Below are 57,671 nucleotides of genomic sequence, written 5' to 3'. Positions count from 1 at the left end.
TACCCCTGAAAATAACATACCTGAAAGAATACCAAAAATAATTGCCCCTATTCCAATCATAATATTTTCAAAAAAGATAAGACGCTTTAATTGATATTTCGTCATACCTAGCATCATTAAAATTCCTAGCTCACGCTTTCTCGTTTTTAAAAACATTCCCATCGAATATAAAATAAAGAAGAATGTAAATAAGTAAATAATAGACTGTGCAAAAGACATACTTACGAATACGTACTGACCCAATTCTCCTGCACTTAATGCCGGATGAAACGCAAAAAATGAATACACAAAAAAGGCCATAATAGCAAATGCACTACTCAAAAAATAGGCTGAGTATGTCCGTCTATTTCGCGTTACATTCCGATATGCGAGTTCTCTAATGTTCATATTACTTCTCCGCCCTTCTTTCTACTAACTATGTTTTTATATTAGTAAAGTACGGAAATACCTTCCATCGATTCAAATGACAAAAACCTTACAGTTTTGAAAGGTTTAAAAAAATTGCTTATACGTAGTACTTTATTTATAATGACTACATTCATATTCATACACACATCCTATTGTATATTCGTTAGTTTTGCGAAATAATAAAGGATAGAAGTATGTACCATTATACATATAAACTTATTTACCGCTTTAATATGAATAGGAGGAAAACATAATGACATTACAAGAACAGATTATGAAAGCATTACATGTTCAGCCTGTAATTGATCCAAAAGTTGAAATTCGTAAACGAGTTGATTTCTTAAAAGATTATGTAAAAAAAACAGGCGCAAAAGGATTTGTACTTGGTATTAGCGGCGGCCAAGACTCTACTTTAGCAGGACGCTTAGCACAACTTGCAGTTGAAGAAATTCGTAACGAAGGTGGTAATGTAACGTTTATCGCCGTACGTCTTCCTTATAAAGTACAAAAAGATGAAGATGATGCACAATTAGCATTACAATTCATTCAAGCAGATCAATCTGTTGCATTTGATATTGCTTTAACTGTTGATGCTTTTTCAAATCAATATGAAAACTTATTGGGTGAATCATTAACAGATTTCAATAAAGGTAACGTGAAAGCACGTATCCGTATGGTTACTCAATATGCAATTGGTGGACAAAAAGGGCTACTTGTTATCGGAACAGATCACGCTGCAGAAGCTGTAACAGGGTTCTTTACAAAATTCGGAGATGGTGGTGCAGATTTATTACCATTAACGGGATTAACAAAGCGCCAAGGACGTGCATTATTACAAGAGTTAGGTGCAGACGAGCGACTTTACTTAAAAATGCCAACAGCTGATTTATTAGATGAAAAACCAGGTCAAGCTGACGAAACAGAGTTAGGTATTACTTATGATCAATTAGATGATTATTTAGAAGGTAAAGCAGTTCCAGCTGACGTTGCAGAGAAAATTGAAAAACGTTACACAGTGAGTGAGCATAAAAGACAAGTACCAGCGTCAATGTTTGATGATTGGTGGAAATAAAACATAAAAAAGAAGCTAATCTCATTTAGCTTCTTTTTTATATGTTAACGATATACCCCTACTCTTTTCTCCAATAAATCTTGCAGGCAATCTTCATGCTGTTTACAAAATAACGGTGGCATGTCGTCTAACGGGAAAAACTTCAAATCCAACGTTTCATCACCATCTACTTTTTTGTCGTCCCCAACTATTGAGCATGAAAAACACATCACAATTGACTGTGCCTTGTCTCCATTTGGATATGATTGAAAATATTTTGTATACACTCCAATAAGCTCATTTATTTCTACATCATACCCGGTTTCTTCTTTTATTTCTCGGATTGCAGTTTCCGCAGCCGATTCTCCTATCTCCATTGCGCCACCTGGAAAGCCCCAAGCGTTAAAGTCTCCTCTTTTTTGCAGTAATACTTCTCCTTCTTTATTAAATACACAACCACCGGCAAAGTTTAAGAAAACATAATCATGCCCTACTTTTTCACGTAATTCTTTTATATAATTCGCCATTCTCTTCCCCTTTTCATACTTCTTCTATCGCTATTTCTTATCTTTTTCAAGCAATTCAATAATTCGATCTAGCTTCTGGTTCATATTAATCACGTGGTGTTTCTTTGCAACGCTGCTTTGTAATACTCTTCTAATAAACAAAGTAAATGATATGAAAAACAAAACGATAAGTCCGATTACTAAACAAGTATATATCAATGTAAAAATATTACTTTCGAACAAGTTCATTCAGCATTCACATCCTCTCCTTTTTATTTTATCACATAATTCCCAATATTTTAAAGTGATCAACAAATATAAAAAGAGCATCTTTTACAGATGCTCTTTCTCATTGCTTAATACGTAAATGTAATTGTCGCCAATGAATAACCAGCCAATGCACTATAAGGTGCTACTTGATAAGACACACGCTTTGCACCTTTTGGCCAATTTATTTCATTTAATACTTTCTTTATATCTTGCATCGTTCCATCCATGGACTGCTTATATCGTACTTCTACTTTTTCTGGTTTGGCTGCAAACTGTTGCTGCAACTTTTGCTTAAATTCATTATAATTTTCTGCTCCGTATTCTGCAGATAAGTATTGTAAATTTGTTTCTTTTAACATCTGCTCATATACAACAGTTTTTGAGCTACCAGCTTTTATTTTATTTGTTAATTCACCAAAATAACTTGTAGTTGCCGCTGGATATTTGCTACGATCCCATTCATGATCTTTACTTAACTGTTCGTCAGACATATTAAAATATGAGTAAGTTACACGCCCTGCTTTATCTGGTACTGGATCATCAAATGTAGTATCTAGGTGATACCATTTGTTTTCAATGTTCACTAAATTCCACGCGTGAGCTTGTCCATTTCCTGTGCCTGTTACAATATGATTTTGAATACCTGCCTCTTTTAACAACTCATACGTTAATAATGTATATCCTTGGCAAACGGCAGAACGATTCGCTAATGCTTCATATGCTGTATACGCTTGATAAGACGTATCATAAGACACATGCTTCACAACGTAATCGTGAATAGCTTTTACTTTCTCATGCTCATCCATTCCTGGTTTTACAATTGATCCAACAATTGATTTTGCCTGAGCTTTTACATATTGAGTTTGTTCTTTTGATTCACGGTATTTTACTTGCAGTGTAAACGTATAGTCCCCTGGCATTCCTTTAATAGAATATCTAGTAGACGCTACATTATATTTTACATACTCATCAGCATCTACAATTTTATTAAACTCACCATACAATTGATCCATAATATTTCTAGCATTTCTATCTTTTGTTTTATATGTGATTGTAATATTTTCTTCTCGATTATCAATCTGTTTTTTTAATTCTTTTCTGAAATCATCTAATAACTTTACATCTGATTGTGCTGTCACCGTAGTCGGATTTGTAGCTGCATAAGATACAGATGACGCTTGTAAGCCTCCCATTACTATAGTTGAACAAAGTGCGGCAGCTGTCACATACTTACTTGTCTTTCCCATCTTGTCACTCCTTATATTCTATAACTATACGAAAAAGTATCGTATAGTTTCAGAGTATACAATACTTTTTCGTATAGGTCATATGAGATTATGCATATTAACTAATTCACATAAAAAGGTTGTTCTTTTTAAAAGAACAACCTTTTTTCATTAGCATGTTTGTAATACACAGCATGTATTTTCAAAACGTTGATTTTTCAAATCTTCATTACTAATACAGAAATATAGCATCCCTAGTTCTCCCCAAACCATATTACAATTTTTATGATCTGAATCAATTTGGAATAAAAGAGTCATTTGCTGCGGGTCTACTCCCATATATTCTCCTGTCTCATATAACACTTCTTCTTGTACAGAGAATGGCTCACCAAACATTTGATGGTTATCGTAGTTATCTGGAATTAGCTCTTCAAGTAATTGCAAGAAACGATCTGAATCAGCCTCATCTTCAATGAAAAGTTCTGGTAATTTGTATGTCAGTTCAAAAGTAATTGCACACTGGTTATATTTCGCTTGTATTTCATTTTCTCTTCGTAATTGCTCTACAGGAACATCATAATAAAGTACACGCCCAGCTTCTGTTAGATTCACATTTTCTTCAAAATAATTTTCAATACAAAAGAAATACAGCATCCCCGTCTTAGGAAGATTGTGATCCATACCAACGTTTTGTAAATCACTTAAGTTAAATTGTGCGATAAATTGTAGTGGATTTCCCTTATACTTTGGATATTCAAATAAAGCTGGTAAATCAGGAACTCCTCCCATTTTCGAACTACCTATCGCAACAGTTTCCTGCTGCTTTGGCACAACTTTTATACAAGGAAATACAGTATTAATAAGTTCTTCTTTCAAGTGTGTTAGTTCATATTTATCAATTAATACTTCAATTTTTTTATTCATAAATTCTCCTTACATTTACATACTTATTTATATCATAGTACAAAGATTATACTTCATTCTTTACAAAATCAACAAGCCTCTAAAAAACGGGCTTATCCTTCGTACGCGAACAAGTTTAAAAAAGCATACTATACATTGTTCCTACAAACACGATAATTCTTTATTTCTTCCAGTACATTTTCCCCTCGTTCATTTTTAAATATAAGGAGGAATTCCACATGGGTTACGGATATAGTTGCTGTGGTTACGGATACGGTGGCGGCGGTTGTGGTTACGGAGGTTTCGCTTTATTAATCGTTTTATTTATCCTTCTAATCATCATCGGAGCTAGCTGTTGGGGCGGCTTTGTAGGCTGCTAGTAAACTTAAAAACTATTAAAAAAAAGCACGTACAATACGTGCTTTTTTGCCATTTCCAAATCTTTTATTCGAAAGGAAGTATGTTTAATGAAGATTGATGGTGTTTTTGAAGGAGGCGGTGTGCGCGGTATTGCGCATGTCGGGGCAATTTGCGCGTTAGCCGAAAAAGGTTATGAATGGGAACGTGTAGCTGGTACATCGGCTGGTTCGATTATTGCAGCGCTCCTAGCGGCAGGATATTCTTGTTCAGAGTTAAAAACGATTATAACTGATATTGATTATAATAAATTTACGAAAAGAACTTTTATTGATAGAATTCCTTTTATCGGTAAGGGACTAAGTGCATGGACTACTCTAGGTATATACTCTAATGTATTTATAGAAGAATGGATTGAAGAATTACTTCGAAAAAAAGGTGTTCATTTATTTACTGATTTACCAGATCTAAACAAACTCAAAATCATCGCCTCTGATATTAGTAATGGTAAAATGGTTGTCTTTCCTGACGACTTACCAAACTACGGATTTTTAAATTATCGCTTCTCTATCGCTAAAGCGGTAAGAATGAGTAGTACAATCCCCTTCTTCTTTGAACCCGTAAAATGGAGAACTCCAAAATGGAAGCAGCCTTGTTATATGGTTGATGGAGGAATTCTAAGTAATTATCCAATTTGGATCTTCGATTCACCTACCGCTCCTCGCTGGCCGACTTTCGGATTTCATTTTGTAAAAGATGAGATTCAAGCTGACCCTGCTCACTATAACGAGCCTATTTCTATGTTCAAAGGACTATTTAAAACAATGATGCAAGCTCACGATTTACGTCATTTAGATAAGGAATCAAAAGCAAGAACCATTACAATTCCAACAGGAACGATTACAAGTACTAATTTTGAACTGACAAAGGAAGAAAAAGAATGGCTTTACAATTCTGGTTATAACTCTGCTAATAAATTTTTACAAGCTTGGAACTTTAGGCAATATATTGATGAATATAGAAAAGGAAATCAAGACCGAAAGACAAATCGATTTTTTCGTCAACTTGACTCATAATATTATTATTTTGCATACAAAAACGTTTGACAAATTAATAGTAAATAAGCCTAGTAATTTCTTATATTACTAGGCTTATTTACTTCCTATACAATCTCGTACATTGTTTAAGGGTACGATAACCCTTCGGCTTCTTCTGCAGTAATAACTATGTAACGATTTCCCGTTCTTAATCCTAACAGTTCTGCTTTTTCAATTGCTTCTTGCTGGGTCTCCGCATAAGCAGCTAAATATTTTTCTCCATTGATCATTTGGCAAATTACATATTGTTTCATTACTTTCTCCTCTTACTTTTTCATTAGTTGTGCAAGTTTTTTTATACCTATTTCAATTTCTTCTAACGTTGCGTATGAATACGATAGGCGCAAAAATTGATTTGCACTTCTATCATATAAAGTACCTGGGTTTAATAAAACCTTTTCTTGCAGAGCTTTATCAAATAAACTGCGATATGAAATGGGTATTTTTATATGTACCCATATATAAAACCCGCCTGTTGGTTCATGCCAAGTTGCTATTTCACGAAGATATTTATCTAACATTAGTAACATAAAATCTCTTCGTTTTTTCAATTCACTTCTTACAAATCGCAAATGCTCATCATATAGACCATTTGTAAACCACTCTGCTGCAATTTGCTGGGATATAGTGCTTGAACCATAATCTGTTTGCATTTTTATGTCTGACAATCTTTGAATTACTGGCTCGGGTCCAACAATCCATCCAATTCTTAAACCTGGACTAATTACTTTGGACATGCTTCCAATATGTAGTACAATTCCATTTTTATCATAGGCTTTTAAAGGTTTCGAACTAGGTGCATCAAACCATAAGTCTTGATACACTGCGTCCTCTATAATAGGTAATCCAATTTCATTACATACTTCCATTATTTCTTTTCGCTTCTTAGTATTCATACTAAAATTCGTCGGATTATGAAAAGACGGGATCGTATATAAAATAGAGGCATTGAACTGCTTCTTATATTTCTTAATATATGATGTATGTAACCCGCTCTCATCCATTGGGATTCCAATTAAACGTACTCCTGCTGATTGAAAAACATTAAGCGAATATAAATAGGATGGTTTCTCTAATAAGATGGATGCCCCTTTCGAAAGAAGCCCCATAGAAATAAGTTGCAGCGCTTGAATTGCTCCTGAAACAATTAATATAGAGGCAGGAGATACATATACGCCATGCTCCTTTAAGTATTCGGAAATCTTTTCCCTTAAATACAGATTTCCTTTCGGCTCTTCATACCCAAGCGTCACATTTGACTTTAAAAGCTTATTCATAATTTCTTTCATCTTTTTCTCAGGTAAGAGACTCGGCGCGAGCTCACCTGTTCCTAACCGAATTACATGTGGATAAAATTCAGCTTGATTAATCTCTTGAATAGCTGGGAGATTCGGATAATGAACTCCTGTTTCTACATAAGACTGCCAATTAGGCGGGGGTGCGTAAGTTGAAGCATTCTCATTATTATTTACAACAATTGTTCCTTTCCTGCCATTCCCTTCAATATATCCCTTCGCAACTAGTTCATCGAAAGCCATTACAATTGTGCTTCGATTCACACCAAATGTATGGGCCAAATCTCTTTGTGAAGGTAATTTTGTTCCAACGGTCCATTCTCCATTAACAATCCTTTCTTTTATATACGTTTCTATTTGTTTATACAGCGGCGTCGCTAGAGACATATTCGGTTTCCAAACGAATCTTTCCATCATATCACCTTATATTCTTTTTGGTTGGTAACCTCCCCAACCATATGGATGGATACAAATTTTCATTTCTTCTATACAATATACACTATCATAATGAATTAAAATAGGAGGTAATATGATGAGTGAAGCAATTATTCATGGTATCATTCTTGCATTTGGACTTATCATTCCATTAGGTGTACAAAATGTTTTTGTCTTTAACCAAGGCGCTAGCCAACCAAACATTTGGAGGGCAGCCCCTGTAGTATTAACTGCCTCTATATGTGATACGTTACTCATATTGATTGCGGTGCAAGGTGTCTCCCTTGTACTCCTTACTTTTTCTTGGCTAACTAACTCGTTATATATAATTGGATTTTTCTTTCTCCTATATATGGGCTTTGTTATTTGGAGAAGTAACCCTTCCAACGATGTAAAACAAGAAAAAAGTATGCCCTTAAAAAAGCAAATCCTTTTCGCAGCATCAGTTTCGTTATTAAATCCACATGCAATTTTAGACACAATCGGTGTAATTGGAACAAATTCTATTCAATACATAGGAAGTGAAAAATGGGCTTTTACACTTGCAACTATTATCGTTTCTTGGATTTGGTTTATAAGCTTAGCTTTAGCGGGGAAATTTCTAAAAAGACTAGACTCAACCGGAAAGACAATCTTATTATTAAATAAATTTTCTGGTCTCATCATATGGGGTGTCGCGCTTTATATGTTAAAACAAGTTATTTATTCTTAATGAACGAAAGAGAATTGCATGTTACTGAAAACATCATGCAATTCTCTTTCAAATTATGAAGTAGGTTCCGGTTTCTGTTTTACCGTCTTTGCATCTTTTGCTGGTTTAATCCAAATGATTGCTATAACAGCACCAATGGCAGCGAAAATACTTGTCAAATAAAACACTTCATGGTCCGCCCCTTTCATAAAAAAAGAATATAAAGGTGGTCCAGCTGCTACACCGATAAATCGCATTGAACTATAAAAGGACGTAACCGTTCCCCTTTGCTCCTTTTCAATCCCTTGTGTAATGAGAGCATCTAAACATGGGAGTGCCATACCAATTCCTATCCCCATAATAACGAGACAAAGAAGTAGTAAGTAAATCCCTTTTATAAATAAAGGAATGATGACTGATGCAGCTGCCATTAAAAAACCAATATAAATACACTTCTTCATAACATTTTGATTATCTCCAATTTTTTTACCGGCCATATAGGAACTAAGTGACAGTACAAGTAACGGGATAGCAAGCACACACCCTTTCCATATACCATGAATGTCATACTTTGATTCCAGTATAGTCGACAAATAAAAGAGAATTCCGAATAAAATAAGCATAATAATTGCACCTAATGCAAAAATGGCAATTAACCATCTTCCCTTTTCTCGAAACGTAGAGATAATAGATCGAATAAACTCTTTTAGTGGCGGTACTTCCCCTTCTTGTTTTTTTGCCTTTACTAATACCAGCAATAAAACAATTGCTACGACACATAAAACTGGAATCGCCCAAAATGGTAAGAACCATACAATGGCAGCAAGAGCAGATCCTAAAATAGGGCTCAGCACTTTTCCAAATGTATTGGATGTCTCAATGATTCCCAAACCTGTACTAACTTGTTTTTCATCTTTGTATAAATCACCAACACACGGTATAACAACCGGCATTGCACCAGCAGCACCAATACCTTGAATCGCTCTACCGATTAGTATCCAAATGTAGGGATTATCAACTTTCCATGATACCCAACCAGTTATCGCTCCTCCTATAGCCGCAATCAGCAAACTCGGAACCATTACCATCTTTCGTCCCCATCTATCTGATAAATAACCAGCAATCGGTATAAGTAAAATGGCTACGATAGAGTAAATTGTAATAATCATGGATACTTGAAACGATGAAATATGTAATTGCTTTTCAATTGTCGGCAAGATTGGAATGAGCATTGAATTCCCTAATGTCATGACAAGTGGAACTGATGCAAGCGCAATTAAACAACAGTTTTCTTTTTTTAACATGTTGATTTCGGAACCTTTCATCATATATTTCTTACCATATAATAGCCCTGCTGGAACATAATTTTCATTCCACCAGGGCTATTACATCTTTAATACTTCCCATTCACAACAAAAGAAATTGGGTAAAATATAGTATTACTTCTATTCTTTGAATTCTGTTCACTATATATCCATACCAATTAATTGAAAAAAAAAGAAAGGAAGAATCCTTCCTTTCTCCTATAACCTTCTACATTTAGCGAGTATATCCGCCACCAAGCTGTTGTTCTGCCATCGCTACTAGGCGTTTTGTGATTTCACCGCCTACAGAACCGTTTGCACGTGAAGAAGTATCAGCTCCAAGTTGTACACCGAACTCTTGTGCAATTTCATACTTCATTTGATCTAAAGCTGCTTGTGCTCCATGTGATGCTAATTGATTAGAATTACGATTTCTAGCCATTACCAATCACCTCCTTATTTATATATAAATTGTGTTAAATTCAAATTAAAATACATGGAAATTTTTGGTTGTTTTTTACCATAAAAAAAGAGCCTCTAAACGAGACTCTCACATCATTTCACATTACGAAGTTACTACTTCTAATTTTCTATTTATTAATACTTTCATTTCTTCTTTTAATATCTCTTTTGAATTATGTCCAAACCATTCTAAGGAAGCAAAAAGATCCGTATTTCTCACTTCCTGAATAATCTCATCATAATTTACAATACCTTCAAATAACGGAACCATACCTATACGACTTCCTGCTGCAGCATATACATTATTAGGTTCAAACACATGCAAATAATCCGCTGAAGATATATTCTTAAAATGGTAATGTAGTGTCCACGGCTTTAATCGATGGAAACTGTCTATTGGATCTGCGCCAGACTCCCATATATGAAGAAAATCAAGATTTATTTTTAAATTCGGATGGTTTACTTCTTCTAATAACTCTATAGTAGAAGGCAATGTGTCCGTTAGTGTATTGGGATGTGTTTCTAACAGCACATACATATTGTTCTGAGCAAACACATCACAAATCTTACGTATTCGCTTCACATACTCTTTTCTCTCTTGTTCCGAGAAGTCCTTGCTCCCTTTTTGCCCAGCAAACGTGCGAATTTTATTCGTATTAAACCAATTAGCTAGTACTACAAGTTGTTCACTTTTCTCTATCGTTTTTTCAAAATCTGCTGATAATGATATATCTAAGTAATCACTTATCATCGTAATTTCTAAGTTTTTATCCTTTAGAAAATTCAATTCTCGTTCTGTCGTTTCACGTTCTTGCATGTACAAATTTTGTGCATGCGTCCCCCATAATTCAATTCCTTCAAAACCGTTTTCATATGCAAATTGAACAATATCAGTAAATGAAATTAATTGATGACGAAATGAAATGGTACATAGCGAATATTTCATAGTATTAAACTCTCCTATCTTAAATTCAGTTAGCTTATTAAAGAGTTGCGACAGATTGATTTGTTTTCATACCTTTCCATGATAGAAACTGTCTCTCTAATTCCTTCTTAATTTGCAGTTCAATTGCATTCATTTCATCCAGTTTTTCAATAATCGATACTAGCATACCTTTATTATTCGTCATTGCCATTTTAATTGCACGATACTGTACATTTGTAAATCCTTGTACAATATCCTCTACTCGATCACACCAATAATCAAATTCTTGCTCCGAATATTGCAACGTTTCACGGAAGTATGCAAAGGCATGCTCATAACTATATTTACGAATTGCAAGTACTGGTATTTGTTTTACTGCTGCTACAAGTCCAGAAAGCGCATATCCTTCTTCCTCATTTGCCATTTTTACAATTAAATTTTTCAGTTCCATAGTCAGTTCATTGTCGTTCTTTTTGAATGTTTCTGTGAAATAACTAGCTACTGTTTCTTGCGTTGGCTCTCCAATTCCTTCTATATCAATGAAATAACCTCCACCAAATGGGTTATCTTGAATAGAGTGAAGTACTTTTTCTCTTTCCATATTTCCTTCCCAACGAAAATCAGGATCTAGCATGAACCATTCTTCTTCTTTCTCTGTTTTTGATATCATTAAATAATGTGGAAACGGTTTTTGATGAAATTTATTTTCCCTCTCTGGTAATAGAGACATATCAACCATTACAATGACATAACGATTTTCCGGCTTGTTTTCTACTAATTCTAAAAACGTTTCTACATTGCTATCTTTATCTTTTGCATGATCATACCATTCGTTTACTTTAATACCGTACAATTTTTCAAACCAAATTAAATAATGATCATGGTTAATGTTTTCAGAGTGATATGAAATAATTCCGCCTTGTGTTATATCAAAATCTCCATCCCATAGTCCAAAATAAAATGGACGAAAATCAATGTCGCTACGCCTTTTTATAATTTCACAAAAACAACTCACTAAACAGTGCACTTTAATTGAAGTCATACTCTCATCCACTTTCCTAAAGGTTAGTTATTCACATTTACTTCCTGTAACGGCTCTAACTCTTCCATAAAATCAAGCAAAGATCCTACAGTAAGAAATGCCTTTGGGTCTACCTCATCCTCTGGAACGCATAGCTTTACATCCATTTCTATGTATACAATAAGCTGTAACATCATTACCGAATCTATATATAAATCTTGATTTAAGCGCATCGTTTCTTCTAAATGCGTTACATTTTTCAGTTCCATTTTTTCTATCATAATTTTTAACACGGCATTCTTTAACGCTTCCCGTCTCATGTTGTAACCTCTCCCATCTCTAGTAACTTTCTACTTACTTTTCCAGTTTTATTTTTAGGAATTTTATTTACACTTTCAATTTCATGCGGAACTTTATAAGAAGGTAAGTGCTGAATACACCATTCTCTTATTTTCACTGGATCAACATGAGAGATCACTTTCGCTTTAACTATTTCGCCCATCACAGGATGTTTCCCCCGATATACAATTGCCTCTTGCACACCTTCCAATCGAAGCATCGTTTCTTCTACCTCTATAGGAAAGACTTTTAATCCTGAGACATTAATTACATCGTCCATACGCCCCATAAAATGAATGCCACGCTCAGATTTATACCCTAAATCCTTCGTGAAAATTTCCTTATCATTCATTTTCACGACGATTTCTTCCGGTGCATTTTCATCTGAACCTATGCTTATACTTGCATGAGGTAGAGGGTTTCCTAAATCTAAATGGCTTTTCATATCATGACATATACTAATACAACCTGCTTCAGAACAACCGTATTGCTGCATCATATATGTTGTCATTTTTTTTAGTTTATAAAATAGTGCTTCTGGCAAAGGCGATCCTGATGTCATAATTTTATGAAACTGGAACGTTCCTAATGGAAAACTCCCCATAATGTGTAACATAAGTGGTACTGCATATATAATATGTTTTTCTGTATTGCGAACTATATTTAATGCGAATTTAGGATTTTTGTTCGTAATGATTACAGGCTTGCTCCCCCTCGTAATTGCTGATAACGTACCACATATTAGTCCGTATGAATGTGAAACAGGAGCCATAACGATTGGCACTTCATCTACTTCACAGTTTAAAGCTTCATTATAGGCAGTAATTTCTGTATCAACTTCCGTCCATGCTCTACGAATCAGTTTCGGTTCTCCCGTAGTTCCCGAACTATATTGCAATAAAGAAGGCTCTTCTAGTAAAAAGTTCCCTACTTCTAATTTTGTAAAATCGCCATATTCTCCATATAAAATCCCTACACAATTTGCACGCTTTGCCATTTCAATAGCCGTTTCTTTTGGCGTATCTTCATGTATAAGTAATACTGATGATTTCTTTTCTTTTAAGAAAAACACAAGCGTAATAATATCGAATGGATCTTTCAGACAAAGTGCAAATCTATTTCCTTCTGCTTTTTGAAATTGTTCCATTTCCTCATAAACTTGTAATCTCAATTCAAAATCACTTTTGCTATACTCTTGTTTATTAACGATTAGCATAATTTCCCCCTGTAACAGCTGATTTTTGTTTCATAAGTTGTCTTACTCTATACAATGGATTTGGAACTTCATGAACAAGCGATTCCACATCCATATATAATCGACGTTTCGTTAATTGTTCAGCATAGAATGTAGGTGCATATAATTGAATATTTTCAAATCTACCTTTCAAATGTGGATATATTCTTAAATGATTTTCAATTTCTTCAACAACCATCATCCAAAAATGTTCTTCTTTCAATCCATACTCATCCGCAAGTACGAATGCTAATTCTCCTAAATTAAACAGAAATAGTGCATCTAACACCATCTCTTGCAAACATTCAATGCGATCCATTTCAAAGAAATCATTCATTTTTCCATTCGCATATGTTTTATGCATTTTAGTAAAGTCGGGACATTTGTCAACTTCTTTCAAATATGGACGATAAAACTCAAGCCCTTCATGAAAATCCTTTAACGCAATACGAACAGGCACCCCTTCTTTATGGACTAGAATCATATTTTGTCCATGTGATTCCAGTGCGATGCCATGCTCTACAACAAGATGTATAACTGGTATTATCGCTTTTTGAATAAGTAATTGTAGCCAATCCTTCATTCCATATTTATTCAACCACGCATCAATAATTGGTGTACCATCTTTCTCTTTAGCGTATAAACCATTAAAAGGAATTGCATCCTCTTGTGCATCTAAATACTTGTGAACGCTTTCGCGCCAAATACATCCTAATGAACCATATATAGCTTTCTTATTCGTGTCATACGTTACACTTGAAAACTCACTTAACAAGATTAAACGTGCTTCATCCATTAAATAGGCGTCATTACTTACAACATCATTTAACCAATTTGATATTACTGGTGCACTTACAACAGAGTATGGTTTCAGTGTACGGAGTGTTGAAGTGTTGAGTAAATTCATCGATAATTTAACGTACGGTTTCTTTTGACTCGTAATATTTCTTAACGTTCTCATTGACTGTTGCGCGCAATAATCGTCCTCTGATGTTCCTAAATAAATAATAAAATTACCCTGTATATGATCCCCATAATTTGAAATGATGAAATTCTCCCACTGCCATGGGTGAACAGGTATAAACACGTACTGTTTTGGATAACATCCCCTATTACGAATTCGTTCCATAAACTCTTCTAATTTACGATCGCCAATCTCCTCTTTTAAAAGGTCGTTATACATCACTTCATTCTCATAACCTACAGTCGCATAATTCTTATGCGCTGCAATCCATATGAGTTTTATTGGCTGCATAAATTCATATCCATATTGAAAATTGTCACGATATTGAAATCCAACACGTGCTTTATAACTAGGGTGATATGGATGGCCGTCTATTAAATGGCTTTCAAACTCATCGTAAGATTTTTGAGTATATTCTTTCTTATTATTTCTTTCATATTGTGCAATCGTGTCTTTAAATATTGTTTGTTCTAATTCGTGCATAAAAGAATCTAATTTAGCTTGTTCTACACTAGCAACCCGAAAAACTTCTTCTAGAAATTGCGAGACAGATTGTATTTCTTGCTGTTCATCTTGGACTCTTACTATTAATGAGTCTAAAGAAATACGTCCAAATGTCATCCGTTCCCTGCCATAGCATTTGTACGTGACACTTTTGTCTTCTTCATCAAGTCCTTGTATTATAAAAAGAATTTGTTCTTCTTTTTCTATGCGAACCGGTGTAATAATCCCCTCATAAATTAACGATTCTACTAATTGACGTAGCACTCTTCTTCGTACTGAAATGTAATCTTCTGATTCGAGCGCCTTCAATACTTTCGTATGATACATGTCCACTCTCATAAAACCCTCCACCTTATGACAAAATACCATTATTTGTATTACGTGAAATTTTAACGCTATTTATGAACGAACAGCCACTTCTCTAACGAGCGGATTATGTACTTGCACATAAATTGCTTGCTCTAATGGATTACTTAACTCATCGACATCGAAAAATCTCGTTAGTAAATTTGCTTTACACGCTAACTTATCTTCGTCCAATAATTCTCTTAAAAATGTTGAAGGTTCCCGGTTATACGGAAGGAATGATTCAAGTACAGACCTTAATTCCGAGAGAAGAATTTCCTCCTTAATTAATCCTGCTGTGCCAAAACCATTAATGAGACCAAACATATGATTGAAAATTAAGTAGTAACGAAATCTCTCATCCACAATATAGTCGTCATATAAATTTCCAGTACGTTCTCCAATACCAACTAATTCATTATTAAGCATCTCTTTCATTGAATTACAGAAATAAAATCCTTGATTATCACGGAAATAATATTTGACCGGATAACCATCTTTTAGCTGAACAACGCTATTTTGCTGATGAGCTTCTAATGCAACACCATACTGTAAATACATCCATACCATTGGCTTTAAAGAAATATTCATATATCGTCTAAACCACTCTAAGCTTACTTCTTCACAGCTTTTACTTTCTAAATCTGCTAGGCGATGAATAATATTCGATAACCGCGTACGCTCTCCAGGTATAGCGTCTTGAACTAGCCCAGCAATTAATGTTGCGTCGTTTGCATGTTCACTATAAAAAGGGTTCTCGCGAATAATCACTTCAAATCCAGATTCTTGTGTTCCATAATTTAATGTAATATAGGCTGGATCACAAATAAAATCAAAGCCTGGAAACCTTTCTCGTACTTCACCAATAGCCGTCTTTAACATTTCCTTCCCTTCAAGACCACTCTCAAGTTCTTTCAGTTTATTAATACGCATTGAATTCGTTACTTTCACCGGAAATGAAAACTTAAGCATATACTTCGAATCGGGATGATATAGCGTCCTTAGTGATGATGTTGCCATATAATACTTACCTACAGGTCCAATATACTCAAGCAATTCTTGAACTATCCAATCTTGTACGTAAGCTTGATGCAAGAGCCATTCTGCCTGAAGCGGATGAATTGGAATTAATGCATATTGATCTTCCTTACAGTACTTCTCTATAAATTCCTTACTAACCATCTCATCATTACTTAATTCTTCTTTTATAATCGTTGTTGTAGAATCTGATAATAATGATTTTTCATTTACTATACTTTTATGGGCCCGAAAATAATGAAGCTGACATTCTCCTTTTAATTCTGGAGAATACATTGCATTTTTCCAATCCAATATCCCCTGTCTACTCTTTGGTGTAGGATGAGTTAAATGCCCAAATAATAAAGACTGCTCCGCTTCTATAAAAGTTGTATGGAAACCGTATAATGCGGACGTATCTTCTATTCTCTCTTTTGTAAATTCCTCAATATTTTGACAACTACGGATAACTCGAAGCATAAGTTCCGCAGGATTCGTCCCTTCTCCGTAGTTGATAGACATCTCTTTTATTAAAAATGTAATAACTGTAACGTAATCTGCTTTAATAACAGAATTACTATCTCCAATTTGATAATAAAATTGTTCTCCAAACAAATGACGATCTGTTGATGATTTATATATAACTTCTCCATACAAAGTAACGTTCTGTGCCGATAGCCGACAACATAAATATGTGGGGACTGTATCTCTATTCAACGTATTACTGAAGATAATCTTCATTCTTTCATCCTCTGTAATCCATTCTCCACTCCCTGTTTCTCTTAAATAACAGTTTAAAAAGCTTTGTAATGTTGCATGTTCTGCGATTTGTTTCGCATGCTGCATGTTGGTCCTCCTCTTTATATTAAAGCTATCGAAATTTTATATAATAAACGATAATTGAATGTCGTTATCAATTATGATTCTAATTGATAATGATATTCAATTCAAGAGTATATTTCAGAATTTTTTTATCTGATTTAATTTTTCTTGTTTTCTCTCTTTTCTTTAATCTAGTTAAAAATACAAGAAAAAAAATACTCAGTTTCAAACTACATACTTACTATTTTTCATTAGTAATCTATCCAAAATGGTTAAACAAAAGAGGTATACCTTAATTGGTATACCTCTTTCAAACATAAAGTTTACATAATAATATTATTTAAGCAAATCTATATAACTTTTTGTATAACAAATTCAAATCTCTCCAACAATACGCTGTTTCTTCTACCCTTACTCTCTCTAAAAATTTCGTATCAATTTTTTCAGGGTTAAATTTTTCATAAAACTTTTTAGAAGGATTATTCGTAACAACCCAAACTAAAAGTGATTGTATATCATTGTTTATACAATCCGATAATAAAGCTTGAAATAACTTTTGTCCTATTTTCATTCCTTGATACTCTTGTAAAAGGTAGATTGCATATAATTCTCCATCACAATTATATGTACCAGTTCTTTCTACTCCCCCATCGACGAATCCAACTATGTCTCCATTTAAATTCTCTGCTACAAATCTAAATTGATGATTACCTTCTTTTTGAAAAATATCTTCCCATTGTTTTTCTCGTTTCTCATATGCTACATTATCTAGAATTTCGTCAGCAAATATCCCTTTATACGTTGTTTTCCAACTATCAACATGCACCTTTGCTATACCTGGTATATCATCCTTTATTGCTCTTCTAATATGTATTCCCATCATTTCTCCCCCTTGTTACTCATCATTATATCAATTTCATTCCTTAAAAATCCAAATAAAAAAGAGTGAATTCACTTCACTCTTTTTTATCACAATTATCTACTTTCCACTTCAACTGAAACTACTCGATCAATCTCTTTCAGGGAACTATATAACTCTGTTGTATATAAATCTTCTGGAGCTAAAATAACCATCTCCAGTTGCTGAAATGCTCCACTATCTATATCTTTAATTTTCACGCGTTTCACATGCATGCCTAAATTTTTAATTTGCTTAAATATACCATCTAACTCATGATGCTCTTTAACAGTAATTTTTATAGATAAATCCTTTTGTCTTAATGAATACGGTCCTGCAATTTTCACAAGTTGCGGAAGTACATTAATCGCTAAAATAATTAAAACCATAGCAACTGTCGCTTGTAAATAGAATCCCGCACCAATTGCAATCCCTAAAGCTGAAGCAGCCCACACCATAGAAGCTGTTGTTAATCCAGAAATAACATCATTACTTCTTCGTAAAATGACACCTGCGCCAAGAAAACCAATTCCACTAACAATTTGAGCGGCCAGTCGCATCGGATCCATATTTGTATGTCCTGGAACAGAATATACATGCACAGATTCAATTGAAACCATCGTAATTAAACAACTTGCTACAGAAATAACCATACTTGTTTTCACACCAAGTGGTTTATTCTTTAGCTGCCTATCTATCCCGATGAATAATCCTAAAAAGAGTGCTAAACCTAATTTGAGTAAAAATTCATATGACATATTTCCATTCTCCTTACTTTACAATATTTCCCTTAGAATAACTCACTATAACTCTTTTATGATATCAATTCCAGTCTTTTCTATTCATTTAACGTAAAAAACCGAAAAAACATTTATAACGATGTTTCTCCGGCTTTTTATTACACTTTAGATTCTTCTTTATTTCTGATCTTTAATCTTAATTTCTGCATCTTTGTAGAATGCTAATTTACTGTCATTATACTCTTTTGTAAATTTGTTAAACTGCTCTTTCGACTTTTGTGCTTCCACATTTAATTCATTAACAGTTTTAACTTTTTCACCGATTTCTTTTAATTTCGTTTCTTTTACTTTTAATTTTTCATACAGTTCTTTTTCAGTCGCTAACACTTTCGTGTAATTTTCATTCATCTTTTTGAATGCATCATAACGGTTTTTATACGACTCTTCTACTGCTTTTGCTTGTTTTTGTAACTTCTTATCTTCAATCTTCTCTATATTACTTTGAACAGATTTTGTTTCCTTCTGTGCTTTTTCTAACATTTCTTTTTCACTTTTCAATACTTTTTCACGATCATCTACATTTGCAGTAGCTTGCTCTATTTTCTTCACAACTGCTTCATTATGATCTTTACCTTCTTGCAAAATTTGAGCATATAATTCTTGCCCTTGTTTCTCTAACTGCTCTAATTTTTTTGCTTCATCCACTAAAGATTTTTCTTGTGTTGCTGCTGTTTCAAAAGCTGTATATAGATTTTCTTCTGGCTTTTCACCGAAACAACCTGTTAAAAGTCCTACTGATAATGCTCCTACTACTGCTACTTTTCCATACTTCAACGTTCATTCCTCCATTACATACGGTTATCATGCCAGAGGTTCACTGGGAAGTGATTCTCTTCATGATAAGCTTCAAACTCATAACCCTTTTCTTTTAGCCCCTTTAAAATTGCTGGCACAGCAGCAACTGATTGCGGGTGAATATCATGCATTAAAATTACTTCTTGTGGTTTTGTTGCGTTTGTTAATACATTTTGAGCAATTTGTGCTGCAGCTGCATCAACTGGCATTTTATTGTATTTCCAATCTGATGAATCAATTGTCCAATCCCATACTTTAAATCCGCTTTCTACCACTTTATTTCGAAGACCTTCATTCAATCCAGGCATCGAACCATATGGAGGACGTGTTAATTTAGGTGATTTCCCAATAATATTAGCGATTAAACCTTGATCTTCTTTCATCTCATTTACATACTCGCCATTTTTATATAACTTTGCGAAATTATGTGTCATACTATGCATGCCTACATAATGACCCTCAGCATTTTCACGTTTCACTAAATCAGGAAATTCTTTGACATTCGCTCCAATTAAAAAGAACGTCGCCTTCGCATCATGTTGTTTTAGCGTATTTAATAATTCAGCCGTATATTTCCCTGGCCCATCGTCAAATGTAAGATAAGCAACTTTTCTTTCTTTTCCATTAAAACGACTTGGTGCCGTTTTATTCATTTCAACTTTCGGCTGTTCACTTGCAAGCTGCACTACATTTTCTTGTTTCGCAACAGCTTTTGCTGGTGAAGTAATTGATTGAAACATGTAATACCCAATAGCTACTGCGGCAATCGCTATTAAAACGACTACTATTTGTTTAATTTTTAAAGCTTTTTCCATTCTATCGAATTCCTCTCCCTATTAATCTTATATATAAATCGCCCAATATAATTATACATCTATTTATTTTTATTTCACCATATAAATAGATTTTATTTGTATTATAATGGGAGTTTTATCAAAATTGTTGTTCCTATTCCTTCTTTACTTGTAACACTAAGCGCACCGCCATGAAGCTCCACCATTTTTTTAACGATAGCTAAACCAATACCTGCACCTGCAGCATGATTATTAATTTGGTAAAATGATTGCTCAATATATGGTAAATGTTCTTTAGCAATTCCAATTCCTTCGTCTCTTACCTTAATCACTGCTTGTCCTTCTATTTTAGTCGCTTCAATGTGTATTGTGCTTTTTTTATGTGAATACTTAATTGCATTTTGAACAATATTCAAGAAAACTTGCTTTAGCCTATTTCGATCTCCCATCAATTCAATTCGGTCTATAGTAGTAATAAATTGAATTTCCTTCTCTTCCGATTTAGGAGTTAATTGCCAAATCGTCTCCTCTAGTATATCGTACAATTGCACCTTTTGTTTATATAAATTAAAATGATTTGATTGTAATCTTGAAAAATCTAACAATTCTTCTACTAAATGAATCAACCTATCTGTCTCACCTGAAATAATGCCCATACCTTGCTTTATTTCTTCTTCTGTTAAATGATCTACTGTTTTTAACGTCTCACTCCAACCTTTAATTCCTGTTAAAGGCGTTCGTATTTCGTGCGAAATAGAAGCAATGAATTCATTTTTCATCTGCTCAGCCTTATCTATTTTATAGGCCATATAATTTAAACTATGTGCCAAGTCACCTAATTCTCCAGGATAATCTTCTTTAATTTTTTGCTTTAATGTGCCTTCTGCAATTTGTGAAGAGGCTTGAATAATGGATTCAATTGGCTCAACAAATGAATTTGCCAAACGTCTACTAATTAAGAAGACGACTCCCGAAATAACAATACCTACAGAAATAGTAAACGTAATAATTTCAATAATCTTTTTATTTACATTTGTTAAAACAGTCGTATATTTTAAAACACCAATAGTTTGTCCTTGATGTATAAGTGGGCTTAGCACCTCTAGTTGTTTTTTATTACCTTTCTTAGTAACTTGATTATACATTTCACCTTCTAATAATGATTGTGGAATATTGACTTTACCTTCTATCTTTTCACCACTTGAAGATTGTATAACCGAGCCGTGACGATCAATTAACTGTAATTCTGTTCCTTCTAATTGAAAGCTACTAATTATGTCACCACTATATTCTTGTAACCGAATAAAGTATAGTGAATTGTATTCTGAAAAAAAACGTGTACTCGTTTTCGCATGAGACTCTATATATTGCACAATACCATTATAATAGTATCGATAAATTGAGACTGAAAATACAACTTCAAATAATACAAGCATAAGTGTAATGACCGTCATAAAATATAAAGTCACTTTCCGTTTCATCTTATACTTTCCTTCCACACATATCCTTTTCCCCACACCGTAAGAATAAATTCAGGTTCTGATGGATTACATTCTATCTTTTGACGTAACCGTCTCATATTTACATCTACCACTTTCGTCTCACCTACGTAATTGGTTCCCCAAATCATATTTAAAATTTCATCACGCGAAACTGGCTTTGAAGCCTGATTCATTAAATACTGTAATATCATATACTCTGTAGGTGTTAAATCGACTAATTGTCCATCTTTATACAATCTTTCTTCTATAATATTTAACGAAAATGGACCTGACGTAACAATATTCGTTTTTTCTTCATGTACTTCTATTCTTCTTAATAAAGACTGTATACGTGCAGTTAATACTACTGGACTAAACGGTTTTGCAATATAATCATCTGCACCTATTCCTAGTCCTTGCACCTTATCTTCATCTTGTACACGTGCGGTTAACATAATAATACCCATTTTTTTATTTTCTTTCCTGATAGCCTTACAAACTTCTAAACCATTAATCCCCGGTAACATTACATCCAGCAGTGCTATATCAACAGTTTGTTCACTCAAAATTTGTAACGCTTCTTCTCCAGTAGTAGCTTCTATTACATAAAATCCAGCACGTTTTAAATTTAAAACAATAAAGCTACGGATTGTTAATTCATCTTCTAAAACTAAAATTTTTGACATAATTCTCACCTCCTACTCTTGTTGATAATCCGCTAGCGGTTTTATATATGCTTTCACTTTTTCAAATTTTGATTGCTTCGGTACTGCATATACGTGAGAAGCCGTTTTAATTGCTGCACTGTAGCCTTTTATATTGAACCATTCTTTCCGCTTAAAAATATGAACTTCAAGCCATATTTCATTTGTTCTTGTATCCAAAAACTTTTGAGAATTTGATTCTTTTTGCTGATCTGGTATTGTAATTTTCCCTATTAACTCTTTAGGGATTTTCACATAATACCCTTTTTCTATATCTATATATCGTTCTTCAATTGGTTTAATTCCAGATTCACTCCACTGTATGTAACGTTCGAAAAGCGGACTATCACCATGTGATTTATCTTCCCAACCTTTTGGGCGTACAGTACGAACAAATTCAATAATGCCGTCTTCATTAACATCTTTACTTTCTACAACATATTCATTAAATAAATCTTCTTTCCCATCTATAGGTAATACTTCATAATGATCCTGATCAAATTTTGCTACATAAGTTATACCTGAATGAGCCCCTGTTCCCGCATCGATTACAACTGCCTTTAATGATTTAGAAATACGACCCATTTGTATTCTTTGAATACTATTTATATACGGATCAAATGTAACCTCTGACAATACCTTAAACTTTTCAATGAACTGAACCTTCAACTGTTCATCTTTCATATGCGAAACAAGGCTTATGTCTTTAAAACCATTTTTGTTTAAATCATCTATAAATAACTTTGTATACTTCTGTCTATAAAATTCCTTTATATCGTCACTCTCATCGGAAAAAACATACATTGTGTTTTCTAATAAATCACGATTGGTAGTTATTCCTATCAATAGTTCCCTTTTCCCACTCCCTGTGAAATCTCCTACCTCAACAATATCTACTTCTTCCCCATCAAATGTATAGGTTGACTTCATATTCCATCCATTATTTTTCTTCTCATATACGGCTAAATATATATGATAATCTTCATTAGGTATCTTATATACGATGACAGCTTCTTTTTTATTATCTCGCTCGAAATTCATTGACCATGTCGTCTGTTTATCTCTATTAGACATTGGAGTAAGTAAGCGATAATTAACAGGTAAATCTTTATCAATTTGTTCATTTAATTCATTAATCCATTTTTTATTTGTTGGAGCTTCCATTAGACTTGTTGGAGCTTCAGACATTTTACATCCAGTCAATATAAAGATAATTCCCATCATGCTTAACCATTTCTGCATATGATATCTTTCCTTACCACAAATTTTGAATATGTCCTTTTACTTTTTTACCTATCCATTATACTCATACATATGAGTATAATTTTTCTAAACTAAAAAATCGTTACAGAAAAGTTACAAATACATTCCAAAAAAAAGATTGGCAAAAGCCAATCTTTTTTTATTATTCGTTTCGAACTGGTTTTGGCGTTACACCTAAATGATCATTTAATTTTTTTGAAATATCTTTTACATTTTTTTCATTTGGAATGTAATAATAAATACCACCGATACGTTTATCTGTACCTTCTATTTGCATTTTTTCCATTTCCAAATTAGATCCTGCCATATTTTTTGTAATGGCAAGCATATCGTCAAATGTTAAGTTCGTTTTCATGTTTTTATCAACCGCATCTAGTAAAGAGCCCATTTTGCTAATTGATTGAACAGACATCGCTTTTTTGGCAATTGCTTCTATTACAAGTTGCTGTCTCTGTCCACGCATTGCGTCACTATCAATTTTACGCGTTCTTGCAAGTGCAAGTGCTTGTTCTCCATTTAAATGTTGGTAACCTTTTTCTAAATGGATCATACCAGCTTGGTCTTTACTATCTTGTTCAGTGAAAGTAACTGGTACATCAATATCAATACCACCAATTGAATCGACAATTTGTACGAATGATTCAAAGTTAAACTTCACATAATAATCAACAGGGACATTTAAAAATCTTTCCACCGTATCGCGTGTGCTTTCTACGCCACCAAATACGTGAGCATGAGTAATTTTATCTAATTTTTTTCTAGTTGGAATATAAACACGTGAATCACGTGGAATACTTACTAGCTTAACAGACTTATCATCTTTATTAATTGTTGCTAATAAAAGTGCATCTGTTCGAACTGCTTCGCCATATTGGCTTTTTCTCATTTCACTTCCATCTACACCCATGATTAATATTGAAATATTATCCTTTAAAGGTTCAACTTCTTTATCACGCTTTGATGACTTTTCAATTTTCGCATACGCATCATTTACAACAGCTTTTGCTTTATTATATATAAACGAACCATATCCTACTCCTCCAAAAATAAGTAGGAAAAATGGAATTAATATGAACCATTTTATTGACTTTCTTTTAGAACGCTTTTTATTACTTCTCGTATTTTGTTCTAATTCAGAGCTCATACCCATTCGCCTCTCTTTCTCTTTACCAAGTATAATGTAAGTCTATTTATCTTCATATTGAATTTCCTTTCATTAACCTTACAATTTTGTAAGGTTACTACTAAAACCCAATATGTATTCCATTTCACATTATACTCTCGTACTTATTTTTGGCAAGTCACTATTTACCAATTTCAAAAATTTAGCACTTCGCAACATGCAAATTTATAAATTCATTAACTCTTTCATTTTAAATTAGGATATCTTTTTCCAGATAAACGATATGAATAAAGAGTCCAGCTAATGATAAAACCTCTATGAATACAGTATATTTCACGTTATTATTTCTCAAACGGCGTATACATGCTTTTCTTCCCCTGATTATCAATAAAAGCCGACTTTGCTTTTATTTTCGCTTTTTCTACTTCCATGTCTTCATTTGAGAAGTTCACAATGATTTTAATATTTTTTCCATAAGAAACAGATTGTACTAGCTTATCTTCTGACAAATACGCAAAATTCGTCATCTCTTCTTTTACTGCTTTTTCATGAACTTCATTCCAAACTTTTAGATGCTCTGTAATTTCTTTTTTATGTTTATTCCACTCTACTTCATCTAAATGGTACAACGGAGGAACATTATACAATAATTCAGACAGCATTCGATTTCCCACTTCATCTTTTACCTTTAAACTTCCCCATTCCCAATGGTGCGTTGTAATAACGGAATCATTGTATACTAATTTATATAATGGTACCGAATATACTGGGTTTAAATACACTTGTTTATATTCTTCTTTCAATGGTACTTGTTTTGCATATTTTTCGGGAACATTTTGATTTGGTGACCAATATCCACCGACATAATACGGACTTGTTTTATTTTTCCGCATATCTTCATCGTCCCATTTAATAACAGGTGTTTCAATTCCGTGTGCAAATGCAATCGTACTACTAGCAAAATCATTTCCACCTTCAGAACCAACGACCATACCCTTTTCTTGTGCAATGTAGTCCATTCGTTTTAAACGTGCTTTTAAATCTTGCTCTTGTGTCGTTATATGTTTCGCTGAATAGTCATCGTAAATTTCACCTGTCGCATCACAATCAATAAACCATGAATTATATTTAGGACCATTTTGTAATATATCATTCATGCGTTCCTTTACACTAGGCAGCGATAAAGTCGGGTTTAACTTGCGACCTCTGCCTAAAAAGCCTTGCACCTTTTCTCCGTTTTTCTTCGTTACAGTAGCCTCTTCATATAATGATGGGTCATTAAAGGATGCTGTGTTCCAATTTTTATCACTTTTTTCGTGAATGGAATGATATGAATCATACGGACCAACTAAATACCCCATTTCCTTCGCTTTTGTCACGAAATTAGGTTGCATAAATCCTTGTTCCCAGTTCGGCAGACCAATCCACGCTTTTTCTATTCCTACCTCTTTCATTTCCTTTAGTATGTCCGTTCCATCTGCATTACCCCATTTACTTACCTCTTCAACCGCATCACCAAGTAGCGACTTTAATAAATGCTTATTTAAGCTATACAATTCTGTGTTCGTTAAGTGACCTACACCTTTCTTTAATAGCACACTAGCTTCCTGATCAACGTTTTGAAAAATATCCTCTTTATAAAATTCCTTCATGGATAATACTTCGTTTATATAACGTAAAATAACATTTTTTTGATACTTATCAATGAAATCTTGTTTACTTACTTGATCTAATACATTCAGTTCCCCAGGCTCTGAACTATTCTTTTGAATAAGTTCTTTTATATGACTAAACAGCGGGCTATTTATTTGCTCCCTTAGTTTTGGCCAATTTATATTATTTTCTGATAAACCATTTTGATTCCAAAAATAAAAATGCGCCGCTCCATATAACTTTTCGATTTCTTTATTTTTTCTAGCCTTTTCTTGTAATGTTTTAAATTCACCTTTTCGAACAATATCATCCTTATACAGTTTAGCAATGCTTACCGCATCATTATTTGTCACATATAATTGAAATCCATATGTTTTATTTTTATTTATGCTCGGAAATTCATGTGTAAAATCAAATCCTATTTTCGGATCCGAATGAAATTTCAATTCATTATTAAACATATTGTTTGCAATATATACAATTGAATATTTCGAACCATTTAAAGCGAAAAACTTCATAGAAAATGATTCAGCAAATGAATATGCATCATCCTTTAAAAACTTCTTCCAATTCTCATCATTGCTCGGAATTTGCTTACCCTCCCATAACGGAAGTGTATAATTTTCAGCTTCTACTTTCGGCCATGTAAAGCTTTCTGCACCAGTCGATTCCACTTCAATGTTTAAGTGGTCTTTTTTCTTTTCTAATTTTATTTTTACTTTTTGATCTGGATATTCCCACGATGTACGATCCTTTTCTTTTTTTACATTCGATACCTTCATTTTCGGTAGGGGTTGTGATGCCTGTTCCTTTACCCCCTCATGTTCTACAGTTAATGTGAATGTTTCTGGATTTACATCATAAGTAAAATCTTTATACGTCGATTTCTTTATTTTAGACTCTTGTACAGCATTACTACCTTTTACGTCACAACCGACTAAAGTCGAAAATGGCATAGTTGTTAGAAGACATATCGCTATCATTTTTTTCATCCTCTGCACCTCCACCAATGAATATACAGGTGGTTTGTTACAGGAATGTGGCAAAAAATAATAGAGCTAGCATTTTGCTAGCTCTATTTGGAGTATTAAAAGTTGATATGAACAACTATAATTCGCTTAGAAGACATGTAATACAGTAACTGCATTTTTTCTCAACAATTATGAAACTAAACAAATCAAAATTTTAACAAGTATTCTTTAACTGAAAAAATAAGTGTATACAATGTATCCTAAAAGTAGTACTAAAATGATTATCCCTGTACCTTTCCAATTCATACCGCCTGCTATATCAACTGGACTACCTGTTTCCGCTCTATTGAGTCCGTCATGTAAAGAACCCGTAGGATTACTTTTTAATTCACTTTGTCTCATACGCTCTCTTTTTTCTTCTGGTGACTCTTTATTCATTTAATCACCTCCAAAATGAATGCACTCTTTACTTACATTATTCAAAATCAACATTTGTTTTATATTTTTTTCCGAAAAAACCTAATTTAAAATAGGTTTGCAACGTAAAGAAAGCTAGCCATGCCAGCTTTCTTTACGATTCAATATGCTCTTCCTTATTTACAATAATACCTTTATGGTCGATTTCAAGCTCACATACTTTCATATCTGTAAATACTCTCGCTAATTGCTCAGCGATTTCTTGACGTTTCTCATATGGCGTTAATATAAAAATAGATGGTCCCGCACCGCTAAGTGCTGTACCGTACGCACCAAATTCTTTTGCGCATTTACGAATAGATGGTAATAACGGTACGAGTTCTAAACGATATGGCTCGTGAAAATGGTCTCTCTCCATCATTTCACCTACAACTTCCCACCGCTTTTGACATAATGCAGCTACTAATACGTTACTTATCGCACTAGCTTTAACTGCCTCATGAAACGGAAACATCTTTGGTAATACAGATCGACTTTCATCTGTATTTAATTCTTCATTCGGAATAAGAGAAATTACCCCTAACTCCTTGCTCTCAATTCTTACGACGGAAATATCCTTTCCATCAAGTGCTCCGATTACAGTTCCACCTAATATAGAAGCAGCAACATTATCAGGATGTCCTTCAAAATTTGTAGCAATTTGAACTTTTTGATCAGCAGTTAAGTTCAACTTGCCTAGTTGATTCGCAAGTTCTATCCCAGCTACAATCGCTGATGCACTACTTCCTAGCCCTCTTGTTAATGGGATATTACTAGTAACTTCTATTATATGGGGTGATATAGAAGGACAGACTTTACATGCCGTGCTAACGATTAAATTTTTATCGTCTGTCGGAATTGATTCTTCAAAGGAATGGATTACTTGCCATTTATCAGCTTTTTCTTTAACCACCACATCTAAATACAATGACAAAGCTATTCCAACTGAATCAAATCCAGGACCAACATTTGCCGTACTAGCAGGGACACGAACACTTAATGGTATCACGACATAATCACCCCTTTAATATGATCTTTAATCTGTTCTATATCATTTGACAAACTTGCGATGTCTAGTTGATTTGAAGAAATAGCGATATCAGGATCCTTCAAACCATTTCCAGTTAATACTGCAACAACTGTTTCTCCCTTTTTGATTTTTCCAGATTTAACATGTTTAATTACGCCAGCTAATGAAGCATTTGATCCTGGTTCAGCGAAAACTCCTTCAGTTTTTGCCAATAACCTATACGCATGTAAAATTTCTTCATCTGATACCATATCTATTTCACCACAAGACTGCTCGGCAGCCTCTACTGCATACGACCAACTTGCTGGGTTACCAATGCGAATTGCTGTTGCAATTGTTTCAGGCTCTTCAATTACATGCCCTTTTACAATTGCCGCTGCTCCTTCTGCTTCAAAGCCATGAATTCTTGGCTTCTTATAACCTTTTTCTTTCTCATATTCACAGAAGCCTTTCCAATATGCTGTAATATTCCCTGCGTTCCCAACAGGGATAGCTAGAACATCTGGTGCATTTTGCAATTGGTCACAAATTTCAAATGCTGCTGTTTTTTGTCCTTCAATTCGATAAGGATTCACTGAATTTACTAATGTAATCGGCTCTTCTGCAGCAATATTTCTTACAGCCTTAAGTGCATCATCGAAATTCCCTTCTATTGAAATAATTTCAGCTCCATAAGCGACCGCTTGCGCTAATTTTCCATGCGCAATCTTTCCTTCAGGGATTACGATTATACATTTCATCCCAAGACGTGCCGCATATGCTGCAGCTGATGCTGATGTATTACCTGTTGATGCACAAATGATTGCTTCTGAACCTTCTTCTTTCGCCTTAGCAACTGCCATCACCATACCACGATCTTTAAAAGAACCTGTCGGATTCGCTCCTTCGTACTTACCATATAGCTGAATCCCTAATTGCTTTGATATATTTAATAACGGAATAAGAGGTGTGTTTCCTTCCATTAAACTGACATCAGGTGTGTTTTCATTCACCGGTAAATAAGAAGCATATTGTTTTAATAGTCCTTTATACATATTGTTTTTCCTCCTCAATAATGTAGTAACTGTTTATTTCACTTGCGACAGCTTCTATCGCTCCTAAAACTCGTTCGAATTGATACTTGGAAGTTCGATGTGTCACAACAACAACTTCTGCCAGTTCACGGTTTAAAGGTAATTGAATAACTTCTTTTAAACTTACAGAATAATTAACGAAACATTCTGTTATTTTTTGTAACATCCCAGGCTCATCTCGTAATGAAATACGCAAGAAATATTTCGAAACTACTTCTTCATCACCTTGTAATTCATAAGGAACTGGTTCTTTTAACGCACTTTTATTTTTCGGCACTTGATTCATATTTTTAACGATGGAAATAATATCACTTACTACAGCAGAACCAGTTGGCAACTTTCCAGCTCCAGGTCCGTAAAACATTACTTCTCCTACCGCTTGACCGTGAACATATACTGCATTAAATTCATTATTTACATTCGATAATGGATGACGACTTGGTAAAAGTGTCGGTTCTACACTTAAATGAATGGCTGATCCTTGTTTTTCTGCTTTCCCAATTAACTTCATAGTAAATCCTAACTTTTCAGCCATTTGTAAATCTTCTTTTTCGACCTTTCGAATCCCTCTTACTTGCACATCATCTAATGAAACATTCATCGAAAAACCTAAGTTTGCAAGAATTGCTACCTTTCTCGCCGCATCTAGTCCATCTACATCTGCTGTCGGATCCGATTCTGCAAAACCTAATTTTTGTGCTTCCTGTAAAGCCTCTTCATAAGACCACCCATTTTGACTCATTTTTGTTAACATATAATTTGTTGTACCATTTACAATTCCCATTATTTTTTCAATTTGATCTGATGCTAGCCCGTCAGTTAGTCCTCTTAACACTGGAATACCGCCTGCTACGCTCGCTTCATAACATAAATCACAATCATTATCGTTTGCCAGTTGAAGAAGCTCTGCACCATATACAGCCATTAAGTCTTTATTTGCTGTTACGACATGTTTTTTATTTTCTAAAGCCTTAACAATATGCTGTTTTGCTTCTTCAATTCCGCCCATTACCTCTACTACAATATCAATATTTGAATCATTTAGAACTTCATCTGCATGACTTGTGACTGCAATTCCGTCAATACAAACATCGCGTTCTTTTTCCAAATCACGTACAACGACTGTTTTCACTTTCACTTCGTATCCTGTATCAAGGGCGATTTTTTTATAATGTTCTTTCAAAATATGAACAACACCACTTCCGACCGTGCCTAAACCTAATACCCCAACATTTATAACGTTATTCATCTTCTAATCTCCTCCTAAAAGTTTAATTGTTACACCTATAAATCACCTTACTCTGCTTTTTTGTCATGCAGGTGGTGGTTATTTCCGTACTTATAAATAGTTTCATGTTACCGCACCTCCCTTCAAAGTAATAAAAAAAACACACCCATCCCTAGGAAAGGGACGAATGTGTTTTCGTGGTTCCACCCTTGTTCCAATCTAGACGTATTTCTCCCTAGATTGCTCAAGTTCAGATAACGGCTGATACCGTCAATAATTACTAGATTACTCGTTCACTATTGAAGTTCAAAGGTGGTAAAATCATTTCTCGTGTTAGGAAGCTCACACCCTTGGCTTCCCTCTCTGTAAACCGTAAAAATGATTTCTTGTCCTTATCGTTACTTTTTCGTTCATGTTTATTTGTTAACTCATTATACTCGCATAAAAAACAAAATCAATACTTTTTTAATTATTTTAAATTTTCAATCTATAAATCCGTAAAAAAACACACTCATCCCTAGGAAAGGGACGAATGTGTTTTCGTGGTTCCACCCTTGTTCCAATCTAGACGTATCTCTCCCTAGATTGCTCAAGTTCAGATAACGGCTGATACCGTCAATAATTAATAGATTACTCGTTCACTATTGAAGTTCAAAGGTGGTAAAATCATTTCTCGTGTTAGGAAGCTCACACCCTAGACTTCCCTCTCTGTAAACCGTAAAAATGATTTCTTGTCCTTATCGTTACTTTTTCGTTCATGTCTATTTGTTAACTTATTATAGTTATCAACTTTTTAAAAAGCAAGCCTATTTTTACTAACTATTTTCAAGAATTTTTTTTATTATATTTTACAATAGCATTATGCAACCGCCACTCAATTTACCTATTTTGTTATTTCTCCAGTTTATAAATCAACGGTTCATATATAAGTTCCCCATTCTAAAACCCGTACATATCCACCTTACAAAACTATATCAATAAAATTTTCAATACAATCTTTTTGTATAACTTTCTTCTAAAGAACGTGCAACATCTTCTTCTGAAGTATTCACTTTCGCATGCTCCAGCAACATTTTTGCTGCTGATGGTAACTCTTTTTTATTTAACCAAGATTCTGGATCCCACATCTTAGAACGAATAAACGCTTTTGCACAATGAATATAACACTCTTCTATTTCAACAACAATTCCAAGCAACGGATTGCGTCCATTCGCCTGCATTTCTTTCAAAATTTCTTCGTCGTTTGTAATATACGCTCGGCCATTTATTCTGAGTGTCTCCCCAAGACCTGGAATAAAAAAGATTAGTCCTACACGTGGATTTGAAATAATATTCAAAATGGAGTCTATACGACGATTTCCTGGTCTTTCTGGAATGATAATTTTATTATTATTGAGTACGTATACAAATCCAGGTGCGTCTCCTCGCGGTGAGGCGTCACACTCCCCCAACTTATTTCCAGTGGATAATACTAGAAACGGAGATTTAGAAAGAAAATCTACGCAATGGTTGTCTAATGATGAAATAACTTTTTTCAATGCTCGCTCACTTGGTTGCCCCAATATTTTCCGTAACTCTTCCTCTGTTGAAATAATCGATTTTATTTCCATACGCTCTATCTCCACTTATAATCGCCCCTTTTTCTTTATTTTCCCAAAATTCAATACGAATATTGTATAATAAAATTTGCAGAAAGGGGAATTAAAATGACAGAGTGGTTAACAATATTTGATTCTGAAAGAAATACACTTGGGAAGAAATTACGCGATGAAGTGCATCGTGACGGTGATTGGCACGAAACATTTCATTGTTGGTTTGTAGAAAAAGATGCTAACGATATATTCTTATATTTCCAATTACGCTCTAAAGACAAAAAAGAAGCTCCATGTATATGGGATATTACTTCAGCCGGACATATTATGCATGATGAAGATGTACAAATTGGTGGTCTTCGTGAAATCGAAGAAGAATTGGGGCTTTCCTTTCAAACTACTGATTTAGTATACAAAGGAATCTTTAAAATAGATTATGAAATTTCAAATCTTACTGATCGTGAATTTTGTCATATGTATTTTCACAATGTCATCAATCCACTTCCATTCGCACCAGGTGAAGAAGTAGACGATGTGATGAAAGTACATGCAACTTCTTTTCTACAACTATTAAAAGGAGAGATTTCATCTTTAACGACTATTTCAGTCTTAAACAATACATCGATTACGATAACATTTGAAGATATTTATCCGTATGATCTTGCATACTATGAATTTGTTATAGAGCAAGGAAAAGAATTATTAAAAAATAATAGTTTATAAATAAAATAGGACTCCTAGCATAATATTGCGTAGAGTCCTATTTTTTATTATTGTTCAAGTATTTTTAATCTACTCTCTACTTGTATAAATAAACGAATGATTAATAACAGCATAACCACTATAATCGCTATTATTGTATGTGGATATCTAAACAGTATACTAATAACACTTCCAATTAACATCATGATAAATCCGTTTTGCTTCATCACTTCTGCACTATACCTGTTACCCGCATCCCATAATTCCTTATTTTTCATAGATCGTTTCGTACGATAACCATATGCCGCATTAATATCGGTCGGTGGATTTTTTTGAAGAATAATTGCCGCAAGTATAAAAATAATACCAATCAATATGCTTATTCCTATGTTTACTAGTGCATCAATCAATTATATCCCCCCTAACTTACACTTTCATTATACGACACACCCCTTATTTTTCCAATTTATAACACATTCACTTTCTTTCTTTCGATGTCTGGAACATACTTGGAAGTGTTACAAAACGTGCCCCTTTCGTTTTTAACTGCGGAATGATTTTGTCTAGTGCATCAACAGATCCTTGTAAATGCCCACCTGGAGTAGAATGCTGCAGTATGACACTACCTGGAAATGAATTCCCTAACACATTATTTGTAATCGTATCGGCACTTACACCTTTCCAATCAACTGTATCAACACTCCACTGTACAATCATAAAATTTTGCTCAGTTGCCCAATTCAATTGATTTTCAAGTATTTCACCATACGGTGGACGTATAAATTTAGGAGCATAGCCGGCTAAACGTTTTAATATTTCTTCCGTTTTTATAATTTGATTACGGTACTCAGCGTCATTTACTTTCGCTAAATTCGGATGATTGTACGTATGATTACCAATTACATGCCCTTCATTTGCAATACGCTTTACTACGTTCGGAAATTTTTCTGCGTTTTCACCAAGTAAGAAAAAAGTAGCTTTTACATTATGTTGTTTTAACTTATCTAATATTTTTGGCGTGAATTCTGAATCTGGTCCATCATCAAATGTAAGAGCTACTTCCGCTTTATTATACGGTCCTGAAAATGCGTACGCATATTTTTCAACCCATGTAAATGGTGTCCACGATCCACGATCATCTGCTTTCATTTGTACTTCATAGCTTTGAGGGATATATGCGTATGGCAATGCGCTTATATAGTCTCCATAATAAAATGAGTTATATGGCATATAAGCATACGAAACATCTCGTTCTAGTCCCCATTGATATGGATCAAACATTTCTGGCGAATAAAAATAATACATGATAAAAAACCTCCCTAAATTTTCATATGTAATTCATCTGCACTTTGTTAGAGAAATTGTTATTCATAAACAAAAATAAGACTGTCCTTAATTAGGACAGTCTTACTGCTTACTATTATTAATAAATCGATGTACTATCTTTTGGCAAAGCTTTCACATGTTTTAAATAGTTCGTCACTTTATCATCATCATCTTGCGGATATTGATATTCATATGTGTTAGCGATTTCGTTCGCCACTTCCCTAAATAAATCACCCATGACAAAGAATGACTCCCATATGTTTTCATATTCTGCATTAGAAAATGTTCTTTTAAATTGCACCCACATATCTTTTTCAATATATTGCTCGAAATGCTTTCCAAACTTCCCTGCATTAACTGTAAAATCTGTTTTCATACCAATATACCATTCTAGCATTACGATGAACATATCTCGCACTGGTCCCTCAAGCATTCCTTTTGCATAAGAAAGCTCTTCTCTCCATAGCCCTTTTGCCACATTCGTACTACACCACCAAAATTCATTACAACAATCCAAAAACTCTTTTTCTGTAGGCTTTTTTATTAAGTAATCTTTATCGCTTGCTGGCGGGAATCCTTCCATACACTTATCTTTATCGAGAAGTAATTTACTTAAACTATCTTGTCCAACGAACTTTTTTATTAACTCAACTGGAACTAGCGTTAAATCAATCCGATTCCCATCCATGAACTGCATTAAATACGGAAACTTCCCATCTTCATCTGGTTGAACTAACGACATTTCTTCTAGCATTTGTACTATCATTATTTCTCCAAATCTATGAACCCAATTATGATTAGACGTAAAAGATTGTATATCATTTACAACATACATAATATCATAGTCTTGAAAACAATCTCTTTTCACATTTGGATTTACACGCGATCCATTCATGATAACTGCTCGAATTCTTCCATCCTCTTTTGCTGTATTAATAATTAAGTCTAGCATTTCTTTTTCAGTTCTCATCTACTTATAGCCTCCAATTTTTTGATATATAATATAGTGTTATGTATGTCGGAGGCCCACGAGCTAATCTCGTTATACAAGATACATGTTATAATTTTTCAAACATCTTTTTCATTCTATCTATCTCCTTACCTCATTCTTTTACGATTGCCATTACAAATCCATCGTATCCCTTACTTCCGACAGTTTGAAGCGCTGTAGCACTAACACGTGGCTCAGCAGCTATTAATTCATAGAAACGACGTATCCCTTGTACACGAGGATCGGTACTAGTATTGTCAATAACTTCTCCTTCACGTACTACGTTATCCCCAATAATTACAGTACCCGGTCGTGATAGTTTTAGTGCCCATTCAAAATAAGCAGGGTTATTTTGTTTATCAGCATCTATAAAAATAAAATCAAACGGTTCATACTTCTCGTTTTCTATTTGTTGTAAAGAATCTAACGCTAATCCTGTTCGTATTTCAATTTTATCAGTCAAATTAGCACGCTCAATATTGCTACGTGCAATTTCAGCATGTTTTTCACTTGCTTCCAATGTAACAACTCGGCCTCCAGATGACAATGCTCTAGCAAGCCATATCGTGCTATACCCGCCTAGCGTGCCAATTTCTAAAACATTACGAGCCCCTTGAATTTGTACTAATAGTTGTAAAAACTTCCCTTGCATTGGTGATACATCATGTGCTGGCAAATTAGCTGCAACATTAGTTTGAAGAACCCCTTCTAATGTAGAATCTTTCGGTATTAATACATCACTCATATATTGATCAACAGCCGTCCATTTTTCAATTGTACTCATGTAAATACCATCCCTTTCAATTTCCCAATGCTTTCTACCATTCACTTTTAATTATACCGAAAATTCTGTCTCCAATACAAAAAATAAAGAAGGGACATCTACCCCTTACAGAATAGATATCCCTTCTTTTAAAGTTAAATTTACTTCCTATGGATTAGTAGACCAAAGCCCAGCAGATTTAATAAATGTACGTTTATTTAATTTCAGCTGCGCTACGATAAATTCTGCAATATCTTCTGCTTGCATTACTTTATCAGGGTTTCCATCAGTTAACCCTAAATCTACAGCCATATCAGTCGCTACTGTACTTGGAGTTAAAGCTGTTACACGAATGTTATGTTTGCGAACTTCCATCGCTAACGATTCTGTTAGGCCAAGGACACCAAATTTAGAAGCACTATATGCACTTGTTACAGGTGCACCTTTTTGTCCTGCTGTAGATGAAATGTTAATGATATCACCAGATTGTTGTTCAATCATGCTCGGTAAAGCAGCACGAGTTGCATAATATACACCCATTAAGTTTACTTGAATGATTTTTTCCCAATCAGCAACATCTAGTTCTAAAAACTTACCGAATTTAGAAATACCAGCGTTATTAATTAAAATATCGATAGATCCTAAACCATTTTTTAACGTTTCAATCGCAGTTGTTACTTCTTCGTATGAAGAAACATCAGCAGTTGCAATAACGGCTTTTACACCTTCTGCTTCTACTTCTTTCGCTACAGCTTTTAAGTTTTCTTCTGAACGAGCTAATAAGCCTACATTTACGCCTTCTTTCGCTAATGCGATTGCTACAGCGCGACCAATCCCTCTACCTGCTCCTGTAATTAAAGCATTTTTACCTTGTAATAATTCTGCCAAGTATAACACTCCTTAATCATCTCTGTTATGTATTATATTAAAATTGTATCTATGTTTATGTAAAAAGGCAATGATGCACTTTCATGTGCGTAGGTTACTTGTAGGTAACTATAGAAAATTACTATTAATTCATTGCACATATTTATCCTTATTCATGCAAAATAAAGACACCCTCCTCATAAGAGAGTGTCTGCGTATGAAATAAAAAATGGTTCTTTATCACTACACTATTTTTCTTCATAATTAGGAATACACACAATAAATTCAGTGCCATTCCCTTCCTCACTCTCAACTTTTATTTCCCCATGATGAAGATCGAGTACTTTTTTTACAATAGCTAAACCTAAGCCACTTCCTCCATAGGCACGATTTCGTGAAGAATCCGCTTTATAAAAACGCTCAAAAATATGTTGTTTCTGTTCTTCTGATATACCGATTCCCGAATCATGGATGCGCACTTCCACTACTGTTTCATGTTCCTTTAACTGAATAGTAATCGTGCCACCGCTTGGAGTAAATTTAATACTATTATGAATTAAATTAATCCACACTTGACTCATACTTTCTTGGTCAGCAATAACATGTACTTTTTCTAAATCTAGTTCTAACTCGATTTCTTTTTCAGCCCAGAGCGGTTCACTATTTAACACAATTTGCTTTAACTGCTGATCTAATCGATAACTCACTCTTTCTGGTATATACTCTTCTGATTCTAAAAGAGTTAGCTTCAATAAGTTTTGACTTAGTTTAGATAATCTCGTTGTTTCAGTTTCAATAATGGTAAGATAATGTTTTCTTTTTTCCTCAGAAAGATTATCGTCTTGTAGTGCTCTAGCAAACCCTTTTATAGAAGTTAATGGTGACTGTATTTCATGAGAAACATTCGATACAAATTCTTGTCTCATTTTCTCCATCGTATTCAGTTCATCTGTCATATCATTTATACTTTTTACGAGCACACCAATTTCTCCATCATACTTTTCTTCATTTCGTATTTTTACGGAGAAGTCTCCTTTTGCAATTTTTTGTATCGGTTCAATAATAGTCCAAATCATTGCCTCTCGTTTTGGCCTCATTAATATTCCAATTAATGTCCAAATAAGAATAATAAATACAAAACCGACCATATCACTAATTAGAAAGGCAACAAATGGCGATACGTTTACGTCAAAAGCATTCAATATACTAGTTGCTACATAAAATGCGATAGACCAAATGATAGTAAGAAAAGAAAAGAGCGCTAATACCGCTCCAAATACTTTCAGCATCTTCAACTTACTCATCCGTTTTCTTTTTCTCATTTACTTACCTCTAAGCGATACCCTAATCCTCTTATTGTTTTAATACTAAAATTCGACTGTTCTTCTTGAAACTTCTCACGTAACCGATTAATATGAACGTCTAGTGTACGTTCATTCCCTTCAAAGTCATATCCCCATATTTCCTCAATTAATTGCTCTCTCGAACAAGTTCTTCCCGATTTAGACCCTAAAGTAAAGAGTAACTCAAATTCTTTTAACGGTAACGTAACCGTTTGTTCTCCAGATGTAACTTCGAATGTTTTACGATTTAATAATACATTTCCAACTTGAATCGATTGTGAAACTGTAATTTGGTAACGTTTCAATAATGCCTTTACTCTCACTACTAGTTCTATAGGGTCAAATGGCTTTACAAGATAATCATCTGTTCCAAGGTGAAATCCTTTTACTTTTTGTGATGTTTCCCCTTTGGCAGTTAGCATCAGAACCGGGATATCATAGTATTTTCTTAATTCAAAACATACATCAAATCCATCCATATTTGGCATCATGATATCAAGAATAACCATATCGACTTTTACGTCATCCATTTTCCGAAGTGCATCTACTCCATCAATTGCCTCATATGTTTGAAAACCTTCTCGTTCTAAAAATACAGAAACGAGTTCCCTAATGTGTGGATCGTCGTCTACTATTAAAATTTTAGGTATCAAAGGAACCATTTCCTTTCTACTTAGCATCTAATATATTTTTTTAAAATGCACCCTCTTTAATTTTCAATTGTTGCGTTGCAAACTCACGATACATATCATGCGTCTGTAATAATTCATCATGCGTACCACTACCTGTAAGATTCCCTTTTTCAATAAAGATAATTTTATCTGCATCTACAACAGTAGAAAGTCTATGCGCAATCACTAACGTTGTTCTGCCTTTCATTAAGTTATTTAACGCTTTTTGAACGACAGACTCAGATTTACTATCTAAGCTTGAAGTTGCCTCATCGAGCATAAGAATTTGCGGATTTCGAAGTAACGCTCGGGCAATGGCAATTCGCTGTCTTTGTCCACCAGAAAGCTTCACACCGCGTTCTCCAACTTCTGTTGCATAACCGTTTGGTAAGTCATGAATAAATGCATCAACATATGCCATTGCTGCTACTTTTTCAATTTCTTCATCCGTTACTTCACCTTCAACGCCGTAACAAATATTATCACGAATCGTTCCATCGATTAACGGACTATCTTGTGATACGTAACCGATTTGACGTCGCCATGACTGTAATGAATAACTCGTAATTGATTCTTTTCCTAATTTAATGGCACCACTAGTTGGCTCATAAAAACGTTCCAGTAATGAGAATAACGTTGTTTTCCCACTACCACTTGGTCCTACAATCGCTGTCACTTTTCCAGATTCAATTGTAAAATCAATATTTTTCAAAACTTGCTCTTCTTCGTTATACTCAAAATGTACATTTTCAAGAACGATCGGTTGCTTAGCATTTGTCACTTTCACACCAGTTTCATGATCTTCTACTTTATATTCTAAAATCGTACTAATTCTTTCCGTTGCACCAATTGCCTTTTGGAATTGTGTAAAGAACATAGATAATTGACTCATCGGCATTACAATTTGAACTAAATACAAAATAAACGCTACAAGTTCACCAGTTGTTAATGCACCGCTAGAAACTCTCATCCCGCCATATCCTACGATAATAACAAGTAGTGCCATTAAAACAAACGACATAACTGGCGAAATTAATGCTTGCACTTTTCCTTCTTTCAAACCAAATTGTAATAACTTTTGTATGCCTGTATTACCCGTTTCATATTCTCTTTTTTCTGTATTTGAAGATTTCACTAAACGAATTTCTGATAACACTTGCGTTAACACACTTGTAAAAGATGCCGTTTCATCTTGAAGCGCTTTTGAAATCTTATACATTTTTCGTCCAAGTGGAACTAAAATTAATACAGACAACGGAATAACCGTTAAAAGTAACGCAGTCATTTTCCAATCTAACACAAATAATACAATTAACGATCCAACAATTGAAATACCACCTGTTAATAAGTTTGACAAATGCTCAGAGATTAAGGTTTTCACAACACCTGTATCATTCGTCATACGGCTAATGGTATCACCTGTTCTATTTTGATCGTAATAAGATACCGGCAAGATAAGTACCTTTTTCCACAAACGTTCTCTTAGTCCCGCTACAATCTTCTGCCCAATATAATTTAGTAAATATATAGACAACCCTGCCGCAATAGTTTGCATTACAAAGAAAGCAACTAACCCAACAATTTGTCCTGCACTAATTGAAGAAAGCGAAAAATTATCTACTAATCCTTTTGTTAGCATAGGAATAAATAAACTCGCTCCCGTAGAAAGCAAACTCATTAATAACGCAAAAATTAAAATTCCTTTCGGAGGATTTGTATCTTGAATAAGGCGTAAAAACTGCCTCCAGCTCCCTTTTTTCTTCATTTCATTTCTAACTTCCATTCCTGTTCATCTCCTCATGTTAAACCAAACTATTCTTTCTAAAATTAGAATACGATACAAATGTAAACTGAATGTAAACACACTTTTTCTATTTTTACAAAATATACATAAAAACTCATCTTTACAACAGATATAAACATCTGATATTATTACCTGGTACTTAATATTATTCTATGTGAATTATAGATAAATAATTTAAAACACGATATAAATCTCCAGTTAGTGAAAGGAGTATCCTTTTTGCAAACAAATATACATTCTGAAAAGGAAACAATTATTTTTATTCATGGATTAGTTGGCAATCGTCGCGCCTTCAAAAAGGAGCAAAAACGATTTTCTGCCTCCTACAACATTATAACTTATGACTTATTAGGTCACGGTGATGATAAAGGAGAAGCAATCGACTTTTCATTACAGCGTCTCGTAGATCAATTATTAAACTTATATGAACAAGAAGGTATTAAAAAAGCTCATATTTGTGCGCTAAGTTACGGCTGTTACATCTCTACAATTTTTGCACAAATGCATCCAGAAAAAGTATTAAGTATTTGTCATATTGGAGGACATTACAATAACCCTTCTCGCTTATATAGCGTATTCCAAAATTTTTGGGAGAAGCGAGGGGATGAATACTCTAAATGGCTCTCTCAATACGCAAATACTATTTTTCCAAGTGGTATACTAAAAGCAAATCCGTTTGCAGTCATTTCAAGAAATATTTACTACCGTTTCGGATTACAATTACATTCATCCATTATTGCCCAGTCATTACGACATCGGTTAGAATTCGATTTAAAGTCTAAATTAAAATCACTTCCTCACCCTATACTATGGGTAATGGGAGAGCATGATCATCTCTATAAATCTTGTCTATTTGATTTGAAATCTATTTTACCTAACGTTCTATATAAGGAAATACCTTTAGCAGGACATGCAGCGAACTTATTTCGTCCTAACTATTTCCATGACTTATATGATCGATTTTTAAATGGAAATTTAAAATAAAAACTATTAAACTTCCAATTTATACAACTATAAAAAGGCTTCCCAAGTTTCCTTGGAAAGCCTTTTCTCTATACGAAAAGTATATAAAACTACTTTTTCTTAGTATGCTTTTGTGTAACCTAATAGGTGCTTGCTCCAGTAAGAGTTACTTACAGAACTAATACGTACACCAGTTGCATCTGTTTCTGCACTAATGAACTGACCGTTTCCTAAGTAAACACCCATGTGAGAAGGACCTGATTTATAAGTATTTTGGAAGTATACTAAATCACCTGGTTGTGGATTGCTAGTTTTTGTTTTAGAGCTCCAGTATCCAGCAACTGTTTGACGAGCGCCTTTATGACCAGTTTGATTTAATACGTAGTGAATGAATCCACTGCAGTCAAAACCAGCAGGTGTTGTACCAGCAGTTCTGTATGGTGAACCATTTAAAGATCTAGCGAATCCAGCGATTGAAGATGTATCTCCACCTGTTGTTGGTTTTTGTACGTCTTTACCTGGTTGTTGAACGTTATTTGTAACGTTATTGTTATTGTTATTGTTATTTGTAACGTTGTTTACTCCGCCTTTTACAAACTTAACGAAGTCTGCACTTACGTAACCCGTGCGGCCGTTATGGTTAATTTTGTACCAGCCATTTTCAGCGCCAGTAACGTTTAGTACTTTACCATTTGTTACTCCACCGATTACAGCGTTGTATGTAGCTGGGCCTGTACGTACTTTTAAAGCACCAGTGTTAACAACATAAGAACCACCAGTTTGAACTGTTGTAGTATTGTTGTTTGTAGTTGGTTGTTGTGTTTGGTTAGATACAGCAGAACCACCTTTTGTTACGAAGTCTTTGCTTACGTATCCAGTTCCACCATTGAAGTTGATTTTAAACCAATCTTGTACTTCACCTACAACTTGTACTGTTTTACCTTTGTTTACAGAACCTAATACTGTATGAGATGTACTTGGGCCGGTACGTACGTTAAGTGAAGAAACGTTTACTGTGTAAGTACCTGTTCCTTGTTGAACAGTCGTTCCTGTTTTGCCACCAGTCGTTACGAAGTCACCACTTACATAACCTGTTTGACCATTTACGTTTACTTTGAACCAACCGTTTTCTTGTCCAACTACTTGTAGCACTTGACCTGATTTCACTTTAGAAATAACGTTATGTCCTGTACCAGCACCTGAACGAACATTTAATACATCAGCAGTTACTGTGTATTTTAATTCAGAAGTTGTTTCTACAGTTTTTGTTTCAGTTACAGTCGTTTGAGTTTGAGTTTGTCCATTAATTTCTTTTAGCGCTTCATTTGAAACTTGTGCATGAGCAGAATCCATTCCTGGAACTGCAACGCCAGCTACAGAAGCTGCTGCTAAACCTGCAATTACTTTTTTCATAAGTTGTCTTTACTTCCTTTCCCTACTATCCTCTTAAAAAAAACTTAAAACTTTAATACTTTACAATATTATCAAAGTAAAATATTCATCCAGTTCCATTTTTTAGCAAGAGTTTTATTTTTCACACAGAGTTCATTTTAAATGAACAAAGTGAAATCCGTGTGAACTTCATGTGAACTTTATCATTAATTATAGTGTTTTTGCAATGATTTTTTCAAATTTCTTATATATCGCATGAAAATTCGACATTTCATTTAATATCTCAATATAAAACATCCCTTTTCTATCTTCTATAAAAAATTCTATTAACCTAATACAAACCACATTATGTATTTCCTTATAAAGCTCCTTACATGAAGTATACTTTCATCATGACAAAAATCACTCTATTTATCAATAGTATAATATTTTTAGAAAACTAAATTTCTATACTATCTACAATTTTGAAATAATTTGACGAATTGTAAGATTTATTTCACAAAAACCATTTCTCCTTTAAAGAAAACACACACTATACCAACTGTTTTCTTTTCCGATAATGGAATTTATAGGATAATCATAGTATTATATATCATAATAAAACTTTAATTAGTAAAGGTTTTATCCCCCCGCTAATTATTAACCCTCACTACTCGGGCTACCCATTAATGCGGAATTTTATTGGAATAAAAAGAGGAGGCATATTTGTGAGAAATATAATAGATGATCCAATACAAAAAAATATAGAGCTATACTATGCTTTTATTCAATTCGTTTCAATGATAACATTACAAAAAGTATCAGCTATTGAAATACGTAAAAATGAATTAAAAAATCAGATGAAAAATGCTGGACAAAAAAACCCTTATTACGTATAAAAAAGGTGAACAGGTTATATTCCTGTTCACCTTTTATCAAATTATTTTATTTATAAATTTTCACACGGTTTTCTAACGGTTGGAATTCTTTTTCACCAGCATGTACTACCGGTTTACCAAATGGCATTTGCGCAGTGAGCTTCCAATTTGCTGGAACATCCCACTCTTTTCTCACTTCTTCATCAATTAGCGGATTGTAATGCTGCAACGTAGCACCAAACCCTTCAATTTCTAAAGCTGTCCAAATTGCAAATTGTAACATTCCTGATGATTGCTGAGACCAAGTTGGGAAATTATCTTTATATAATGCAAAGTTTGCTTGAAGGCCTTCCACAACTTCACTGTCTTCAAAATATAAAACCGTTCCATAACCACTTTTAAATGCATTCATTTTTTCTTCAGTAGGTGCAAAGTTATTTTCAGGTACAATTTTTCTTAATGTTTCTTTCGTAATATCCCATAATTTATCATGTTGTTCTCCTAATAAAACAACAACGCGAGCACTTTGAGAATTAAAAGCTGAAGGTGTATGTTTTACAGCATGATAAATCACTTCTTGAATTTTTTCATCAGAAACTACTTGCTCTTTACTAATTGCATAAATAGATCTTCTGTCTTCAATTGCTGAGTAAAAATCTTTTGCCATCATAATTCCCTCCAATTTTCAATTGAGGCTATTTCATATGTATATGTCATATTACGCCCCTCAAACTTATTATTAATAAGCTTATAACTTTATAATATCACAGCAACAAATAAACTCAAATGATAACACTTGTATTTAGAATCTTTTTCCTTTTTAAAGTTAAAATAAAAAGACCGTTTGTTGTTATCTAAAATTAGTAACAACAAACAGTCTTACTTATGTAGCGATCTAGATTCGTATTTTACTTAATTAACTAATCCAAATGCATACGACATTAACTTATTTGTCTCTGTAAAACGTTTTGTTTTACTTGATGTCCCCATGACCACTGTAATAATTCGATTATCACCTTGCTTTGCAGTCCCCGTAAAACAGTATCCTGCGCTATCTGTAAATCCAGTCTTTAGTCCATCCATTCCTTCTATATATAAACTTTTATTATTTTTATTTAACATGTCGTTTGTGCTTATAACATTAATATTATTAAATGCTAGCTGACTTTGACGTAAGTGAGTCACTTCTAATATTTCCGGATAATCTTTTATAAGATGATACGCCAATTGTGCTACATCACCAGCCGTCATTTTTGTTTCACTTCCATCTGGCTCTTGTAATCCAGAAGCATTTGCAAATTTAGCATGTTCCGACATTTTTAACTGTTTCGCTTTTGCATCCATAAGCTGAACGAAATCTTTCTCCGATTTTGCCATATGTTCTGCTAAAGCCACAGCTGAATTATTAGCTGACTCAATCATTAATGCATGATATAAATCTTTAACAGTTAATGTGTCATTAACTTGTACTGGGATTCTCGCTCCCTCTGTTTGTGCCGCCTTCGCACTCATTTTAACTGGATCTTCCCAGCGAACTTTCCCGTTATGTATACTCTCTAGTAGGAGATACGCTGTCATCATCTTAGACATACTAGCCGGTGCAAAAGCTTCATTTTCATTATATTGATAAATAATATCTCCATCACTCGCATCGATAATCATAGCCGCTTTTGCGTTAATTTCTGGTGGGATGTACTTTGGCGGGACTACTTTTTCAGTAAATCCTGCTTTAGGTAGTTCTGCCACTTGCAAAGGTTGTCCTTCTACATTCGCTACGCTCTTTTGATTTCCTTGGAATAAGAACCAACATATCCCTAAAATAATGACTAATAGGACTGTCATCCTTCCCCATTTTAACCGATTCATTTCAAAACTCCTTTAGCAAACCTTTTATACACTCACATTTAACCTTAACAACAATTCCTTTATACAGTCAAGGTAAAAAGTATATTTATTCATATACAGTAATTATTATTTTAATTTGTTTATGTTACACTAATAATACTGAAATATAAGAATATTCAACAATAAAATCTTGTAAATAAACTATTTAATAGAAGGGATTCATACAAATGCTACTTCCAAAATCATTAAAATATGGAGACACAATTGGGATCTACTCTCCTTCTTCACCAGTAACCTACACTTCCCCAAATAGATTCGGACGAGCAAAATCTTACTTACAACAGAAAGGGTTTCATATATTAGAAGGTTCATTAACAGGTCGATATGATTTTTATCGTTCTGGTAGTATACAAGAGCGTGCTGATGAACTAAATGCCTTGATAAGAAACCCTAATATTTCTTGTATTATGTCAACAATTGGTGGGATGAATTCAAATTCAATATTACCTTATATTGATTATGATGCTTTTCTAAATAACCCTAAAATAATGATTGGATATTCAGATGCAACTGCTTTATTACTAGGAATTTATGCTAAAACAGGAATCCCTACATTTTATGGGCCAGCTCTCGTCCCTTCCTTTGGCGAATTTGAACCTTTTGTTAATTGTACATACAAATATTTTGCAGAAACTTTACTACATGATCAATCTCTTCCTTATCATATAAAACAACCATTATTTTGGTCAGATGAATTTATTAATTGGGAAGAAAAGACGAAGGAGAAAGAACTTCGACCAAACAATTGGATTTCAGTAATTGACGGAAAAGCTACTGGCCGTATTATTGGCGGGAATTTAAACACGATACAAGGAATTTGGGCTAGCCCCTATATGCCACATATTCAAGAAGGCGATATTCTCTTTATTGAGGACAGTTCAAAAGATGCAGCTACTATCGAAAGAAGCTTTTCATTCCTTAAAATTAACGGTGTATTCGATAAAATTTCAGGTATCATTCTTGGAAAACATGAGCAATTTGATGATTGTGGTACAAATCGAAAACCTTTTGAAATACTGTTAGAAGTACTTCAAAATCAAAGAATTCCTTTTCTAGCTGACTTCGATTGTTGCCATACACATCCAATGATCACCATGCCTATTGGTGTTCAAGTAGAGATGGATGCAACAAATAAAACGATACATATTATAGAACCTTGGAAAAAATGAATGCATGGCTTCTATTGTTTTACAATAAAAGCCATGATACTATGTAATTTGGAATGTGAAAGATTAAACAAAATAGGTTCCAATATCTATTATTAGAAAAATTAGGTATAAATATATATTTATATGCAAAAGAGAGTGAATAAATGAAACCAACTATTAAAAATTATGTATTTTTACATGTAGCTTTTTGATATATTCTATCATTATGGTTTACATGAAATGGGCAGCTCAATTCCCAATTGCTTCCACCTAATTTTTGTTACTTATTTCGGACTAGTTGTACTTTTATTCGGATATGCAATGTTATGGCAACAAGTAATTAAACATTTCGAAATTTCAAAAGCATATTCACATCGCGGGATTATTATACTATGGTCAATGCTTTGGTCAGTATTTCTATTTGGAGATACGATTTAGTTGAATCATTTACTTGGTGCAGCTATTATTATCGTTGGTGTAATCGCTTATTGTATCCAATAATAAAAAGCTCCGTTTATCACAAACGGAGCTTTTTACTATTGACCTAAATTTTGCACCTTATCTTTCAAATCTCGAACTTGATCTACCGTCTGCATAAGCTCTGAGTTTTTAAATTGCTCTACATCCACTTTTCCTTCTTCTATCTTTGTCATCGCCGTATCAATTAACGTATTTAACTTTTCGTTATATCCGACGATTTGTTGATGAAGATCCTTTGCTACATCAGGTGGCGTTAATTCATTGAATGCGGGTATATCTTGTTTAATTTCACTAAGCTTCGTTTCTAATTCTTTTCGAGCCTCGCTATCATTAACGGCCTTTTCTGCTAATGCTGGTGCATCGTTTGCAAATGCACTTATTTCATTTACATAGTCTGTCGCCTTTTGAGCATAATCTATGGAGTTCTTTCCTTCTTCCACTATTGAACATCCCATTAAACCAATTGAAACTATAAATACTAATAAAATTGATTTTATTTTCATTTTAGACTCCCTTCGTCTTTATCATTGTCTGTAATTTTCTCTATACATAACTTCTAGCTAAATTGTTTATAACCTTTTTCAAATAGCTATTTATCCTCTTACATGCCCTATTATCGTTACAACATCTATTTCTATATGTACGCTTATAATATCTTCAATTATATCCATATATCCTTGTCCTATAGCTGTTCCATAGTGTAATGTAAGCCCCTTCTTTTCATACACTGACTTTGGCACTGAAAAAATAAATCTCCTCAAGTTTCTTTCATCAGCTGGTTCCATAATTAAAACAATCCCATCCTCATCAAACATATACGCTCGCCCTCCAACTTTACATTCACTATGGCTCAGTATTGCCTTGGTCAGCAAAATTTAAAACATAATAAGTTAAGATACACTCCGCTCTATCATAAAGTGAAACTTTAATTAGCCCTCACCAGTCGAATCTTTACCAGCAAATAGCGGGATAAAAATAAAAAGCATTCATTCTTTTTTGTTAAGAATGAATGCTTTTTAAAAAATCAATTTCTAACTCTAGCATCTTTTTTTGACGAGGTTTTACTTTCCTTACGGGAACTCCAGCGTAAATATACCAATCATCTAAACTCTCTTTTACCATACTCATCGCGCCGACTGCCGTTCCTTCTCCTACCGTTACATTTGGAAAAATAATAGAATTAGCACCAATAATCACATGTTTTTTTAAAATAACTTTTTCTGCTTTCACATTCCTATATTGATTCGGGACGGTTGGCCCCATTAATGTATTTCCACTGAAATCATCAAGTACTGCATATACGATTGTTTTAGCTGAGATGTTTGCAAAATCATGCATTTCAATCCCAACTTCCCCTCCATATAACGCTGTATACGCTGATATGTGCGAATAACTTCCAATTGTGATTTTACCACTTAAAATGCAAAAATCATCAATTCTTACATGATTGCCAACTGATATAGCACTCGGATTATATATACTTGCTTTTTTACTAACCAATACATTTTTCCCAACAGATAAAAATCCAATTTTCTTTAGTTCTTCTTGACTATAAAAACTATTCATCTACCGACACCACCTTCTGCTCTAAACAGATTACAATTTGCTCTACTAGTTCTTTCGTCATTCCTTCCCATAAAGGTAAACTTACGATTCGTTTTGCTATTTTATTCGTTTTTGTTAAATCTGTAGACTTATAGTTTTTAAAAAGAACTTGTTGGTGGCAAGATGGTGAAAAGTATAATCTAGCTTCTATTTTCTGTTTTTTCAGTTCTTCTATTACTTGTATGTTGCGAACTTCTTCTGGACAAATGATAGGCATAAATTGGTGAATAACTGCTTCTGTCTTTTGGACATTCCACCCTTTTTTCATTAGCCCAGTATTTTGTAACAACTGTTTATACCATTCAGAAATACGGGTGCGTTCTTTTAATTTTTGATCCCACTTTTTTATAGTCGCAATCCCAATAGCTGCTGCGTATTCAGACATTTTACAATTAAACCCCATCATCGTGCATTCACGATTTTTATCAAATCCGAAATTCCCCATTCTTTTAATACGTTGTATATCTTCTTCGTTTTTACTATATATGAGCCCTCCTTCACCAATTCCGAACGGCTTTGTTGCATGAAAGCTATATACGATCATTCCACTAAAATCTTGACCGTAATGCATCCCTCCATTCATTAATCCAAATCCCGGCGCCGCATCTACGACAACCGGAATCCCCTTCTTCTCTAATTCTTCATATTCTTCTAAGTTCATCCATGATCCAAAGGTGGCGTACGGGACAACAATCGCAACCTCTTCTTTTAATTCTTCTATCTTATCCAAAAGTACCGTTTTATCCATATACCAATCATCTATTGAAATATCAATAAAGTAAGGTTCCAATCCACACCAAATAGCGGCTAAGGCAGTCGCAGGGAATGTAAAGCTAGGCATGAGAGCATACTTTCCCTTTCTTCTTTTCTTTAGTTGAATAGCCGCCATTAACCCTAACGTTGCGTTTGCTACTGTTGTAACAGCTCCCCTGTTTTGAAAAAATGACGACATAATTGTTTCCTCAAAACGTTGATTTATAGGTCCATAATTCGTATATATGTGAGATGTATCAATTTCCTTCAATTCGTCCAAATACTCACTTACAGGTACAGTTGAAGCACGTAAAAAAGGAATATTCTCCATATCTATCTATTCCTTCCTATCATTTTCGGACAATATAGAGCATATCTGTTTCAGATAATCCAAATTTCCTAGCACTTTTCATTCCTTGTTTTTCCGCTATGTTATATAATTCTACCTTAAATCCTGCATTCATTAATCGTTGAATAAATCCCGATTGATTGTAAATTCTCACATGATCTTCTTGACCAAAAGCTAATTTCCTCAATTGTGGTGTTACAATTAATTCATTCTCTACAATAAAATCTACATTCATTACGATTGGTACTTGAATAATTCCCCATCCATTTGGCTTTAACACTCTATATAACTCTCGCATTGCTTTGTCATCATCAGGAACGTGTTCTAATACATGGCTACATAATATTACATCAAAAGTATTACTATCATATGTAATTCTTGTAACATCAATTTCCTTCATTAATGGATCCTTTGGTTCTAAGTCACCACATACATACGTAATATTTTTATACTCGTTAAACCAATCTCTTAACTTTGCTTCAGGTGCAATATGAAGCATTGTATAGTTTCTATTTAACAAGTCCGTTTCCGTTTCAATGTACGCACGGTACAATCTTTCACGATCCATCGAATTACAAACTGGACATATCCCTGTATCTTTATTCCACATTTCAAATTTATATTTCGGAAAATCATAATGTGCTGGCCAAGGTGAAAATTTTTCAAATTGTTGATTGCAATATTGACAATAACAACATTCTTTCTCGAACATATGAGCAACTAACTTGTTTAAGCCTTTTTTTATCTTTTCATTATAAATTTGATCTAGTTCGCCATTTCTTACTGCATCCTTAACTATAAATCCCGCATTTTCTAAACAATAAGATAAACTCTCTTTATACTCACTTTCGGAGCTTAAAAACCCACTATTATATGCATCTATAATTAATTCAATCCACTCTTCAATTGTCATTAAAATAAAATGCATTTGTTTTTGATTTTGTCCACTATGCTGTCTAAAATAACTAAGAGGTTCATGTATATAAACTACTTTTCCTTTCCTCATCATATCTAGCCAAGTTGCAATGTCATTAATAGCAGAATAAGCCTTTCCTTTAAAATATCCAAACTTCCCGTCAAACAAATTCCGATTAAACAAAACAGTTGTCGGCTCACCAACTACATTTTTCAAGTTTTTTAACATATAATTCCCTAATTCTTTTCCTTCAAAAAGTGTAGTTTCTTTCGCGATTTTCATATTTAATGTTGAAGGTGGTAATATCTCTCCATTCTCATCAATCAGTTCACGATATGACGTCACAAATGAAATATTTTCTAACGCCAAAAAGTATTTCATCATTCTCTCGATCTTTTCATGATGAAATAAATCATCATCTAATAAAAAGTTTATATAGTCCCCATTCGCAAGTTCTACACACTTATTAAAGTTTTCGGCAACTAACGGCGTTTCATTTTTTACATATGTAATACACTCATATTCACGTAAGTACGGTTGAATCATAGCATTGACTTCATTATTTGTACTGTCGTCAGAAATAATAATTTCAATATTTTCATATGTTTGATTCAAAGCGCTGTTGAGTGCTAATTCCAAGTAATAAGGTCTATTGTATGCAGGAATAAGTATACTTACTTTCGGTAAAGAAGAATTATTATTTATATGTTGTTTTTTCTTTTCTATGTTTATTTTCTTCGCTCTAATTTTTTGGTAATAGTCTAATGTATATAATATTGATGATGGAACTATCCTTCTTGCATAATCTAGAAAATTAGTTATCGCTTTGTCTAACTCTTTTTCAGTGGATAAGAAACCATATTGTTCTCCTGCTATAATACTGTGTGAAAAATCTTCTAACCCATCCATCATTTTATTAGATTCATTTAACTGTTGATCTGGATGTAATCGAAAGTAACTAAGTGTCTCTGCTATATATACAGCTTTTCCTTTACTTAATAAAGATAACCATGAAGCTATATCTACGTTACATAAATACCGCCTCTTATCAAAAATCCCAAACGGTTCTTGTAAATCATTTTTACGAAATAAAACTGTTGTCGGTTCTCCAATATAATTTTTTTGATCCACAATTACCTTATTTCCTAATTCTGTTCCCGCTATAATGGTATCCTCTTCAAATAAACGGACAGTCGAATAAATATGTCGTAGCTCTTTCCCTTTATCATCAATGACTTGACGATGAGATGTTACAAGCTTAATTTCATTATCTAAATCATCGAAAAAATACTTCATCATTTTTTCAATTTTATTCACATGAAATACATCATCATCCATTAAAAAATTTATATATTCACCGTTCGCTTCATTAAATAACATTAGCGCATTTTCAAATTGTCCGAGAGTTGATCTATTTTTTATATAAATAATATTTGAATGATCACATAAGTATTTTTGTAACACTTTTTCTGTTTCATCATTCGTGCTGTCATCTCCAACTATAATTTCTATATTAGGGTACGTTTGTTCTAACACACTACATAGCGCCTTTTCAAAGTAACGAGGACGATTATACGTAGGAATTAATACACTTACCAACGGAAGTTGCTCTACCACCTCTTCAGTTCTTTCAATACGAGTTCTCATTTTAACTCTCTCACCTCTTCGCATATTATTTATATACGCGACACAAAAATCACATTACTTTAACTGTATGGAGCCTATATACTTTTATGCAAACATGAAACAAATTATCATACTTTTCGTTCCTGAATAAACATATTTAATAATGCGGACATTTTATTTGCACCTTTTTTATTCATATGATCACTATCATAAAAATCATCGTCACAAAATAATGGCGAATCAAATAGATCTATAATTTGAAAAGAATATTGAGTTTGAAAATCATTTATAACTTTATAAAAATCTTCTTTTAATTTTTTACTACTACAATTGAAATAATGTGAAGTAACAGGGAACACAACAATTAGTGGCTTTATATCATTTTTTAACAGTAAATCTAAATATTTTTTAAAAATCATTTTATTTTCAACTAAAGTATGAGGGTACGACAATTTAGCATGTGAAGCTGCTCTTATTTTCCCGTGTTCTTCAAAAGGAATGTGAAGAGGAGTGGTATTCCACTCAGCATTTATCCAAGGCAGTATCAATGATTCATCTTTTAGTTCATCTAATAAAATATATTCAAAATGCAAATTAAAAATAGAAAGAAGTGGTTTCGGAGTATTTAGATGTGAGAATCCATCAGTGGGTAGAGGAGAGTGAACTACAGTATGATGACCATCTTGAAACAATGGATAATATACTTTGTGAATTCTATATGATTCGGAGGATAACGACATATCAAAGTAAAACGAGAAATAGGCTATTCCTATTAAACAATATTGAAATGAATGATTGTTTGATAAAAGTTGTGACGCTATTAAATAATCATAGTATAGATCTTGCGATGGAAGTGTTAATTTTATTGACTTTTTTGAGAGAAGCTCCGTACTTATGCCACAATGCGGATAAGACAAACCGGTAGCAAACAATTCATACGTCGGATCACTCTTTGCTTTTTTCATAGAAATGTATAAAGACATAAGATCCGGATTTATTTGATAGATAGAAATTAATTTATCCTTCCATTCATACATGTATTTTGTTAAATTAATAATTTTTGAACTTTGCACGCCCCTATTTATCAAGTCATTTGTAAGTTTTTCTGCGTCCCCTCTCCAAATGACTATATATTGAAAAGAACTTTCTATACGAACAACATCTGAAACGTCCACAACATGAACTATTGTTTTACATTTATTTTTGTCTAACGTATTTCGAATCCTATCCCCTGATAATTCATCACTTAAAACAATGATTTTATATTGCTCCTTCATGTACATCCCCTCCATTATATGTATAATATGAAATTCATTTTTAATTCGTAACAATCATATACACCTGCAATCTAACAAAAAAAATAGCTCCACCATTAGGCGTAGCTATTTTTACAATTATTGCTTATTCAAATTATATTCCTTTATCTAACTCATAAAGTTTACGATACTTTTCATTTTCTTTCAGAAGTTGTTTATGACTACCTTGCATGACAATTTGGCCACGATCAAGGAATATAACTTCGTCTACATGTTCTATTCCTACAAGATGGTGCGTAATCCAAATAACCGTCTTTTCTTCCGTTGCAGAAAACATTGTTTCAATTAAAGACAATTCTGTTTTTGGATCTAAACCGATAGTCGGTTCATCAAGTACAATAATTGGTGTTTCTTGCATAAGAGTTCTAGCAAAAGCAACCCTTTGTCTTTCCCCACCAGAAAACCGCTTTCCCATTTCATGCATTTTTGTTTGTAATCCGTCTGGAAGAGAAGTAACATGTGAAGCTAATTGTGCTTTCTCTAAAGCTTTCCATATCTCTTCATCCGTCGCCTCTGGTTTGCCAATTCGTACATTATTTCCAATTGTCGTATCAAACAAATGGGGCTTTTGATTTAATACAGAAATATATTTAGATAAAAGATTCGTATGAGCTCGTTCACCATTTAGTACAACTTGGCCATTTACTGGGCTTAACGCCCCTGTTAACAATTTTAGTAAAGTAGATTTCCCTGTGCCACTTCTCCCTAAAACAGCAATTTTCTTCCCTGCTTTTATTTGTAATGATACATCTTTTAATACAATCTCATTACTATCTGGATAACTATACGATACGTGATTCAGTTCAATATCTACATGTTTTGGTTCAATATAATCTTTCTCTCCATGCAAATCCGTTTCATCATGTAAAACACTATCACTTTCTACGCCATTAAGACGATGGGTAGATTCTACATACGACGGTATTCGATCGATGGCATCTGCAATAGGAATAAGCGCGTTCGTTACAGATAAAGTCATTAATACGAAAGCTGCGATAACTGTAGGAGCAATTTGTTCACTTGCCGCTTCATTACCAGTCCATATGATCATCGAAATAACTACAATACCTACTACTAATTGAATGATACTGTCCCGAATATGATACCAGCGTTTCACTCTCTTTTCGATTTTTAACAACTGATCATTTTGTTTTACATACTCATTAATAAATTCATCTTTACGACCACTTGCTTGCCAATCAGATAATCCAAAAACAGCATCTGTCAGTTGTTGATACAAACGGTTTCTTCCTTGCTTTAAAGTAACATGATGTTTCTTCATCAAAAGTAATGATACAAACGGAAGAAGAAAAACGATAATAGCTAACATACAACCTACAATAAGTGCAAAAACAAAATCAAATGCACCGATAACAAGTACGAAGATACTATAAACAACTAGCGCTAATATGCTAGGAAATATTGTACGTAAATATAGGTTTTGCAAATGCTCTATATCTTCGGATAACACTCCTAACATATCACCCGTTTGAAATCGAGAACGGAAAAATAACGCCTGTGGTTCTACTATTCTATATAGCCTCGTTCTCATTTTTTCTAATATACGTAGTACGACATCATGTCCAACTAAGCGCTCTATATAATGAAATACAGCTTGCCCTATACTAAACGCTCTTGTTGCAACAATAGGAACATATACAGCCATTACATTTTCTGGTCTAAGGGCAGATTTTGAGATCAAATAACCTGAAATAAAAAGTAACATCGCTCCTGAACTAACTCCAAGAAGACCAAGGAAAATAGTTAAAGTCATTCTACCTTTATTTTGTTTTATATAAGGTTTAACCCAGTTACTCATTTCTCTCCCCTCTCTTCCCTATGAAAATGTAATGTCTCATTCTCTAAAAGTTCTTCATACGTCCCACTTTCTTTCATTTCCCCTTTATTTAAAATAAGAATATGGTCCATTTGTTTCATCCAATGTAGACGGTGGGTTGCTAAAAATACTAACTTTCCATTAAATAGACGTAACATCGCTTGCTTTATTTCAAATTCGGTTTCAATATCAAGATGTGCCGTAGGCTCATCTAATAAAATGATTGGTTTTTTACTTAAAAGCGCACGCGCCATAGCAACACGCTGTTCTTGTCCGCCACTTAGCATACGTCCACCTTCCCCAATTCTTTCGTGCATCCCATTTGGAAGTGATGTAACGAGTGAACGAAGGCCGACTTCATTAATAACTCTTTCAACTTCTTCATCTGTTGCATTTGTTTCATAAAAACGAATGTTATCCTTTAATGAAAGCGGAAAAATATAAGGTTGCTGCGGAATATAAGCGATATTTTTTTGCCAATCTTCACGAGTAGATCCATCAACTTCTAGACCATTTACTAACATCTTTCCACTCGAAGGAGATAAAAAACCTGCTAATACGTCGATTAACGTCGATTTGCCTGCACCACTTTCACCAATAACACCAATAACACCGTTACCTTCCCAAGTAAAATTAATCCTTTCTAATATAGCCTTTTCAGATTCAGTATTATTAACTTTGATATCTTGTAATTTCAAGCTACTAGAGGCATTCCATACTATGTCTTCGTTTAAATCTTTCTTTTGTATTCCTTTTTGTTGTTGCAAAATCTCTTCTATTTGCTCCATCGCAATTTGTCCATCTAATGTCGCATGATAATTTGCTCCCACTTGTTTAATCGGCAGAAAATATTCCGGAGCTAAAATCAAAATTGTAAGGGCTGGTAATAGTATAATCGTTCCATCTATTAAACGTATCCCTAATCCAACTGCCACAAACGCGATTGATAAACTCGTAAAGAAATCTAATGCAAAAGAAGAAAGAAAAGCAACTCGCAAAGTACGCATCGTTGCTTTTCTA

The 57,671-nt window shown here is 33.8% G+C and carries 56 protein-coding genes, 1 pseudogene and 2 other annotated features (2 of these 59 running past the window's edge); of the genes and pseudogenes, 9 read left to right on the top strand and 48 right to left on the bottom strand.

Features of this window, described 5'->3' with window-relative positions:
- Window positions 1–387, bottom strand: the start of a protein-coding gene (locus BM089_RS05660) for an FtsX-like permease family protein (protein ID WP_001025995.1). The gene continues 1,494 nt to the left of window position 1, outside the view; 387 of the gene's 1,881 nt are visible here — the first part of the coding sequence; it begins with the start codon at window positions 385–387; the stop codon falls past the left edge of the window.
- Between the two features lie 274 nt (window positions 388–661).
- Here BM089_RS05660 and nadE point away from each other — a divergent pair, with 274 nt between their 5' ends.
- Window positions 662–1,480: an ammonia-dependent NAD(+) synthetase gene (nadE, locus tag BM089_RS05655; RefSeq protein ID WP_000174903.1), complete on the top strand. Its 819-nt coding sequence runs from the start codon at window positions 662–664 to the stop codon at window positions 1,478–1,480.
- A 44-nt stretch (window positions 1,481–1,524) separates the two neighbouring features.
- Here the strand turns inward: nadE and BM089_RS05650 are convergent, their stop codons facing one another.
- The 4 genes from BM089_RS05650 to BM089_RS05635 all read right to left on the bottom strand — a co-directional run bounded on the left by BM089_RS05650 (window position 1,525) and on the right by BM089_RS05635 (window position 4,385).
- Window positions 1,525–1,986 carry an NUDIX hydrolase gene (locus BM089_RS05650; RefSeq protein ID WP_000024994.1) on the bottom strand — a complete coding sequence of 154 codons (462 nt, stop codon included), beginning with the start codon at window positions 1,984–1,986 and terminating at the stop codon, window positions 1,525–1,527.
- A 30-nt stretch (window positions 1,987–2,016) separates the two neighbouring features.
- Entirely contained in the window at window positions 2,017–2,214 is a 198-nt protein-coding gene (locus BM089_RS05645; protein WP_001048104.1) for a DUF4083 domain-containing protein, read from the bottom strand.
- 107 nt (window positions 2,215–2,321) lie between these two features.
- Window positions 2,322–3,482 carry a transglutaminase domain-containing protein gene (locus tag BM089_RS05640; protein WP_000520865.1) on the bottom strand — a complete coding sequence of 387 codons (1,161 nt, stop codon included), beginning with the start codon at window positions 3,480–3,482 and terminating at the stop codon, window positions 2,322–2,324.
- 150 nt (window positions 3,483–3,632) lie between these two features.
- The gene (locus BM089_RS05635) at window positions 3,633–4,385 is read right to left on the bottom strand and encodes a YwqG family protein (RefSeq protein WP_090976248.1); all 753 of its coding nucleotides are present in this window, start codon (window positions 4,383–4,385) and stop codon (window positions 3,633–3,635) included.
- A gap of 218 nt (window positions 4,386–4,603) precedes the next feature.
- On the opposite strand from BM089_RS05635, the gene BM089_RS05630 reads away from it, so the two are divergent.
- A complete protein-coding gene (locus BM089_RS05630) occupies window positions 4,604–4,744 on the top strand; it encodes a YjcZ family sporulation protein (protein ID WP_000540419.1) in 141 nt (46 codons plus the stop codon).
- 87 nt (window positions 4,745–4,831) lie between these two features.
- Entirely contained in the window at window positions 4,832–5,797 is a 966-nt protein-coding gene (locus BM089_RS05625) for a patatin-like phospholipase family protein (RefSeq protein WP_000686807.1), read from the top strand.
- Between the two features lie 107 nt (window positions 5,798–5,904).
- Here BM089_RS05625 and BM089_RS05620 read toward each other — a convergent pair whose 3' ends face one another.
- Together BM089_RS05620 and BM089_RS05615 are read right to left on the bottom strand one after the other, a co-directional pair.
- Window positions 5,905–6,072, bottom strand: a complete 168-nt coding sequence (locus BM089_RS05620; protein WP_000816390.1) for a DUF3933 family protein — start codon at window positions 6,070–6,072, stop codon at window positions 5,905–5,907.
- Window positions 6,073–6,084: 12 nt separating this feature from the next.
- The gene (locus BM089_RS05615; protein ID WP_069355447.1) at window positions 6,085–7,527 is read right to left on the bottom strand and encodes an aminotransferase-like domain-containing protein; all 1,443 of its coding nucleotides are present in this window, start codon (window positions 7,525–7,527) and stop codon (window positions 6,085–6,087) included.
- A 118-nt stretch (window positions 7,528–7,645) separates the two neighbouring features.
- Between BM089_RS05615 and BM089_RS05610 the strand changes: the two genes are divergently transcribed.
- Window positions 7,646–8,260, top strand: a complete 615-nt coding sequence (locus BM089_RS05610) for a LysE/ArgO family amino acid transporter (RefSeq protein ID WP_001287303.1) — start codon at window positions 7,646–7,648, stop codon at window positions 8,258–8,260.
- 53 nt (window positions 8,261–8,313) lie between these two features.
- On the opposite strand, the gene BM089_RS05605 is transcribed toward BM089_RS05610, so the two are convergent.
- The 22 genes from BM089_RS05605 to BM089_RS05500 all read right to left on the bottom strand — a co-directional run bounded on the left by BM089_RS05605 (window position 8,314) and on the right by BM089_RS05500 (window position 33,070).
- The gene (locus tag BM089_RS05605; protein ID WP_139213241.1) at window positions 8,314–9,543 is read right to left on the bottom strand and encodes a bacillibactin exporter BcbE; all 1,230 of its coding nucleotides are present in this window, start codon (window positions 9,541–9,543) and stop codon (window positions 8,314–8,316) included.
- Between the two features lie 235 nt (window positions 9,544–9,778).
- On the bottom strand, window positions 9,779–9,985 hold the full coding sequence (locus tag BM089_RS05600; protein WP_000113545.1) for an alpha/beta-type small acid-soluble spore protein: 207 nt from the start codon (window positions 9,983–9,985) through the stop codon (window positions 9,779–9,781).
- Between the two features lie 123 nt (window positions 9,986–10,108).
- Window positions 10,109–10,951: a sugar phosphate isomerase/epimerase family protein gene (locus BM089_RS05595; RefSeq protein WP_000877687.1), complete on the bottom strand. Its 843-nt coding sequence runs from the start codon at window positions 10,949–10,951 to the stop codon at window positions 10,109–10,111.
- A gap of 37 nt (window positions 10,952–10,988) precedes the next feature.
- Window positions 10,989–11,972 carry a DUF6005 family protein gene (locus tag BM089_RS05590; RefSeq protein ID WP_139213213.1) on the bottom strand — a complete coding sequence of 328 codons (984 nt, stop codon included), beginning with the start codon at window positions 11,970–11,972 and terminating at the stop codon, window positions 10,989–10,991.
- 23 nt (window positions 11,973–11,995) lie between these two features.
- On the bottom strand, window positions 11,996–12,271 hold the full coding sequence (gene asbD / locus BM089_RS05585) for a petrobactin biosynthesis protein AsbD (protein WP_001250560.1): 276 nt from the start codon (window positions 12,269–12,271) through the stop codon (window positions 11,996–11,998).
- The gene (locus tag BM089_RS05580) at window positions 12,268–13,506 is read right to left on the bottom strand and encodes an AMP-binding protein (RefSeq protein WP_090976243.1); all 1,239 of its coding nucleotides are present in this window, start codon (window positions 13,504–13,506) and stop codon (window positions 12,268–12,270) included. The genes asbD and BM089_RS05580 overlap by 4 nt, the downstream gene beginning before the upstream one ends.
- The gene (locus BM089_RS05575) at window positions 13,493–15,331 is read right to left on the bottom strand and encodes an IucA/IucC family protein (protein ID WP_053564713.1); all 1,839 of its coding nucleotides are present in this window, start codon (window positions 15,329–15,331) and stop codon (window positions 13,493–13,495) included. Before BM089_RS05575 ends, BM089_RS05580 begins: the two co-directional genes overlap by 14 nt.
- A gap of 60 nt (window positions 15,332–15,391) precedes the next feature.
- A complete protein-coding gene (locus BM089_RS05570) occupies window positions 15,392–17,200 on the bottom strand; it encodes an IucA/IucC family protein (protein WP_001163337.1) in 1,809 nt (602 codons plus the stop codon).
- A gap of 316 nt (window positions 17,201–17,516) precedes the next feature.
- Window positions 17,517–18,059 (bottom strand): GNAT family N-acetyltransferase, encoded by a 543-nt coding sequence (locus BM089_RS05565; protein WP_090976241.1) that lies wholly within the window; start codon window positions 18,057–18,059, stop codon window positions 17,517–17,519.
- Between the two features lie 92 nt (window positions 18,060–18,151).
- Window positions 18,152–18,832 (bottom strand): MgtC/SapB family protein, encoded by a 681-nt coding sequence (locus tag BM089_RS05560; protein WP_000119510.1) that lies wholly within the window; start codon window positions 18,830–18,832, stop codon window positions 18,152–18,154.
- A 159-nt stretch (window positions 18,833–18,991) separates the two neighbouring features.
- The gene (locus BM089_RS05555) at window positions 18,992–19,648 is read right to left on the bottom strand and encodes a YkyA family protein (RefSeq protein ID WP_000873563.1); all 657 of its coding nucleotides are present in this window, start codon (window positions 19,646–19,648) and stop codon (window positions 18,992–18,994) included.
- 14 nt (window positions 19,649–19,662) lie between these two features.
- On the bottom strand, window positions 19,663–20,484 hold the full coding sequence (locus BM089_RS05550; RefSeq protein WP_061661212.1) for a peptidoglycan-N-acetylglucosamine deacetylase: 822 nt from the start codon (window positions 20,482–20,484) through the stop codon (window positions 19,663–19,665).
- Between the two features lie 101 nt (window positions 20,485–20,585).
- A complete protein-coding gene (locus BM089_RS05545; protein WP_000824526.1) occupies window positions 20,586–21,944 on the bottom strand; it encodes a sensor histidine kinase in 1,359 nt (452 codons plus the stop codon).
- Window positions 21,941–22,630: a response regulator transcription factor gene (locus tag BM089_RS05540; protein WP_000036074.1), complete on the bottom strand. Its 690-nt coding sequence runs from the start codon at window positions 22,628–22,630 to the stop codon at window positions 21,941–21,943. Before BM089_RS05540 ends, BM089_RS05545 begins: the two co-directional genes overlap by 4 nt.
- A 12-nt stretch (window positions 22,631–22,642) precedes the next feature.
- Entirely contained in the window at window positions 22,643–23,890 is a 1,248-nt protein-coding gene (locus BM089_RS05535; protein WP_001174878.1) for a hypothetical protein, read from the bottom strand.
- 163 nt (window positions 23,891–24,053) lie between these two features.
- Entirely contained in the window at window positions 24,054–25,055 is a 1,002-nt protein-coding gene (locus BM089_RS05530) for an LCP family protein (protein ID WP_002093954.1), read from the bottom strand.
- Between the two features lie 320 nt (window positions 25,056–25,375).
- Window positions 25,376–27,679 (bottom strand): glycoside hydrolase, encoded by a 2,304-nt coding sequence (locus BM089_RS05525; protein WP_090976239.1) that lies wholly within the window; start codon window positions 27,677–27,679, stop codon window positions 25,376–25,378.
- Window positions 27,680–27,886: 207 nt separating this feature from the next.
- On the bottom strand, window positions 27,887–28,096 hold the full coding sequence (locus BM089_RS05520) for a DUF6366 family protein (protein ID WP_001031479.1): 210 nt from the start codon (window positions 28,094–28,096) through the stop codon (window positions 27,887–27,889).
- 133 nt (window positions 28,097–28,229) lie between these two features.
- Window positions 28,230–29,123: a homoserine kinase gene (gene thrB / locus BM089_RS05515; protein WP_090976237.1), complete on the bottom strand. Its 894-nt coding sequence runs from the start codon at window positions 29,121–29,123 to the stop codon at window positions 28,230–28,232.
- Window positions 29,120–30,178: a threonine synthase gene (thrC, locus tag BM089_RS05510; protein WP_000276434.1), complete on the bottom strand. Its 1,059-nt coding sequence runs from the start codon at window positions 30,176–30,178 to the stop codon at window positions 29,120–29,122. Before thrC ends, thrB begins: the two co-directional genes overlap by 4 nt.
- A complete protein-coding gene (locus tag BM089_RS05505; RefSeq protein ID WP_001066894.1) occupies window positions 30,171–31,466 on the bottom strand; it encodes a homoserine dehydrogenase in 1,296 nt (431 codons plus the stop codon). The genes thrC and BM089_RS05505 overlap by 8 nt, the downstream gene beginning before the upstream one ends.
- Window positions 31,467–31,621: 155 nt before the next feature.
- Window positions 31,622–31,853: a binding site (T-box leader), on the bottom strand.
- Window positions 31,854–31,966: 113 nt separating this feature from the next.
- Window positions 31,967–32,198: a binding site (T-box leader), on the bottom strand.
- 233 nt (window positions 32,199–32,431) lie between these two features.
- A complete protein-coding gene (locus tag BM089_RS05500; protein ID WP_061660378.1) occupies window positions 32,432–33,070 on the bottom strand; it encodes a pyridoxamine 5'-phosphate oxidase family protein in 639 nt (212 codons plus the stop codon).
- A gap of 81 nt (window positions 33,071–33,151) precedes the next feature.
- On the opposite strand from BM089_RS05500, the gene BM089_RS05495 reads away from it, so the two are divergent.
- On the top strand, window positions 33,152–33,760 hold the full coding sequence (locus BM089_RS05495; protein WP_061660377.1) for an NUDIX hydrolase: 609 nt from the start codon (window positions 33,152–33,154) through the stop codon (window positions 33,758–33,760).
- Window positions 33,761–33,807: 47 nt separating this feature from the next.
- On the opposite strand, the gene BM089_RS05490 is transcribed toward BM089_RS05495, so the two are convergent.
- The 8 genes from BM089_RS05490 to BM089_RS05455 all read right to left on the bottom strand — a co-directional run bounded on the left by BM089_RS05490 (window position 33,808) and on the right by BM089_RS05455 (window position 41,483).
- A complete protein-coding gene (locus BM089_RS05490; protein WP_025118474.1) occupies window positions 33,808–34,146 on the bottom strand; it encodes an SdpI family protein in 339 nt (112 codons plus the stop codon).
- A 70-nt stretch (window positions 34,147–34,216) separates the two neighbouring features.
- Window positions 34,217–35,044 carry a peptidoglycan-N-acetylglucosamine deacetylase gene (locus tag BM089_RS05485; protein ID WP_090976235.1) on the bottom strand — a complete coding sequence of 276 codons (828 nt, stop codon included), beginning with the start codon at window positions 35,042–35,044 and terminating at the stop codon, window positions 34,217–34,219.
- A gap of 118 nt (window positions 35,045–35,162) precedes the next feature.
- Window positions 35,163–36,035 carry an aminoglycoside 6-adenylyltransferase gene (locus tag BM089_RS05480; protein WP_090976233.1) on the bottom strand — a complete coding sequence of 291 codons (873 nt, stop codon included), beginning with the start codon at window positions 36,033–36,035 and terminating at the stop codon, window positions 35,163–35,165.
- A gap of 133 nt (window positions 36,036–36,168) precedes the next feature.
- Window positions 36,169–36,840, bottom strand: a complete 672-nt coding sequence (locus BM089_RS05475) for an O-methyltransferase (RefSeq protein ID WP_090976720.1) — start codon at window positions 36,838–36,840, stop codon at window positions 36,169–36,171.
- 147 nt (window positions 36,841–36,987) lie between these two features.
- Window positions 36,988–37,707, bottom strand: a complete 720-nt coding sequence (locus tag BM089_RS05470) for a 3-ketoacyl-ACP reductase (RefSeq protein WP_000818985.1) — start codon at window positions 37,705–37,707, stop codon at window positions 36,988–36,990.
- 227 nt (window positions 37,708–37,934) lie between these two features.
- Window positions 37,935–39,008: an envelope stress sensor histidine kinase HitS gene (hitS, locus tag BM089_RS05465; protein ID WP_139213212.1), complete on the bottom strand. Its 1,074-nt coding sequence runs from the start codon at window positions 39,006–39,008 to the stop codon at window positions 37,935–37,937.
- On the bottom strand, window positions 39,005–39,682 hold the full coding sequence (gene hitR, locus BM089_RS05460; RefSeq protein ID WP_100910588.1) for an envelope stress response regulator transcription factor HitR: 678 nt from the start codon (window positions 39,680–39,682) through the stop codon (window positions 39,005–39,007). Before hitR ends, hitS begins: the two co-directional genes overlap by 4 nt.
- A gap of 40 nt (window positions 39,683–39,722) precedes the next feature.
- A complete protein-coding gene (locus BM089_RS05455; protein ID WP_053564725.1) occupies window positions 39,723–41,483 on the bottom strand; it encodes an ABC transporter ATP-binding protein in 1,761 nt (586 codons plus the stop codon).
- Between the two features lie 240 nt (window positions 41,484–41,723).
- On the opposite strand from BM089_RS05455, the gene BM089_RS05450 reads away from it, so the two are divergent.
- Entirely contained in the window at window positions 41,724–42,488 is a 765-nt protein-coding gene (locus BM089_RS05450) for an alpha/beta fold hydrolase (RefSeq protein WP_023521720.1), read from the top strand.
- A 99-nt stretch (window positions 42,489–42,587) separates the two neighbouring features.
- On the opposite strand, the gene entFM is transcribed toward BM089_RS05450, so the two are convergent.
- A complete protein-coding gene (gene entFM / locus BM089_RS05445; RefSeq protein ID WP_053564727.1) occupies window positions 42,588–43,880 on the bottom strand; it encodes an enterotoxin EntFM in 1,293 nt (430 codons plus the stop codon).
- 686 nt (window positions 43,881–44,566) lie between these two features.
- Here entFM and BM089_RS05440 point away from each other — a divergent pair.
- Window positions 44,567–44,737 carry a hypothetical protein gene (locus BM089_RS05440; RefSeq protein ID WP_063547083.1) on the top strand — a complete coding sequence of 57 codons (171 nt, stop codon included), beginning with the start codon at window positions 44,567–44,569 and terminating at the stop codon, window positions 44,735–44,737.
- Between the two features lie 46 nt (window positions 44,738–44,783).
- On the opposite strand, the gene BM089_RS05435 is transcribed toward BM089_RS05440, so the two are convergent.
- Together BM089_RS05435 and BM089_RS05430 are read right to left on the bottom strand one after the other, a co-directional pair.
- A complete protein-coding gene (locus BM089_RS05435; protein ID WP_002093949.1) occupies window positions 44,784–45,386 on the bottom strand; it encodes a nitroreductase family protein in 603 nt (200 codons plus the stop codon).
- A gap of 242 nt (window positions 45,387–45,628) precedes the next feature.
- Complete coding sequence (locus BM089_RS05430) at window positions 45,629–46,582, bottom strand: D-alanyl-D-alanine carboxypeptidase family protein (protein WP_001080881.1); 954 nt, start codon at window positions 46,580–46,582, stop codon at window positions 45,629–45,631.
- A 206-nt stretch (window positions 46,583–46,788) separates the two neighbouring features.
- Between BM089_RS05430 and BM089_RS05425 the strand changes: the two genes are divergently transcribed.
- Together BM089_RS05425 and BM089_RS05420 are read left to right on the top strand one after the other, a co-directional pair.
- Window positions 46,789–47,790: a S66 family peptidase gene (locus BM089_RS05425; RefSeq protein WP_090976228.1), complete on the top strand. Its 1,002-nt coding sequence runs from the start codon at window positions 46,789–46,791 to the stop codon at window positions 47,788–47,790.
- Between the two features lie 143 nt (window positions 47,791–47,933).
- Window positions 47,934–48,204: pseudogene (locus BM089_RS05420) on the top strand (hypothetical protein); the annotation flags it as partial.
- Window positions 48,205–48,305: 101 nt separating this feature from the next.
- Here BM089_RS05420 and BM089_RS05415 read toward each other — a convergent pair.
- The 8 genes from BM089_RS05415 to cydD all read right to left on the bottom strand — a co-directional run.
- Window positions 48,306–48,752, bottom strand: coding sequence for a DUF6376 family protein (locus BM089_RS05415; RefSeq protein ID WP_000695203.1), 447 nt, complete (start codon window positions 48,750–48,752; stop codon window positions 48,306–48,308).
- Between the two features lie 90 nt (window positions 48,753–48,842).
- Window positions 48,843–49,064, bottom strand: a complete 222-nt coding sequence (locus BM089_RS05410; protein ID WP_000459099.1) for a hypothetical protein — start codon at window positions 49,062–49,064, stop codon at window positions 48,843–48,845.
- Window positions 49,065–49,248: 184 nt separating this feature from the next.
- Window positions 49,249–49,815 (bottom strand): acyltransferase, encoded by a 567-nt coding sequence (locus BM089_RS05405; RefSeq protein WP_001084185.1) that lies wholly within the window; start codon window positions 49,813–49,815, stop codon window positions 49,249–49,251.
- Window positions 49,808–50,938, bottom strand: coding sequence for a DegT/DnrJ/EryC1/StrS aminotransferase family protein (locus BM089_RS05400; RefSeq protein WP_078993415.1), 1,131 nt, complete (start codon window positions 50,936–50,938; stop codon window positions 49,808–49,810). Before BM089_RS05400 ends, BM089_RS05405 begins: the two co-directional genes overlap by 8 nt.
- Before the next feature lie 19 nt (window positions 50,939–50,957).
- Window positions 50,958–53,519 carry a glycosyltransferase gene (locus tag BM089_RS05395; protein WP_090976226.1) on the bottom strand — a complete coding sequence of 854 codons (2,562 nt, stop codon included), beginning with the start codon at window positions 53,517–53,519 and terminating at the stop codon, window positions 50,958–50,960.
- A gap of 107 nt (window positions 53,520–53,626) precedes the next feature.
- Window positions 53,627–54,775 (bottom strand): hypothetical protein, encoded by a 1,149-nt coding sequence (locus BM089_RS05390; protein WP_000664248.1) that lies wholly within the window; start codon window positions 54,773–54,775, stop codon window positions 53,627–53,629.
- Window positions 54,776–54,908: 133 nt separating this feature from the next.
- Window positions 54,909–56,633 (bottom strand): thiol reductant ABC exporter subunit CydC, encoded by a 1,725-nt coding sequence (gene cydC / locus BM089_RS05385; protein ID WP_065228660.1) that lies wholly within the window; start codon window positions 56,631–56,633, stop codon window positions 54,909–54,911.
- Window positions 56,630–57,671, bottom strand: partial view of a thiol reductant ABC exporter subunit CydD gene (cydD, locus tag BM089_RS05380; RefSeq protein ID WP_090976224.1) — the 3' portion only. 680 nt of this gene lie beyond the right edge of the window; only the last 1,042 of its 1,722 coding nucleotides appear in the window; its start codon lies beyond the right edge, outside the window; the stop codon is at window positions 56,630–56,632. The genes cydC and cydD overlap by 4 nt, the downstream gene beginning before the upstream one ends.

Origin of the sequence: Bacillus sp. 5mfcol3.1 (genome assembly GCF_900114335.1) — a bacterium.
GTDB classification, from domain to species: Bacteria; Bacillota; Bacilli; order Bacillales; family Bacillaceae_G; genus Bacillus_A; species Bacillus_A thuringiensis_S.
This window is presented reverse-complemented; position numbering and strand designations above follow the sequence as displayed.

Coding starts and splice junctions, on each gene's coding strand:
- nadE (WP_000174903.1), top strand. CDS start 662: ATGACATTACAAGAACAGATTATGAAAGCATTACATGTTCAGCCTGTA.
- BM089_RS05650 (WP_000024994.1), bottom strand. CDS start 1,986: ATGGCGAATTATATAAAAGAATTACGTGAAAAAGTAGGGCATGATTAT.
- BM089_RS05645 (WP_001048104.1), bottom strand. CDS start 2,214: ATGAACTTGTTCGAAAGTAATATTTTTACATTGATATATACTTGTTTA.
- BM089_RS05640 (WP_000520865.1), bottom strand. CDS start 3,482: ATGGGAAAGACAAGTAAGTATGTGACAGCTGCCGCACTTTGTTCAACT.
- BM089_RS05635 (WP_090976248.1), bottom strand. CDS start 4,385: ATGAATAAAAAAATTGAAGTATTAATTGATAAATATGAACTAACACAC.
- BM089_RS05630 (WP_000540419.1), top strand. CDS start 4,604: ATGGGTTACGGATATAGTTGCTGTGGTTACGGATACGGTGGCGGCGGT.
- BM089_RS05625 (WP_000686807.1), top strand. CDS start 4,832: ATGAAGATTGATGGTGTTTTTGAAGGAGGCGGTGTGCGCGGTATTGCG.
- BM089_RS05620 (WP_000816390.1), bottom strand. CDS start 6,072: ATGAAACAATATGTAATTTGCCAAATGATCAATGGAGAAAAATATTTA.
- BM089_RS05615 (WP_069355447.1), bottom strand. CDS start 7,527: ATGGAAAGATTCGTTTGGAAACCGAATATGTCTCTAGCGACGCCGCTG.
- BM089_RS05610 (WP_001287303.1), top strand. CDS start 7,646: ATGAGTGAAGCAATTATTCATGGTATCATTCTTGCATTTGGACTTATC.
- BM089_RS05605 (WP_139213241.1), bottom strand. CDS start 9,543: ATGTTAAAAAAAGAAAACTGTTGTTTAATTGCGCTTGCATCAGTTCCA.
- BM089_RS05600 (WP_000113545.1), bottom strand. CDS start 9,985: ATGGCTAGAAATCGTAATTCTAATCAATTAGCATCACATGGAGCACAA.
- BM089_RS05595 (WP_000877687.1), bottom strand. CDS start 10,951: ATGAAATATTCGCTATGTACCATTTCATTTCGTCATCAATTAATTTCA.
- BM089_RS05590 (WP_139213213.1), bottom strand. CDS start 11,972: ATGACTTCAATTAAAGTGCACTGTTTAGTGAGTTGTTTTTGTGAAATT.
- asbD (WP_001250560.1), bottom strand. CDS start 12,271: ATGAGACGGGAAGCGTTAAAGAATGCCGTGTTAAAAATTATGATAGAA.
- BM089_RS05580 (WP_090976243.1), bottom strand. CDS start 13,506: ATGCTAATCGTTAATAAACAAGAGTATAGCAAAAGTGATTTTGAATTG.
- BM089_RS05575 (WP_053564713.1), bottom strand. CDS start 15,331: ATGAGAGTGGACATGTATCATACGAAAGTATTGAAGGCGCTCGAATCA.
- BM089_RS05570 (WP_001163337.1), bottom strand. CDS start 17,200: ATGCAGCATGCGAAACAAATCGCAGAACATGCAACATTACAAAGCTTT.
- BM089_RS05565 (WP_090976241.1), bottom strand. CDS start 18,059: ATGATGGGAATACATATTAGAAGAGCAATAAAGGATGATATACCAGGT.
- BM089_RS05560 (WP_000119510.1), bottom strand. CDS start 18,832: ATGTCATATGAATTTTTACTCAAATTAGGTTTAGCACTCTTTTTAGGA.
- BM089_RS05550 (WP_061661212.1), bottom strand. CDS start 20,484: ATGGAAAAAGCTTTAAAAATTAAACAAATAGTAGTCGTTTTAATAGCG.
- BM089_RS05545 (WP_000824526.1), bottom strand. CDS start 21,944: ATGAAACGGAAAGTGACTTTATATTTTATGACGGTCATTACACTTATG.
- BM089_RS05540 (WP_000036074.1), bottom strand. CDS start 22,630: ATGTCAAAAATTTTAGTTTTAGAAGATGAATTAACAATCCGTAGCTTT.
- BM089_RS05535 (WP_001174878.1), bottom strand. CDS start 23,890: ATGCAGAAATGGTTAAGCATGATGGGAATTATCTTTATATTGACTGGA.
- BM089_RS05530 (WP_002093954.1), bottom strand. CDS start 25,055: ATGAGCTCTGAATTAGAACAAAATACGAGAAGTAATAAAAAGCGTTCT.
- BM089_RS05525 (WP_090976239.1), bottom strand. CDS start 27,679: ATGAAAAAAATGATAGCGATATGTCTTCTAACAACTATGCCATTTTCG.
- BM089_RS05520 (WP_001031479.1), bottom strand. CDS start 28,096: ATGAATAAAGAGTCACCAGAAGAAAAAAGAGAGCGTATGAGACAAAGT.
- thrC (WP_000276434.1), bottom strand. CDS start 30,178: ATGTATAAAGGACTATTAAAACAATATGCTTCTTATTTACCGGTGAAT.
- BM089_RS05505 (WP_001066894.1), bottom strand. CDS start 31,466: ATGAATAACGTTATAAATGTTGGGGTATTAGGTTTAGGCACGGTCGGA.
- BM089_RS05495 (WP_061660377.1), top strand. CDS start 33,152: ATGACAGAGTGGTTAACAATATTTGATTCTGAAAGAAATACACTTGGG.
- BM089_RS05485 (WP_090976235.1), bottom strand. CDS start 35,044: ATGTATTATTTTTATTCGCCAGAAATGTTTGATCCATATCAATGGGGA.
- BM089_RS05480 (WP_090976233.1), bottom strand. CDS start 36,035: ATGAGAACTGAAAAAGAAATGCTAGACTTAATTATTAATACAGCAAAA.
- BM089_RS05475 (WP_090976720.1), bottom strand. CDS start 36,840: ATGAGTACAATTGAAAAATGGACGGCTGTTGATCAATATATGAGTGAT.
- hitS (WP_139213212.1), bottom strand. CDS start 39,008: ATGAGAAAAAGAAAACGGATGAGTAAGTTGAAGATGCTGAAAGTATTT.
- BM089_RS05455 (WP_053564725.1), bottom strand. CDS start 41,483: ATGGAAGTTAGAAATGAAATGAAGAAAAAAGGGAGCTGGAGGCAGTTT.
- entFM (WP_053564727.1), bottom strand. CDS start 43,880: ATGAAAAAAGTAATTGCAGGTTTAGCAGCAGCTTCTGTAGCTGGCGTT.
- BM089_RS05435 (WP_002093949.1), bottom strand. CDS start 45,386: ATGATGGCAAAAGATTTTTACTCAGCAATTGAAGACAGAAGATCTATT.
- BM089_RS05430 (WP_001080881.1), bottom strand. CDS start 46,582: ATGAATCGGTTAAAATGGGGAAGGATGACAGTCCTATTAGTCATTATT.
- BM089_RS05425 (WP_090976228.1), top strand. CDS start 46,789: ATGCTACTTCCAAAATCATTAAAATATGGAGACACAATTGGGATCTAC.
- BM089_RS05415 (WP_000695203.1), bottom strand. CDS start 48,752: ATGAAAATAAAATCAATTTTATTAGTATTTATAGTTTCAATTGGTTTA.
- BM089_RS05410 (WP_000459099.1), bottom strand. CDS start 49,064: ATGTTTGATGAGGATGGGATTGTTTTAATTATGGAACCAGCTGATGAA.
- BM089_RS05405 (WP_001084185.1), bottom strand. CDS start 49,815: ATGAATAGTTTTTATAGTCAAGAAGAACTAAAGAAAATTGGATTTTTA.
- BM089_RS05400 (WP_078993415.1), bottom strand. CDS start 50,938: ATGGAGAATATTCCTTTTTTACGTGCTTCAACTGTACCTGTAAGTGAG.
- BM089_RS05395 (WP_090976226.1), bottom strand. CDS start 53,519: ATGAGAACTCGTATTGAAAGAACTGAAGAGGTGGTAGAGCAACTTCCG.
- BM089_RS05390 (WP_000664248.1), bottom strand. CDS start 54,775: ATGAAGGAGCAATATAAAATCATTGTTTTAAGTGATGAATTATCAGGG.
- cydC (WP_065228660.1), bottom strand. CDS start 56,633: ATGAGTAACTGGGTTAAACCTTATATAAAACAAAATAAAGGTAGAATG.